At 57.6% G+C, this 57,189-nt stretch carries 50 protein-coding genes and 1 pseudogene (1 of these 51 only partly in view); 1 reads left to right on the forward strand and 50 read right to left on the reverse strand.

What is annotated here, in order from left to right; translation table 11 throughout:
* Positions 1 to 16: 16 nt before the first annotated feature.
* The 32 genes from GCWU000341_RS14110 to GCWU000341_RS10670 form a co-directional block, all read right to left on the reverse strand.
* A complete protein-coding gene (locus tag GCWU000341_RS14110; RefSeq protein WP_256364655.1) occupies positions 17 to 142 on the reverse strand; it encodes a hypothetical protein in 126 nt (41 codons plus the stop codon).
* 525 nt (positions 143 to 667) lie between these two features.
* Positions 668 to 2,047, reverse strand: a complete 1,380-nt coding sequence (locus GCWU000341_RS10520) for an NAD(P)/FAD-dependent oxidoreductase (protein ID WP_009215982.1) — start codon at positions 2,045 to 2,047, stop codon at positions 668 to 670.
* Positions 2,048 to 2,138: 91 nt separating this feature from the next.
* Positions 2,139 to 2,888 (reverse strand): leucine Rich repeat-containing domain protein, encoded by a 750-nt coding sequence (locus GCWU000341_RS10525; RefSeq protein ID WP_009215983.1) that lies wholly within the window; start codon positions 2,886 to 2,888, stop codon positions 2,139 to 2,141.
* A 46-nt stretch (positions 2,889 to 2,934) separates the two neighbouring features.
* Complete coding sequence (locus GCWU000341_RS10530; RefSeq protein WP_009215984.1) at positions 2,935 to 4,884, reverse strand: leucine-rich repeat domain-containing protein; 1,950 nt, start codon at positions 4,882 to 4,884, stop codon at positions 2,935 to 2,937.
* A gap of 157 nt (positions 4,885 to 5,041) precedes the next feature.
* Positions 5,042 to 5,632, reverse strand: coding sequence for a metal-dependent hydrolase (locus GCWU000341_RS12780; protein WP_009215986.1), 591 nt, complete (start codon positions 5,630 to 5,632; stop codon positions 5,042 to 5,044).
* A 110-nt stretch (positions 5,633 to 5,742) separates the two neighbouring features.
* On the reverse strand, positions 5,743 to 6,102 hold the full coding sequence (gene rplT, locus GCWU000341_RS10540) for a 50S ribosomal protein L20 (RefSeq protein WP_036600393.1): 360 nt from the start codon (positions 6,100 to 6,102) through the stop codon (positions 5,743 to 5,745).
* Positions 6,103 to 6,132: 30 nt separating this feature from the next.
* Complete coding sequence (gene rpmI, locus GCWU000341_RS10545; RefSeq protein WP_036600392.1) at positions 6,133 to 6,336, reverse strand: 50S ribosomal protein L35; 204 nt, start codon at positions 6,334 to 6,336, stop codon at positions 6,133 to 6,135.
* Between the two features lie 144 nt (positions 6,337 to 6,480).
* Entirely contained in the window at positions 6,481 to 7,002 is a 522-nt protein-coding gene (gene infC / locus GCWU000341_RS14375) for a translation initiation factor IF-3 (protein ID WP_036600396.1), read from the reverse strand.
* A gap of 822 nt (positions 7,003 to 7,824) precedes the next feature.
* Positions 7,825 to 8,508 carry a ribosome biogenesis GTP-binding protein YihA/YsxC gene (yihA, locus tag GCWU000341_RS10555; protein ID WP_009215991.1) on the reverse strand — a complete coding sequence of 228 codons (684 nt, stop codon included), beginning with the start codon at positions 8,506 to 8,508 and terminating at the stop codon, positions 7,825 to 7,827.
* Complete coding sequence (clpX, locus tag GCWU000341_RS10560) at positions 8,505 to 9,821, reverse strand: ATP-dependent Clp protease ATP-binding subunit ClpX (RefSeq protein WP_009215992.1); 1,317 nt, start codon at positions 9,819 to 9,821, stop codon at positions 8,505 to 8,507. Before clpX ends, yihA begins: the two co-directional genes overlap by 4 nt.
* Before the next feature lie 6 nt (positions 9,822 to 9,827).
* On the reverse strand, positions 9,828 to 10,457 hold the full coding sequence (gene clpP, locus GCWU000341_RS10565) for an ATP-dependent Clp endopeptidase proteolytic subunit ClpP (RefSeq protein WP_009215993.1): 630 nt from the start codon (positions 10,455 to 10,457) through the stop codon (positions 9,828 to 9,830).
* A 207-nt stretch (positions 10,458 to 10,664) separates the two neighbouring features.
* On the reverse strand, positions 10,665 to 12,032 hold the full coding sequence (gene tig / locus GCWU000341_RS10570; protein WP_009215994.1) for a trigger factor: 1,368 nt from the start codon (positions 12,030 to 12,032) through the stop codon (positions 10,665 to 10,667).
* 174 nt (positions 12,033 to 12,206) lie between these two features.
* Positions 12,207 to 12,674: a flavodoxin gene (locus tag GCWU000341_RS10575; RefSeq protein ID WP_040654202.1), complete on the reverse strand. Its 468-nt coding sequence runs from the start codon at positions 12,672 to 12,674 to the stop codon at positions 12,207 to 12,209.
* 42 nt (positions 12,675 to 12,716) lie between these two features.
* Positions 12,717 to 13,217: a CYTH domain-containing protein gene (locus GCWU000341_RS10580; RefSeq protein ID WP_009215997.1), complete on the reverse strand. Its 501-nt coding sequence runs from the start codon at positions 13,215 to 13,217 to the stop codon at positions 12,717 to 12,719.
* A 217-nt stretch (positions 13,218 to 13,434) separates the two neighbouring features.
* Positions 13,435 to 14,568 carry a 30S ribosomal protein S1 gene (gene rpsA / locus GCWU000341_RS10585; RefSeq protein WP_036600639.1) on the reverse strand — a complete coding sequence of 378 codons (1,134 nt, stop codon included), beginning with the start codon at positions 14,566 to 14,568 and terminating at the stop codon, positions 13,435 to 13,437.
* Positions 14,549 to 15,436, reverse strand: coding sequence for a 4-hydroxy-3-methylbut-2-enyl diphosphate reductase (ispH, locus tag GCWU000341_RS10590; protein WP_009215999.1), 888 nt, complete (start codon positions 15,434 to 15,436; stop codon positions 14,549 to 14,551). The genes rpsA and ispH overlap by 20 nt, the downstream gene beginning before the upstream one ends.
* 15 nt (positions 15,437 to 15,451) lie before the next feature.
* Positions 15,452 to 16,114 carry a (d)CMP kinase gene (gene cmk / locus GCWU000341_RS10595; RefSeq protein ID WP_040654205.1) on the reverse strand — a complete coding sequence of 221 codons (663 nt, stop codon included), beginning with the start codon at positions 16,112 to 16,114 and terminating at the stop codon, positions 15,452 to 15,454.
* 105 nt (positions 16,115 to 16,219) lie between these two features.
* The gene (locus GCWU000341_RS10600) at positions 16,220 to 17,488 is read right to left on the reverse strand and encodes an NAD(P)/FAD-dependent oxidoreductase (RefSeq protein WP_009216001.1); all 1,269 of its coding nucleotides are present in this window, start codon (positions 17,486 to 17,488) and stop codon (positions 16,220 to 16,222) included.
* 19 nt (positions 17,489 to 17,507) lie between these two features.
* Positions 17,508 to 18,824 carry an aspartate kinase gene (locus GCWU000341_RS10605; protein WP_040654267.1) on the reverse strand — a complete coding sequence of 439 codons (1,317 nt, stop codon included), beginning with the start codon at positions 18,822 to 18,824 and terminating at the stop codon, positions 17,508 to 17,510.
* Positions 18,825 to 18,966: 142 nt separating this feature from the next.
* Entirely contained in the window at positions 18,967 to 19,644 is a 678-nt protein-coding gene (locus tag GCWU000341_RS10610; RefSeq protein WP_040654208.1) for an AIM24 family protein, read from the reverse strand.
* 282 nt (positions 19,645 to 19,926) lie between these two features.
* Complete coding sequence (locus tag GCWU000341_RS10615; protein ID WP_009216004.1) at positions 19,927 to 20,823, reverse strand: cysteine ABC transporter substrate-binding protein; 897 nt, start codon at positions 20,821 to 20,823, stop codon at positions 19,927 to 19,929.
* A gap of 143 nt (positions 20,824 to 20,966) precedes the next feature.
* Complete coding sequence (locus GCWU000341_RS10620) at positions 20,967 to 21,734, reverse strand: amino acid ABC transporter ATP-binding protein (protein ID WP_040654269.1); 768 nt, start codon at positions 21,732 to 21,734, stop codon at positions 20,967 to 20,969.
* 88 nt (positions 21,735 to 21,822) lie between these two features.
* Complete coding sequence (locus GCWU000341_RS10625) at positions 21,823 to 22,563, reverse strand: amino acid ABC transporter permease (protein ID WP_009216007.1); 741 nt, start codon at positions 22,561 to 22,563, stop codon at positions 21,823 to 21,825.
* A complete protein-coding gene (locus GCWU000341_RS10630; protein WP_040654272.1) occupies positions 22,544 to 23,203 on the reverse strand; it encodes an amino acid ABC transporter permease in 660 nt (219 codons plus the stop codon). Before GCWU000341_RS10630 ends, GCWU000341_RS10625 begins: the two co-directional genes overlap by 20 nt.
* Before the next feature lie 342 nt (positions 23,204 to 23,545).
* Positions 23,546 to 24,391 carry a class B sortase gene (locus GCWU000341_RS10635; RefSeq protein ID WP_196794845.1) on the reverse strand — a complete coding sequence of 282 codons (846 nt, stop codon included), beginning with the start codon at positions 24,389 to 24,391 and terminating at the stop codon, positions 23,546 to 23,548.
* Positions 24,392 to 24,618: 227 nt separating this feature from the next.
* Positions 24,619 to 25,551: a YitT family protein gene (locus tag GCWU000341_RS10640; protein ID WP_009216011.1), complete on the reverse strand. Its 933-nt coding sequence runs from the start codon at positions 25,549 to 25,551 to the stop codon at positions 24,619 to 24,621.
* 111 nt (positions 25,552 to 25,662) lie between these two features.
* Positions 25,663 to 26,295 carry a 3D domain-containing protein gene (locus GCWU000341_RS12785; RefSeq protein ID WP_009216012.1) on the reverse strand — a complete coding sequence of 211 codons (633 nt, stop codon included), beginning with the start codon at positions 26,293 to 26,295 and terminating at the stop codon, positions 25,663 to 25,665.
* A 108-nt stretch (positions 26,296 to 26,403) separates the two neighbouring features.
* Positions 26,404 to 29,592, reverse strand: coding sequence for an AAA family ATPase (locus GCWU000341_RS10650; protein ID WP_040654276.1), 3,189 nt, complete (start codon positions 29,590 to 29,592; stop codon positions 26,404 to 26,406).
* 227 nt (positions 29,593 to 29,819) lie between these two features.
* Complete coding sequence (locus GCWU000341_RS10655; protein WP_009216014.1) at positions 29,820 to 30,941, reverse strand: exonuclease SbcCD subunit D; 1,122 nt, start codon at positions 30,939 to 30,941, stop codon at positions 29,820 to 29,822.
* Between the two features lie 84 nt (positions 30,942 to 31,025).
* A complete protein-coding gene (glpK, locus tag GCWU000341_RS10660) occupies positions 31,026 to 32,546 on the reverse strand; it encodes a glycerol kinase GlpK (protein WP_009216015.1) in 1,521 nt (506 codons plus the stop codon).
* On the reverse strand, positions 32,543 to 35,329 hold the full coding sequence (locus tag GCWU000341_RS12790) for a glycoside hydrolase family 3 C-terminal domain-containing protein (RefSeq protein WP_009216016.1): 2,787 nt from the start codon (positions 35,327 to 35,329) through the stop codon (positions 32,543 to 32,545). The genes glpK and GCWU000341_RS12790 overlap by 4 nt, the downstream gene beginning before the upstream one ends.
* Positions 35,330 to 35,362: 33 nt before the next feature.
* Entirely contained in the window at positions 35,363 to 36,301 is a 939-nt protein-coding gene (locus GCWU000341_RS10670; protein WP_009216017.1) for a radical SAM protein, read from the reverse strand.
* 341 nt (positions 36,302 to 36,642) lie between these two features.
* Between GCWU000341_RS10670 and GCWU000341_RS10675 the strand changes: the two genes are divergently transcribed.
* On the forward strand, positions 36,643 to 37,806 hold the full coding sequence (locus GCWU000341_RS10675; RefSeq protein ID WP_009216018.1) for an ATP-binding protein: 1,164 nt from the start codon (positions 36,643 to 36,645) through the stop codon (positions 37,804 to 37,806).
* A gap of 4 nt (positions 37,807 to 37,810) precedes the next feature.
* On the opposite strand, the gene GCWU000341_RS10680 is transcribed toward GCWU000341_RS10675, so the two are convergent.
* The 18 genes and pseudogenes from GCWU000341_RS10680 to GCWU000341_RS10760 form a co-directional block, all read right to left on the reverse strand.
* The gene (locus tag GCWU000341_RS10680; RefSeq protein WP_242651674.1) at positions 37,811 to 38,551 is read right to left on the reverse strand and encodes a S1 RNA-binding domain-containing protein; all 741 of its coding nucleotides are present in this window, start codon (positions 38,549 to 38,551) and stop codon (positions 37,811 to 37,813) included.
* A 135-nt stretch (positions 38,552 to 38,686) separates the two neighbouring features.
* A complete protein-coding gene (locus GCWU000341_RS10685) occupies positions 38,687 to 40,309 on the reverse strand; it encodes a C40 family peptidase (RefSeq protein ID WP_009216020.1) in 1,623 nt (540 codons plus the stop codon).
* Positions 40,310 to 40,682: 373 nt separating this feature from the next.
* Positions 40,683 to 41,480, reverse strand: a complete 798-nt coding sequence (locus tag GCWU000341_RS10695) for an ABC transporter ATP-binding protein (protein WP_040654280.1) — start codon at positions 41,478 to 41,480, stop codon at positions 40,683 to 40,685.
* Positions 41,473 to 42,468 (reverse strand): ABC transporter permease, encoded by a 996-nt coding sequence (locus GCWU000341_RS14380; RefSeq protein WP_256364656.1) that lies wholly within the window; start codon positions 42,466 to 42,468, stop codon positions 41,473 to 41,475. Before GCWU000341_RS14380 ends, GCWU000341_RS10695 begins: the two co-directional genes overlap by 8 nt.
* Positions 42,460 to 43,578: pseudogene (locus tag GCWU000341_RS14385) on the reverse strand (ABC transporter substrate-binding protein); the annotation flags it as partial. The gene GCWU000341_RS14380 and the pseudogene GCWU000341_RS14385, both read right to left, overlap by 9 nt.
* 237 nt (positions 43,579 to 43,815) lie before the next feature.
* A complete protein-coding gene (locus tag GCWU000341_RS10705) occupies positions 43,816 to 45,183 on the reverse strand; it encodes a 2-hydroxycarboxylate transporter family protein (protein ID WP_155812845.1) in 1,368 nt (455 codons plus the stop codon).
* Positions 45,184 to 45,405: 222 nt separating this feature from the next.
* Positions 45,406 to 45,915, reverse strand: coding sequence for a shikimate kinase (locus GCWU000341_RS12795; protein WP_009216027.1), 510 nt, complete (start codon positions 45,913 to 45,915; stop codon positions 45,406 to 45,408).
* Positions 45,916 to 45,951: 36 nt separating this feature from the next.
* Positions 45,952 to 46,740: a type I 3-dehydroquinate dehydratase gene (locus GCWU000341_RS12800; protein ID WP_009216028.1), complete on the reverse strand. Its 789-nt coding sequence runs from the start codon at positions 46,738 to 46,740 to the stop codon at positions 45,952 to 45,954.
* 22 nt (positions 46,741 to 46,762) lie between these two features.
* Positions 46,763 to 47,371: a YqeG family HAD IIIA-type phosphatase gene (locus tag GCWU000341_RS10715; protein WP_009216029.1), complete on the reverse strand. Its 609-nt coding sequence runs from the start codon at positions 47,369 to 47,371 to the stop codon at positions 46,763 to 46,765.
* The gene (gene nrdR / locus GCWU000341_RS10720) at positions 47,368 to 47,838 is read right to left on the reverse strand and encodes a transcriptional regulator NrdR (protein WP_009216030.1); all 471 of its coding nucleotides are present in this window, start codon (positions 47,836 to 47,838) and stop codon (positions 47,368 to 47,370) included. The genes GCWU000341_RS10715 and nrdR overlap by 4 nt, the downstream gene beginning before the upstream one ends.
* On the reverse strand, positions 47,835 to 49,181 hold the full coding sequence (locus tag GCWU000341_RS10725; protein ID WP_009216031.1) for a hypothetical protein: 1,347 nt from the start codon (positions 49,179 to 49,181) through the stop codon (positions 47,835 to 47,837). The genes nrdR and GCWU000341_RS10725 overlap by 4 nt, the downstream gene beginning before the upstream one ends.
* Positions 49,182 to 49,354: 173 nt before the next feature.
* Complete coding sequence (locus GCWU000341_RS10730) at positions 49,355 to 50,119, reverse strand: LamB/YcsF family protein (protein WP_009216033.1); 765 nt, start codon at positions 50,117 to 50,119, stop codon at positions 49,355 to 49,357.
* Positions 50,097 to 51,470 carry an acetyl-CoA carboxylase biotin carboxylase subunit gene (gene accC / locus GCWU000341_RS10735; RefSeq protein ID WP_009216034.1) on the reverse strand — a complete coding sequence of 458 codons (1,374 nt, stop codon included), beginning with the start codon at positions 51,468 to 51,470 and terminating at the stop codon, positions 50,097 to 50,099. The genes GCWU000341_RS10730 and accC overlap by 23 nt, the downstream gene beginning before the upstream one ends.
* 12 nt (positions 51,471 to 51,482) lie before the next feature.
* Entirely contained in the window at positions 51,483 to 51,926 is a 444-nt protein-coding gene (accB, locus tag GCWU000341_RS13795; RefSeq protein ID WP_036600679.1) for an acetyl-CoA carboxylase biotin carboxyl carrier protein, read from the reverse strand.
* Positions 51,927 to 52,008: 82 nt separating this feature from the next.
* On the reverse strand, positions 52,009 to 53,028 hold the full coding sequence (locus GCWU000341_RS10745) for a biotin-dependent carboxyltransferase family protein (RefSeq protein ID WP_009216036.1): 1,020 nt from the start codon (positions 53,026 to 53,028) through the stop codon (positions 52,009 to 52,011).
* A 1-nt stretch (position 53,029) separates the two neighbouring features.
* Complete coding sequence (gene pxpB, locus GCWU000341_RS10750; protein WP_009216037.1) at positions 53,030 to 53,755, reverse strand: 5-oxoprolinase subunit PxpB; 726 nt, start codon at positions 53,753 to 53,755, stop codon at positions 53,030 to 53,032.
* 118 nt (positions 53,756 to 53,873) lie between these two features.
* Positions 53,874 to 55,073 carry an NRAMP family divalent metal transporter gene (locus GCWU000341_RS10755; RefSeq protein WP_040654209.1) on the reverse strand — a complete coding sequence of 400 codons (1,200 nt, stop codon included), beginning with the start codon at positions 55,071 to 55,073 and terminating at the stop codon, positions 53,874 to 53,876.
* Positions 55,074 to 55,316: 243 nt separating this feature from the next.
* On the reverse strand, positions 55,317 to 57,189 hold the 3' portion of the coding sequence (locus tag GCWU000341_RS10760) for an ADP-ribosylglycohydrolase family protein (protein WP_040654210.1). 92 nt of this gene lie beyond the right edge of the window; only the last 1,873 of its 1,965 coding nucleotides appear in the window; its start codon lies beyond the right edge, outside the window — the gene reads right to left on this strand; the stop codon is at positions 55,317 to 55,319.

The following is a 57,189-nucleotide window of genomic DNA, read 5'->3' on the forward strand; positions in this document are numbered from 1 at the left end:
AGGATCGAACTCTCATTCAATGGAGGCCTTCCGGCCTCCTCCTGCTTCGCTCATTCTTAAGCTTGGCTTTTCCTTCTTTTACTGCGAGTTTTCTTCGCTGCACTTTCTGTGCTTTCTGAATCTCTCCTCTGTCCTTCCGCATTCTTCCGCTTCCAAACAGAGACGGCTTTCGCCGTTTCGAATATTCAGGGTCTGTGTATGATTCGATCTTTGATTTTCAAGGTCCTTTGATCTGCCCTCCGCAAAACCGAGCTCTTTCATTCGGCCTTATTCTTGCGGCGACAGGTACACATGATAGCAGAGATCTCTCCTGCCGTCAAGCACAAATGTCACATTTTTGTAAGGCTTTGTTTCGTCTTTTTTCACAAAAGCCTCGGGATTTTCCGCCGATTCGGGAGGAAAGCCCGGCCTGCCCGCGATTGCGGCGTCCGCCGATCTGTTGCCGGATCGTTTTCCACCGATTTGGAAGGAAAGCCCGGCCCACGGCCCGAGCGAAGCTACGGATCGAGCGAAGCTTCGATCCAAACGGAGCTCCGCCATCCGATAAAACGGGACCGCAGCCCTTCCGGCATAAGTTCTCCGCGCTCTTTCCGCCCGCCCGAAGCGCCTTCCCTTCAGCGCCATCCTTGTCATCCACGGCAGAGATCTGCCTTCCGGCGGAGCTCCGCTATCCTCTCTCCGCGATATCCCTCGCCACAAAGATCCCGCTCGCCGAGGCGTGGGAAAGGGAATGGGTGACGCCGCTCCCGTCTCCGATCACATAGAGTCCGGGATGACAGCTCTCGAGATGAGAGTCGATCGCGACCTCCATATTGTAGAACTTGACCTCGACGCCATAGAGGAGCGTATCCTCATTGGCGGTTCCGGGGGCGATCTTGTCGAGCGCATAGATCATTTCCATGATGCCGTCCAGAATCCTCTTCGGAAGCACCAGGCTCAGGTCTCCGGGCGTCGCCTTCAGCGTCGGGCGGACGAGCCCCTCCTCGATCCGCTTCACCGTGCTCCTCCTCCCCCGGACGAGATCCCCGAAGCGCTGCACGATGACGCCGCCCCCCAGCATATTCGAGAGGCGGGCGATGCTCTCCCCGTAGCCGTTGCTGTCCTTAAAGGGCTCTGAAAAATGCTTTGAGACGAGGAGCGCGAAATTGGTATTCTCCGTGCGCTTCTCCTCCCCCTCATAGCTGTGCCCGTTGACCGTGACGATTCCATTGGTATTCTCATTTACGACGATTCCGTACGGATTCATGCAGAAGGTCCGGACATTATCCTCAAAGAGCTGTGTGCGGTAGACGATCTTGCTCTCATAGAGCTCATCCGTGAGATGCGAGAAGATGACGGCGGGAAGCTCCACCCGGACGCCGAGATCCACGCGGTTTGACTTCGTCGGAATCCCGAGCTCCCGGCAGACCTTCTCCATCCACTTGCTCCCGCTCCTCCCCACGGAGATGATGCATTTGTCACAGGAGAAGCTCTCCCCCGCCGCGCTCTCGATCCGGTATCCTCCCTCCTTCCGGGCCTCGACCTTCTCGATCGGCGTGTCAAAATAAAAGTCCGTCGCCTCTTTGAGATCGCGGTACAGATTCCTAAGGACAATATAATTGATATCCGTCCCCAGGTGCCGCACGGAGGCATCCAGAAGCTTCAGGCGATTCTGCATGCAGATCTTCTTAAAATGCGAGCCCGCGGTGGAAAAAATGCGGCTCCCCTCTCCCCCCTTTGACATATTGATCTCGTCCACATAGTGCATGAGGGAAAGGGCCTTTTCCCGGCCGATGTACTCATAGAGTGTACCGCCGAAATCGTTTGTGATATTGTACTTCCCGTCGGAAAAAGCGCCGGCCCCGCCAAAGCCGCTCATGATGGAGCAGCTTTTACAGTGGATGCAGGACGGGATTTTCTCCCCATCGATCGGACAGTGCCGCTTCTCCAGACTGTGCCCGGCCTCCATGACCGCGACACTGAGATCGCTTCTCCGCTTTTCGAGCTCATAGGCCGCATAGATCCCGCCCGGCCCCGCGCCGATGATAATGATGTCATAGTGCTTCATATCCCCTCCGTCTCCTCCTGAAATCTCCCGCGCGATGCGCTCTTCCCCCGGAAAATATCGAATCCTCCCTCTGCCGGAAACGCAGCTTCCGCTATTCCCCCTCTTTAGAGGCAGCGGTCTCAAGCTCTGAAAGGCCGCTGAGAGAGCTCAGATCCGGAAGCTTCTCCCTCGGAACATCGCGGAGCTTAAGCGTCTGAAGAGAGCGGAGACTCGGCAGAAAGCTGTAGTCCGAGATGGGGTTTCCCTCCAGGCTCAGGCTTATCAGGGAGAGTCTCCCGGAGAGCGGAGAGAGATCCGAAATCCCCGTATTTATGAGGCTGAGCTCCTCGAGCCCACTGAGGCTTCGGAGAAAGGAGGCATCCTCAAGCTTCGGCGCATCGGAAATCGAAAGACTCCGAAGATGAGGGAGGGCAGAGAGCGCGCTGTAATCAGAGATCTCCGGGCTGTCCCGGATGACGAGCTCAGAAAGGCCGGTCTGTCCGAGGAGAGCGGAGAGATCCGTCTGATTTTCGATGGTCATGCTGCTAAGAAGCGCGGCCTCCGTAGTCTTCTCCACGGGGGAGGGCGCTGGCTTCCTGAAAAGAAGGAGGCCCGCGAGGGGGACAGCGGTCAGGAGGCCAAGAGAGAGCAGGAAGCCCAAAAGGATGGGGCTTAGCTCCCGGCTTTGCTCCGGACGGGCCGGGCCTCCGAAATTATTGACGGTCTCCTGGATGAAGACCTTGGCCCTCTCCGGTTCCACCGCAAAATTCGCGTTGCAGTAGGGGCAGTGCGCGCTCTCCGCGCCCTCCTCCCAGCTCAGATTCCCGCCGCAGCGCGGGCATTTCAGATCGATGATTTTCATAGCTTCCCATCCTCTCTTTCGAAGCGGCCCCGCATATCTCTAAGAATCACGACAGAATAATGTAGAGATCTCCGGAAAGGGCAGAGCGGTTCTGGATCGGATTCCCCGAAGCGTCCAGCGTTTTCAGAGCCGGGAGATCCCGGAGCGGCAGAAGGTCTCTCACATAGTTCTCGCTGATATCGAGCGTCTCCAGCTCCGAAAGAGCGCGGAGAGGCTCCAGGTCGGAGATTCCCTCCTTCACCATCTGAAGGCTTTTTAGCCCGTGAAGGGAGGAAAGCGCCGGGAGGATGCTCTGAAGCTCCGTCTCCCCGCCTTCTATCCTCGTCCCCTGCGCGTCCCGGACTATGAGCTTGGGGGCCCCGATGAGCGAGAGCTCACGAAGCGTCGAATTGTCCGGGGCGAATCCGTCCGTCCAATAGATATCATAGCTCCCATAGACGATAAGCTTCTGCAGAGCCGGTGCACAGAGCCAGTGATCCAGCGTAATCCCCTCAAAGCTCATATAGCTTCCCTGAACGGAGAGCTCCTTCAGTCCGCTCAGAGATTCGCAAAGCTCCCGCGACGCTTCGGCGGAGCCGCCACTCCAGATGCAGAGCTTCTCAAGGCTCGTCTTCCCGGAAAGGATCTCCAGATCCCCGTCTTCCCCTCCGATAAGCGTGAGATCCGAAAGGGCGGGGGCAGAGACCGCAGAGGGGAGAAAGGATTCGTCAATCTCCATCCTCACAAGAGAAGAAAGGGCGGAGAGATCCGGCGTCCCGCCGCCGGTATCGGAGAGGCTCAGCCTCTTAAGTCCTGTGAGAGTCCCTAAGACCGAGAGATCTGCGATGCTTCCGTCTCGGCTCAGGTAGAGCTCCTGGAGCGCGGTATTTCCCGCAAGAGGCGAGAGATCCCGGAGCTCTGAACCCTCTATGGAAAGCTTCGAAAGCTCCGGCATGGCCGAAAGGAAAGAGAGATCCTTAAAGCCCTTCCCGGAATAAATGCTGAGCTCCTTGAGATGAGGGAGATGGTAGAGGATCGAGTAATCTGCCCCGCTTTCTTCCCCGGCATTGAGGGCGAGCTCCTGAAGATTCGCGATGGAGAGGAGATAATCATTGTCCTTCAGAAGGTCGGTGGAGAGGCGGTGAAGAGAGGAAAGCTCCGAAAGCTTTTTCAAGTCAGGCGCCTTCTCCTGGTACTGATAGGAGCTGAAGCTCCCCGGGCTGAATTCCAGCGTCTCCAGATTCGGAAAGCTGTCTACGATCTCATCCAGCTGCCAGATCGATGCGCCGCGGAGCGCCTTCAGCTCCTTCGGGCTCGCAAAAAAATCCTTCCAGTCCGTGATTTGGTAGCTCCAGGAGCTGAGCGTAAAATCCTGAAGCTTTGTGAGATTCCTGAGGGAATTCGAGTATTCTCCCGTTTCCTGCGTGATTCTCAGGCCGAAGTTCGGATTGACATTCAGGGTCTTAAGAGAGGAGAAGGGCTGAAAATCGCTGATCGGGATCTCCCGATCGGAACCCTCTCCGTCAAGCACAACGATATAGTTCCGCTCCTCCTCCCCGGAGAGTCTGACATCGATACGGAAGACCGTCTCCCCATTTGCCGCATCAATCTCATCAGAGGATAAGAAGCAAAGCTTCTCCACCCTGCCGTATTCTTCTGCCGTGAGCAGATCGGGATCCTTTTGAAAGATTTCTGCGCAGAGCCTTTGCATAAAAGGGGATTCCACCTTCTCCTGAAAGCTTTCCTTCAAAGGCTCCGCCTTTGGGCTCCGGCGGAAAACCCTGCTGCCGAGCAGGGAGAGAATGACGAGAATACCGAGCAGAGGATAGAGAAGAAAATGGGAGGAAGCGGGCTTCCCGCCTCCCTCGTAGCGGTTTACCGTCATATTGATCCGGATATCCTTCGCCCTCTCCTCCACAAAAAAATCTGCCCGGCAATGCGGACAGCTTATCTTCCCCGCGCCCCTGATCAAAATCTCGCTCCCGCAATGCGGACAGCGAATCTTCGTCGGATTCATCCTCTGCCTCCTGCAATTTCTCTTACAATTAAAAGCGAAAGCTCGCCCCTCCCCGAAAGGATTCCCGAAATTTATCCTCGAAAATCATACCATAAAAGCGCCTTCCCAGAAAGACCTCTCCGCTTCGAAAAGAGCAAAAAGACGAAATTCCTCTCCTCTAGCTTTTCTCCCAGAAAAGGAAAATGAGGCCGGCGGTCCCGAGCAAAAGCAGGATATGATTTGCGAGCTTTCCGGAGTGAAAGAGATTCAGCTTAAAGCCCTTTGGGATCGGAAAGAGCAGGAAGACGTCTCTTTTATTCAGAAGGTCCAGTGCAAGGTGAGAGAGGAAGCCAATCTGAAAGGGGAGAACGAGAGGAGCACAGAAGGCATTCAAAGAGATGCTCAGAAGAAGCAGGGCCAGCAGAGAATGGCTGAAGGTCCGGTGCTTTGTCAGCATGCCGAAGACGCAGCAGAGCGAAAAACCGAGGAGGCCGAGCACAGAGCTCTCCCCCCAGTGAGAGAGCACATAGCGGCAGATCCCCGTCTTCATCTTCCAGTCCAGGATTATGCTCACTGCCGCGACTCCGAGCGCGATCTCTCCGCTGTAGAGGGTATCCCGGAGGAATCTCCCCGGCTTCGTATCGACATCGCAGATCATCCCGCCGAGGGCTCCTCCGGCGGCGGCCTTCAAAAGGCCCAGCCGATCGCCGGGATTTACGAAGAGCATCGCGCTCCCGATCCCATATACAAGATGCGTATAGCCAAGCATGATTCTCCGTCCTCATAAGAAAAGCCGGAGCGGTCCGCCATCCGGCCCGTCCGGCTTCAGGGTAGCGCCCGGAGGGTCCGCCCCGCAGAATCACTCCCTATCCTCTTTTCTCAGTCCGCGAGCTTTCCCTTCGCCTCCTCGCAGAGCTTCGCAAAGCTCTCCGGATCCGCGATCGCGATCTCCGAAAGCATTTTCCGGTTCATATCGATGCCGGCGCTCTTCAGACCATACATCAGCCTGCTGTAGGACAGGGAGTTCAGTCTCGCCGCCGCGTTGATCCGCGCGATCCAGAGCTGTCTGAACTGCCTCTTCCTCTCCTTCCGGCCGCGGTAGGACTCGGTCAGAGCTCTCATGACGCTCTGCTTCGCCACTCTGTACTGCTTGGAACGGGCGCCTCTGTAGCCCTTGGCCAGCTTCAGTACCCTGTTATGCTTCTTCTTAGCGTTTACACCGCCCTTGATTCTCATGATAAATTCCTCCTCTTTCTACCGACCCGGCGCTTACAGATACGGAAGGATCTTCTTCATCGTCTTGACATTCGTCTGATCTGTCACGATGTCCTTCCGAAGTCCTCTCTTGCGCTTGGTGCTTTTCTTGGTAAGGATATGAGACTTGTTCGCTTTATTTCTAACAAGCTTTCCCGTAGCGGTCATCTTAAAGCGCTTCGCAGCTGCCTTTTTTGTCTTCAGCTTGAACTTTGCCATAATTGCCTCCTGTAAGTTTACTCTATCAGTCCCCATCAGATGTCAAAACGGACGCCATGCCTGTATGAGCGCGGCAAAAAGGCAGCGCCGCCTTTGCAGCCTCCCGGCATTTTGTCCGTTTAAGAGCAGGCCGTTCGGCGTCCCTTACTTTTTCGGACTCAGAACCACAGCCATATTTCTGCCTTCCACCTTTGCCGGCTTATCCAGCACCGCAATGTCTGAAAGCTGCTGGCCGAAGTCATCCAGGATATATTTGGACTGGTTCATCCTGGACATCTCCCTCCCGCGGAAGCGGAGAGCAATCTTCACCTTGTTTCCCTTTTCGAGGAACTTCCTCGCCGCCGCAAGCTTTGTATTCAGGTCATTCGTGTCGATGTTCGGCGTCATGCGAATTTCCTTCAGCTCCGTCGTGCGCTGGTTTCTTCTGGCTTCCTTCTCCTTGCGCAGCATCTCATAACGATACTTGCCGTAGTCCGTGATCCTGACCACCGGCGGTGCCGCCGTCGCGGCGATCTTTACCAGATCGAGATCCAGCTCTCTTGCGATCCGAAAGGCATCCCGCGAAGACATGATGCCAAGCTGCTGTCCGTCCGCGCCGATCACCCGGACCTCTCTGTCCCTGATCTGTTCGTTAATTTCGATTTCTGTGCCTTTTCTGCTTGCCATAAGCTCCTCTCTGTAGAATTTGCTGTGTCCTGTATCCGTCTCAGTCTCAGCGTATCTTCCGCCCCTCGGATGCCTGCCGGAGTAAAAGCCTCTGATGCCGGTCTTTTGCGCATTGCTCTTCAGCCCGGAATCCCGGTTGGCATACCGTGTATCCGTCTCAGCGTCTCTTCGCTTCTTCGAAGCTTCCGCGACGCTGCCGTCCTTGATACCGGTCTTTTGCGCGTTGCTCTTCATCCCGGAACTCCGGCCGGCATGCCGTGTATCCGTCCCAGCGTCCCTTCGCTTCTTCGAAGCTTCCGCGACGCTGCCGTCCTTGATGCCGGTCTTTTGCGCGTTGCTCTTCATCCCGGAACCCCGGTTGGCATACCCTGTATCCGTCTCAGCGTCTCTTCGCTTCTTCGAAGCTTCCGCGACGCTGCCGTCCTTGATGCCGGTCTTTTGCGCGTTGCTCTTCATCCCGGAACCCCGGTTGGCATGCCCTGTATCCGTCTCAGCGTCTCTTCGCTTCTTCCGAAGCTTCCGCGACGCTGCCAGGAATTCGCATTCCGGGCCTGCGGTCCTGCATGCTCATTCCTGTTGTCCTCTCAGATGCCGGAGCGGCCGCCCGTGTAAACACGGCGTCTGCTCCGGCGCCTGAGAGGGACTGATACACTAAAAATGGCGGATCTGAGTCTGATCCACCATTGAAAATTCGCGAATGGAAATTCGCGAAGTAAAGCTTCAATCTTAACCCGGGTTCAGAGCTTTGTCTGCCAAGGTGAGGTGGATACCTGCTTTTCTGTCTGTGCGACTATCTCAGTTTAGCGCAGATCCGGGCCTCTGTCAATCCTCTTTTGTCCGCTTCCGCTCCGTCATTCCGGCAGCTTCTCCCCTATGATTGACAGCTCCCTCCCCATGGTCCGCTTCCGAAGCTGTTTCTTCTGTGAGGAGGCTGTCGAAGATCTCATAGATCTCTTCCAGGCCCTGCCGGCTCCGCGCGGAGAAGGGGATCAGGCGGCAGGCATCGGAGGCGCCGAGGACGGCGCGGATCGAGCTCTCTCTTTTCTCAAGCTGTGTCTTTCCGATCTTGTCCGACTTCGTCAGGATCACAATCGGCTCGTAGCCGGTCGCATCCACGATCCAGCGGAACATCTGGATATCCTGTTTCGTGGGATCATGCCGGATATCCACAAGGAGTATGACCTCCTCGATGCTCTCGGAGCCCCTCAGATATTTCCGGATCATGCGGTCCCACTTCTCCTGCTCCACTGCCCCGGTCGCAGCATAGCCGTAGCCGGGCAGATCTACCAGATAGAAGCTTCCGTTTACGTAATAAAAGTTGATGGTCCGGGTCTTCCCCGGGGTAGAGGAGATCCTCGCATAGGATTTCCTCCGGATAAAGGAGTTGATAAAGGAGGACTTTCCGACATTGGAGCGGCCCGCCATCACAAATTCCGGCTCCCGGCTCCGGAAAAGCTCCGATTTCACCCCCAGGACCTTCGCAAGCTCCACCGATCGAATCTTCACGCTCCCTCTCCGCTCCTTCCGGGCCGTCGCCCCCGGCCGCCGCGCCGGGCCGCCGTATCGGAGGCTGCGGCGCTGAGTGCGCTCTCATCACGGCTCAGCACAGGCTCCCCCCTTCCCTCTACGACCTCTCTTGTGATCTCCACCGCGCTGATCGAGGGATCGGAGGGGATCTCATACATAAGCCCCATCATGATGTCCTCCATGATGGAGCGAAGCCCCCGCGCCCCGGTCTTTCTCTGGATCGCCTTCTCCGCGACTGCGCGGATCGCGTCCTCTGTAAAGCTTAATTCCACGCCGTCAAGCTCGAAAAGCCTCTGATATTGGCGGATCAGCGCATTCTTCGGCTCGGTCAGGATGCGCTTTAAGCTCTCCACATCGTGGCTCTCCAGTTCGACGTCGATCGGGACACGGCCGATGAATTCCGGGATAAGGCCGAATTTCACCAGATCCTCGGGCTGCACCTTTTTCAGGAGCTCGTCATAGCTGTTTCGATTCTTCTCCACGATCTCCGCTCCAAAGCCGATGGAGCCGGAGGCAATCCTCTTTTCGATGATCTTTTCCAGTCCGTCGAAGGCTCCTCCGCAGATAAAGAGGATATTCTTTGTATTGATCTGGATCAGCTCCTGCTGCGGATGCTTCCTGCCGCCCTGGGGCGGAACGGAGGCGACGGTTCCCTCCAGAATCTTTAAGAGCGCCTGCTGAACTCCCTCTCCGGAGACATCCCTCGTGATCGAGACATTCTCCGACTTCTTTGTGATCTTGTCGACCTCATCGATGTAAATAATGCCGTACTCCGCCTTCTTCACATCGAGATTCGCCGCCTGGATGAGCTTTAAAAGAATGTTCTCCACATCCTCTCCGACATATCCCGCCTCTGTGAGCGCCGTGGCGTCCGCGATGGCAAAGGGGACACCCAGGATCTTCGCGAGAGTCTGCGCGAGGTAGGTCTTCCCGGTCCCCGTCGCTCCGATCAGCAGGATATTGGATTTCTGGACCTCGATATCCTGAATCCGGGAGCTGATTCTCTTATAGTGATTGTAGACCGCGACGGAGAGCACCTTCTTCGCCTCGTCCTGACCGATGACATACTCATCGAGAAAGCCCTTGATCTCCTTTGGCTTTAGGAGCTTCGGGGTGATTTCCGCCTGTGCCTCCGCCTCTTCCCTCCGATAGTCCTCCGCCAGGATCTCGCTGCTCAGCTCGATGCACTCATTGCAGATCAGGGCACCGTTATTGCCCCGGAACATCTTCTTTACCTGATCATAGCGTCTTCCGCAGAACGAGCAGCGCTCCCTCATATCCATCTTTTGCATAGCCCCTTACGCCTTTCCCTCCGACTCCCCTCTGGAGCGGAAGATCCGATCGACCAGTCCGTACGAGAGCGCCTGCTCCGCATCCATCCAATGGTCTCTCTCCGTATCCTCCAGCACCTTTTCCAGGCTCTGACCGCAGTTTTCGGCGAGGATCTCCGCCATGTGCTTCTTCGTCCGGAGGATCCATTCCGCGGTGATCTGAATCTCCGTCGCCTGCCCCTGGGCGCCTCCGGAGGGCTGATGAATCATGACCTCCGCATTCGGAAGAATCATGCGCTTCCCCTTCGTGCCGCCGGCGAGGAGGAAGGCCCCCATCGAGGCCGCCATACCCACACAGATGGTGGAGACATCGCATTTGATATACTGCATCGTATCGTAGATCGCCATACCGGCCGTGATCACTCCGCCCGGGGAATTGATATAAAGGCTGACATCCTTGTCCGGATCCTCTGACTCGAGATAGAGAAGCTGAGCCACCACAAGGGATGCGGTATCGTTATTCACCTCGTCTCCGAGAAAGACGATGCGCTCATTCAGGAGGCGGGAAAAGATGTCGTAGCTCCGCTCTCCGCGCGATGTGGACTGAATGACATAGGGGATCGTGGCAATGCCTCTCGGATCGGAAAAATCTCTCATCTTATTTTCTCCTTCTATCTTCTCCTTCTATCGCCCCTTCTATCGCCAAGGGAAACGCTATGCCGCTATGCTACCATGTTTTCCCTGAAAGAGGAATAAACTGCCGGTTGAAAGTCTCCAGGGAAGCGATTCTCAAATCCTCTGATCCTCTCTCAAAAAAGGAGCGCGGCTTTCGCAGCGCTCCAAAATCTCTTCCGGAGATCTTAATCAGGACTTCTCTCCCTCTTCCTTCTTCTCCGAAGACTTCTTTTCGGACTTCTTTTCGGATTTCTTCTCGCTTTTCTTCTCCGGCTTTGTGAGCTTTGCCTCGGAAAGCAGCATATCGACCGTCGCCTGAAGCTCGAGCTCTCTCCGGACGGATGCCTTCTGGGACTCGCTGACCGTCTTCATGAGATCCTCATACTTCATCTTGTACTGATCCGCGATTTTCTGAAACTCCTCCTCGACCCGCTCGTCCGGTACCGTGATATTCTCCTTCTTCTGGACCGCCTCGAGCACCAGGGAATTTCGGATGCTTCTCTCCGCGCCCGGCTTCATCTGCTCCTTCAGCTTCTCCTCGGTCTGTCCGGTGATCTGCATGTACTGCTCGATGGGAATTCCCTGCTGCTGAAGCCGCATCGCGTAGTCCCGGTACATCTGCTCCAGCTGCTCCTCGAGCATCGGCTCCGGGATATCCAGCTCCGCATTCTCAGCGACCTTATCGATGACGCGGTTCTCATTCTGCAGCGCGGCCTGCTTCTCCTTCTCCTCCCGGAGTCCCTTCTCGAGCTCCTTCTTGTACTCCTCCAGGGTATCGAACTCGGAGACCTCGGAGGCGAATTCATCGTCCGCCTCCGGAAGCTGCTTTTCCTTTACGGATTTGATGCTGACCTTGAAGAGCGCCGCCTTTCCGGCGAGCTCCTTCGCCCCGTAATCCTCGGGGAAGCTCACATTGACATCGACCTCTTCCCCCGCCTTATGGCCGATCAGCTGATCCTCAAAGCCCGGGATAAAGGTCCCGCTCCCGATGGTGAGCGGATAATCCTCTCCCCTTCCGCCGGCGAACTCCTCCCCGTCCACAGAGCCCACAAAGTCAATGGAGCTGATATCTCCCTTTTTGATCTCCCGGTCGACATCGATCATGCGGGCGTTCTTCTCCAGCTCCTGTCTGAGACGATCCTCGACTTCCTTTTCCGTCACCGAAGAATCCGCGCCCTCGACGCCCACTCCCTTGTACTCTCCCAGCTTCACTTCGGGCTTCAGGGCAACCGTCGCGGTATAAATCAGATTCTTCCCCTTCTCAATCTGCTCCACGGAGATCTCCGGACGGGAGACGATGGAAAGGCCGGACTCCTTCGCGGCATCCGGATAGCTCTTGTCCAAAAGCCCGTTCAGGGCATCCTCATAGAAGACCTGCGGACCATACATCTTTTCGATCATCTGCATCGGCGCCCTGCCCCGGCGAAAGCCCGGAAGATTGAATCTGCCCTTATTCTTTCTGTAGGCCTCCGTAAGCGCCTGATCGAAATCCGCGGCATCCACTTCCACGGTGAGCTTCGCCATGTTTTTTTCTAAATTTTCAACTTTAACACTCATCCAAGAGCACCTCCACAAATCTTCTGTCATGATCCCCGCCGAATCCACGGCGCACCCGGTTATGCAGTATAACACTGAAATACAGCGCTGGCAAGCCGCACATCGTAAAAGCGCAGCCGACCCGTAAATGCTCCTTCCCGCTTTCGCTCACCGGCCGAAGGCATAAATGGAGACCTACAAATTACTGTCTAACCATGCTTTCAGTTCATCAAAGCTGTAGTCCCCTTTTAACGCTATCCCGTCTTTGATGATGGAATGCTTACATTCCTCTTTATAGTCCTCAATCATTCTCCCAAAGCCGCCTCCGCCATGCGTACAAAAGGGAATGATCGTCTTTCCGCTCAAATCCACCGTTCTTAAAAACGAGCGAACGGGTGGGGCAAAGGTTTTCAGCCAATTCGGAGAACCTATAAAAATCAGCTCTGCATTCTCAATCGCTTCCGCCCCCTGAACCTGAATAAGAGGAGGACAATATCCCTTTTCAATTTCTTCTCTCGCTTCCTTTACCGCTGTATTATACGAAAAGGAATAAGGCCTTTCCGGTTTCAGTTCTCTCAATTCCCCATCCGTAATCAAGGCAATATCTTCCGCTAATCTTCTTGTTATCCCTGAATAGGAATAATATATAATGAAAGGCTTCATAAAAACCTCCTTTGGCAAAACCTCCTTTGGCAAAGTGCGGCCCTATCGTGATTCCTGAGAAAAAAGGGCAGAGGCGGGCGGTCTCCCGAGCCGCGCTAGGCGGGAGTTGGCATATTCCCCGCTCTCCGTCACATCCTCAGAGAACCAGTCCGGTCCCTGAAACCGCCTCGCCTCCTCCACGCTCGGAAACTCGACCTCCGCGATCCAGAGCCCCTCCAGCTCGCCCAGGAAGCGGTCCAGCTCAATCCGGTATTCCCCAAAGGGGATGAGACTGCGCCTCTTTCGAATGATGATCCCCTCCGCCTTCTTTAAGAGGGAATCATAGGATTCCCTGTCCAGCGGGAGATTCACCTCCTCGTGGGAGAGGAGTCCGGAGCCCTTATAGCTCATGCTGTAGTGCTCCTTCCCGTCCAGCCGGGAGCGGCGCACCCGGATCGCAGGAGAAAAGTTCAGGTAGCCCTGCTCGATCTCCTTTACCGGATATTCCAAGAGCCGTTCCGGAAGTCTCCGGATCCGCCACTTCCTCTCGATCTCCAGTGCCATGTCCCCCTCCTTTGTCCCGGGATGCTTTTCCGGCGAACTGCCTCTGCCCTTTTCAAAATGTCCCTGTTTTGCTGCCGCAGGAAATGCGGATTCCCTCTCCGCGGAAAAACGGGCCGCGTCTTTCTGTCCCGGGGCATTCCGCTCCTCGGAAAAGGAAAGGCCGGGCAGCTATCCTGCCCGGCCGCAAAGCCCTTCTCAAACGGCGCTTTCCGATGCTCTACTGCTCATCGTCCGCTTCCGCTCTTCCGACCGCCTCGATATCCACATCGGCTACATCGGCATCCTCTCTCCTGCCCTCCTCCGGGAGAAGGACCTTCATAGAAAGAGAGATTTTGTGGTTATTCACATCGAGATCCACGACCTTTGCCTCGATCTCCTGTCCCACCGAAAGGACATCCGAGGGCTTGTTGACATGCTCTCTGGAAATCTGAGAGACGTGGAGCAGGGCGTCGATCCCCTTATCCAGCTCGATGAAGGCGCCAAAGTCCGTCATGCGGGCGACCCTTCCTCTTACGATCTGCCCGGCGGCATACTTCGTATCCGCATCCTTCCACGGGTTCTCATCCGGGAACTTTCTCGTCAGCGCGATTCTCTCGCCGTTGATCTCCTTGACCAGAACCTTGACCTCCTGCCCCGGCTTAAAGAGCTTCTTCGGATTCTCGATGCGTCCCCAGCTCATCTCGGAGATATGGAGAAGTCCGTCCGCGCCGCCGAGATCGATGAAGGCACCGAAGTCGGTGAGATTCTTCACGACGCCGGTCCTCACGTCTCCCTCCCGGAGCTCCGCAAAGAGCTTGTCGTGCTGCTCCTTCTTCAGGGCGAGCATGATCTGCTTCCTGTCTCCGATCACTCTTCGCTTCTGCGGATTGAACTCCGTGATCACAAACTGAATGTCCTGCCCCTGATACTTGTTCAGATCCCTCTCGAAGCTGTCGGAGACCAGAGAGGCCGGCACGAAGACTCTTGCTCCGTTCACCTCGACATTGAGTCCGCCCTTGACCACCTGGATCACGCGTCCGGTGAGGACCGCGCCCTCCTCGAAGGCCTTCCTGAGCTCCTCGGAGGCCTTGGACTGCAGTGCGTCCCTGTGAGAGAGGATGACCTGCCCCTCGCCGTCATTTACCTTCTTCACCTTGCACTCGATCTCATCTCCGATATTGACAACCGTCGTGAGATCCAGGGAATTGTCGGTGCTGTAGTCGCTGCGGGTCAGGATCCCGTCGGACTTGTAACCGATGTTCAGAGCGATTTCATCCGGTTTGACGCTGATGACCTTGCCTGTTACGATCTCTCCCGCATGAATTGATTTCAGTGATCCCTCCAGCATTTGTTCAAAACTCATTTCTGACATAAGTTAGAACCTCCTTAATGATTTCTTTCGGGGTACTGGCCCCTGCTGTAATAGCTACGTTGCGAATCGCTTCATCCGAGTAGAGTTTAAGATCTTTGACCGTTTGTATCAGCTGCGTGTTCCGACATTCCGACTGGCAAATCTCAAATAGCTTCTTCGTGTTTGATGAACTGCTTCCTCCAATGACGATCATGGCATCGGAGCTCCCTGCAAGCTTCTTGGCCTCTTCCTGTCTTTCGAAAGTTGCGTTGCAAATCGTATTTATAACGTTAGTATGATACCGCTTTTTCTCTAAAATATCAATAAGCAACTTGAATTTGTCCACATTAAATGTGGTCTGCGCCAGCACAAGGACCCGCTCTCCCCCTCCGTCCGGAAGCTTTTCCGCCTCCTCCGGACCGGGAAGCGCCGTGATTTCTCCTCTGGCCCAGCCCATGATGCCGATGATTTCCGGGTGATGAGGATCCCCGACGATGAAGCATTTCTCCCCTCTCCCCGTGTGCTCCTCCGCAAGGCGCTGAATCTTCCGGACGTAGGGGCAGGACGCGTCCACCGTCTCGATCCCCCTTTCCCGGAGGAGCTCATAGATCTCCCTGGGAACTCCGTGCGCCCGGATAATGACGATGCCCCCGGAAAGCGCCTCGAGCTCCTCCCTTGTCTCCAGCACGGATACGCCTCGCTCCTTCAGGGCAGTGACCACGGTATCGTTATGTACGATCGCCCCGTAGGTATAGATCGGCTTCCTCTCGGAGGGGGGCTTTTCCTCCTCCCTCTCCGCGATCCGGAGGACCTGATCCACCGCGCGCTGTACTCCGAAGCAAAATCCGGCGCTCTTTGCGACCACTACCCTCTTCCCCGATCCCGCCATAGGAAAGCTCTCCTCTCAGCCCTTTGAGAGAGCGAGGATCGCATCGACCGTCCCCTCGATCGTAAGATCGGAGGAGTCCAGAAGCAGCGCGTCCTCCGCCCTCTTAAGAGGTGCGATCTCCCGGTGCATATCCCGGTAATCCCGCTCCTCCACCTCTCTCTTCACTGCAGCGTAATCCGCCTTCTCCCCCTTTTCGAGAAGCTCCCGCATCCTCCGGCGGGCTCTGACCTCGGAGGATGCCGTGAGATAGATCTTAAGATCCGCCCCGGGGAGAACCCTCGTCCCGATATCCCGGCCGTCCATGACCACGGAATGCTTCTCTCCGAGCTCTCTTTGCAGGGAGAGGAGCTTCGTGCGGACCGCGCCGTAGCAGGAGATCACAGAGGCGGCATCCCCGACCTCCTGCGTCCGGATCTCCCCGGAGACATCCTCCCCGTCAAGCTCCACCCTCTGTCCCCCTTCCTCCTCGGGGCGAAGGGAGACAGAGACCCCTTCCACGGCCTTCGAGACAGCCTCTTCGTCGTGAAGCGGAATCGCATGCCGGAGGCAAAAAAGCGAAAGAGCGCGGTACATCGCACCGGTATCCACATAGAGACAGCCGAGCCTCCGCGAAAGAGCGCGGGCGACCGTAGACTTCCCCGCACCAGCGGGACCGTCGATTGCGATAGTATAGGGCATAGAAACCTCCGAAATCCGCGGCATTTTCTGCCGCAAGCTGACAAAAGCGCTCCCTCCCGGAAGGTGGGGAAGTGCGGATGGATTCTCGATGAAATCCGCGTCCTCCTATCTTTCCTCCGCCGCGGATCTCCCCGCGAGAAAGCCTGTGGAAAAAGCCGCCTGCATGTTATAGCCCCCGGTAGAAGCATCGATATCGAGGAGCTCCCCGGCGAAGTAAAGGCCGCGGACCCTCCGGGACTCCATGCTCTTTGGGGAGATATCTCGGGTATCGACCCCTCCCCTTGTGATGATGGCCTCCCGAAAGGAGGCAGTGCCCCGGATCGTAAAGCAAAAATCCCGAAGGAGAGTCTCGATCTCCCTCCTCTTTTCCCGGGAGAGCTCCCCCGCCTTCTCCCGGCGGGAGATCCCCCTTTTCTCCAGTCTCCTCAAAAAAACTGGAAGAAATCGGAGCGGAAGAAGGGCGGAGAGCACCCGCTCCAGCCCTCCGCCCCCGGCGTTTTCCAGCTCCCGGATCAGTCTCCCCTCCAGCATCTTTTCCGTGAGGGCAGGCTTTAGGTCGATGTGCGCTGTGAGAAGAAGGCCCCGCTTCGCCTCTTCAGAATGCAGAAGCTCTGTCAGCTCGGCGGAAGCGGATAGGATGATCGGCCCGGAAAGCGCATCCGGGAGGAAATCGATCTCTCCGAAGGACTCATAATAAGACCTTCCCTCCTCGTCCCGGATCGAAAGCCCTGCATTCCTTAGCTTCAGCCCCTGGAGAAAGCGGCAGTCCCCCTCCTCTACGAGGAGCGGAACGAGGGAGGGGAGGCATTCCCGCAGCCGGTGTCCCGTCTCCCCGGCAAAGCGATAGCCGTCCCCCGTAGAGCCGGTGGAGGGATAGGAAAGCCCCCCCGTGGCGACGATGATCCGATCCGCTGAAATCTCTCCCTCCCGGCAGCAAACGGAAGAGACTGCTCCGTTTCGAAGCCGGATTTCTCTTGCCTCCGTCCGATAAAGAAGCTTCACTCCCGCCTTCTTCAGGGCGCGCTTCAGAGCGTCTGTGATCGAAAAAGCGTGGTCAGAGAGGGGAAAGACCCTGCCTCCCCGCTCCTCCTTCAGGGGACAGCCGTTTTCCTCCACGAGCCTCCATAGGTCCCGGTTGGAAAAGGCGGAGAAGGCGGAGTAGAGAAAGCGGGGGTTTCTGAAAAAGTGCTGCGGAAAGTCCCCGATATCCGCGGAATTTGTGAGATTCCCGCGGCCCTTTCCGCTGATAAAGATCTTCTTTCCGAGTTTTTCGTTCTTCTCCAGGAGCAAAACCTCGGCCCCGGGATTCGCTCTCTTTGCGGAGAGCGCTGCCATCATTCCGGCGGCTCCTCCGCCGATCACTGCGATTTTCACAGCCCGAAGCCCCCCTCTTCTATGACGCGGAAAGCACAAACATATTGTAGATCGCGCGGATCGCCGCCTCAAAGTCCTCATTCCGGACCCCGATGATGATATTATATTCACTCGATCCCTGATCGATCATCTTGATATTGATGTAGTCATGCGCCAAAGCGCTCATGACGCGGCCCGCAACGCCCCGGGCGGACTTCATGCCGCGCCCGACGACCGCGATCAGGGCCAGATCCGCCTCCAGCTCGATGAGATCCGGATTCACCGCCCTCTGTATCCCCTGCAATACCTTCTGCTCATTCGATATCAGCTCCTCCTGATGGATGAAGAGAGTCATCGTGTCGATGCCGGACGGCGTATGCTCCACGCTGATCCCGTTCTCCTCGATCACGGAAAGGACCTTCCGGATAAATCCGATCTCCGAGTTCATCATCGCCTTTTCGATATTGATGGAGCAGAAATTCTTCTTCCCCGCGATCCCCGTGATGATGAAGCGCGGCTTCTTCAGGGTATTTGCGACGATCATCGTCCCATGATCCCCGGGGCGGTTGGTGTTTTTGATCTGGATCGGGATGCCCTCCTTCCGGACGGGGAAGATCGCGTCCTCATGGAGCACGCTCGCCCCCATATAGCTCAGCTCCCGAAGCTCCCGATAGGTGATATAGTCGATCACCTCCGGCTTTCTCACGATCCGGGGGTCAGCGACCAAAAAGCCGGATACATCCGTCCAGTTCTCATAGAGATCCGCGTGAAGTCCCGCCGCGATCAAGGAGCCTGTCACATCGGAGCCGCCCCGGGAGAAGGTCACGGTCCTTCCCTCCGGGTCCAGACCGTAGAAGCCGGGTATGACCGCCTTCTCCATGTCCCGGAGTCTCTCCCCGACCCTTCTCTCCGTCTCCCGGAAGTCACACTCCCCGTCCGGGCGGAATGCGATGAGCTCCCCGGCGTCTAAAAAGGGGAAGCCGAGATACTCCGCCATGAGCTTCGCATTCAGATACTCCCCGCGGGAGGCCGCGTAGGCACAGCTCTCCCCGGCGAGAAGTCTCTCCCGGATCTCCCTGAAGTCCTCTTCGAGGCTCAGGGAAAGGGAGAGGCCGTCTATGATTTCCCGATAGCGCCTCTCGATCTTCGAGAGCTGCCGCTCCATCCCCCTCCCCTCCCGCAGATCCTCATAGAGAAGATAGAGAAGGTCCGTGACCTTCTCATCCTTCGGGAAGCGCTTCCCCGGCGCGGAGACGACGACATAGCGCCTCGCGGGATCCGAGAAAACAATCTCCCTGACCTTTTTAAACTGCTCCGCGGAAGCACAGGAGCTCCCGCCGAATTTCACAAGCTTCATAAAAATCCCCCTCATCCTCTCCGGGGCAGGGAAATCCGGTCTTCCCTCCCCGCGGAATGAGAAGGATTATAACACCGGGACGGCTCTTCTACAAGAAGAGCCGTCCCGGTGCATCCATTTTCCCCTTCGAAAATCCGCTTCTCTACTTTTTCTGTACGATATAGGGAGACAGAATCCCGCCCAGGTGAGCGAGGGACATCGTCTGGATATAGGCCTTCCCCGGGCCGATGATGACGGTGTCCACAAGACCCTCTCCGCCAAAGAGCTTGTTCTTTAGGCCCTTTACCATCCGGATATCCATCTTGCAGCTCGCATCCATCAGCGCGAGCACCCCGGTATCGCAGACAAGCTCCTCCCCCGCCGCAAGGTCATATTCCTTGACATAGCCGTCCAGCTCCAGGAAGACCACTCCCGGTCCCGTGACCTTCTGCATGATGAAGCCCTCTCCTCCGAAGAAGCCGGCCCCCAGCTTTTTCTGGAAGAAGATCGACAGATCAACGCCGGACGTAGAGCAAAGGAAGGCGGACTTCTGGCAAATCAGGCTCTCTCCGGGCCCGAGCTCTCTCGCGATGATGCTCCCCGCAAAGGAGGAGGCGAAGCCGATCTCCGCCGGTCCCTTCGCGGTATAGTGACTCATGAAGAGGCTCTCTCCAGAAAACATCCTCCCGATGCTCTTCCCGATCCCGCCGGTCCCCCTCGTCTCCGTCTCTATGGGTCCCTTGGCCCAGGTCCTCCCCGCGAGCTCGCTCATGATCGTCTCTCCCGCGTCCAGCTGGATGACAACCGCCGGAAGACTTCCTCCCTCGATCTGATAACGCATACTGCTTCCTCCTATCTTCTGCTTTTCATGTTTCTCTCCGCGCTGCACTGATAGTTTAAACTATCAGGACCACGGCCCTTCTGTCAATTCGTTTTTATCAATTTTTCAGAGAAATGTAAATGGTCCGACAGATAGTATTTCATTCTTTCACGTTTTCAGAGAAGGCATCTCCCTCCCGGGGAGGAATTTTTCGGTCTTTCCCGGGATGCCCCCGCAGCCTGCGCTTCTTATCTCTCAGATAAGGCACAGCGTTTGGAGGCGGTTTCTAAAATTATGAGAGGATCAATTCTTTACAGCCTCTCCGCCCTCGACCACGATGGAATCCGGGTCCGTGTCGTCCCCGAAAACCGGCTTCAGGGTCTCCTCATAGTCCTTATGGAAAAAATTCTCCTTCCCGAGCGCCCGGATCTCCTCATTTAGGAAATCCAGAAGCTCCGTATTGCCCTTCGCGACCGCGGCCGCAATCGTGTCGTAGTCCCCGAGAGTTTCGATCCCCACCACATAGCCGGGATTCGTCTTCGCCCAGGCTATGACCTCGGTGTTGTCCGTGGAGAAGGCGTCCCCTCTCCCGTCTAAGAGCGCATTATAGGCGTCCGCGTAGGCATCGTACTTTTGGAGCTTTACCTCGGGATGATTCTTCTCAAAATAAGTCTCCGCCGTCGTGCCCTTTGCGATGATCAGGGTCTTTCCCTTCAGCTCCTCGACGGATTTGATCTCCTTGTCCTCCGGGGAAACCACGCCGAGCGCGACCTTCATATAGGGAAGCGCGAAATCCACCTGCTCCGCCCTCTCCTTTGTGACCGTAAAATTCGCGAGAGTGATGTCAATCTTTCCGGTGCTCACATATTCCACGCGGGAGGCCGGGTCCAGGGAGGTAAACTCCGCCTTCACCCCGAGATCCTCCGCGATGCGCCTCGCATAGAAGACATCATAGCCCTGATTCTCCCCCTTCGAATCGATATAGCCAAATGGAGCCTTGTCCGTAAAGACACCGATCCGGATCACTCCGGAATTCCGGATCTCCTCCACCGTGCGAAAGGATGCGGATCCCTCCTTCTTCCCCTCCGCCGCGCTCTGCGCGCTGCTCCCGGTCTTTTCGCTCTGAGAGGCACAGCCGGACAGGGCCCCCGCAAGAAGAAGCGCCGAAAGAAAAACTGCCGCCGCCATTGATTTTTTCATACTGTCTCTCCCTTTCTCCGGATCTCATCCTCTCATCCGGCACTGATCCAAAAAGCTTTCCCATCCATCGTCGGAAAATGCGGATCCTGTCGAAATTTTAATCGGGGCAGGACTCAATCCGCTTCTTCCGAAAGCCTCCCTTCTCACTCTCTTCCCTTCTTTTTGGAGGAGAAGAGGAAGTTCCCGAGGAAGTCTCTCGCCCTCTCCGTCTTCGGAGCCGTAAAAAAGGCTTCGGGCTCCCCGCTCTCCGCGATATTCCCCTGATCCATGAAGAGGATCCTGTCCGCGACCGCCCGGGCGAAGGCCAGCTCATGCGTGACGATCAGCATCGTCATCCCCCGCTCGGAGAGCTCCATCATGACATCGAGAACCTCCCTGACCATCTCCGGGTCCAGCGCGGCCGTGACCTCATCAAAGAGCATCATCTCCGGGTGCATGGCCAGGGCCCGCACAATTGCGACCCTCTGCTTCTGCCCTCCGGAGAGCATCCTGGGGTAGGCCTTCTCCTTCTCCGACAGATTCACCCTGAGGAGAAGCTCCCTCGCCTCCCGCTCGGCCTCCGCCCTCCCCTTTCTCTGCACCCGGATCGGCGCGAGCGTGATATTCTCCAGGACTGTCATGTGGGGGAAAAGCTCGTAGCTTTGGAATACCATGCCGAGCTTCTGCCGGATCTTCGGAAGCTCCCTCGGGTTCCCGCTGATGAGCTCTCCGTCCAGGCGGATGCTCCCCCCGTCGATCCTCTCCAGACCATTGATGCAGCGGAGCAGGGTCGACTTCCCGCAGCCGGAGGGCCCGAGGAGGACGAGCACCTCTCCCCTTTTCACATCCAGATCGATCCCTCTGAGAATCGCATTTCCCGACTCATAGCTCTTATGGAGATTTCTGATAGAAAGAAGAACATCTTCCGTCATGATTTCCCTTCCCCTCTTCCCTGAAATTTTCCGCTCCCGCAGACTGAAGCTGCCTCTTCCCCGTCCCATCCAAAGCGCACAGAGCGCATCAGTCCCTCCACCTTTTTTCCAGACAGCCCGCGAAAAGAGAGATCGGCCAGCACACCAGAAAGTAGAGGAGGAAGATCACGCCATAGATCGGAAGCGCCGCCGTCGGGTAGCGGAAGCGGTTCGCATCGATGATCTGCTGCCCTGTCTTAAGGACCTCCACGACTCCGATCAGGACGACCAGGGAGCTCGTCTTTACCATTCTCGTCACAAGATTGATGGCGAGAGGGATCAGACGCCGGACCGTCTGGGGTATGATGATGAAAAATGCGGTCTGAAGCGGCGTCAGGCCGAGTGCCGCAGCGCTCTCATACTGTATCCTCGGTATGCTGACAAGCGCCCCTCTCACAAGATCCCCGAGCTCCGCCGTCCCCCAGAGGACGAAGACGATGACCGCACTCAGCTCCCCGGAGAGGCTCAGAGCGAAGGCCCGTGCCGTTCCGAAATAGACCAGGAAGAGGAGCACAAGCTGCGGCATGATCCGGATAAAGTCGAGATAGATCCGGCTCAGCGCCTTTGTAAGGGGATTCCTTCTCGTCATGAGCATGCCAAAGAGGATGCCGAGCGGAAGGGAGAGCGCCGCGGAGAGGAGGCTGATCCGGATCGTCACAAAAAGCCCCCCCATCAGCCTCTCGAAATTATTTCCGTCAAAGAGGATGCCGATGCCCCGCTCTCTCCCGCCCGTATTTTGCAAAGAGAGAAGCGAAGAAAGAGAAAAGAGCTCAATCGCCGAAGCCCGCATAGCGAAGCCTCCTTTCCAGGAGAGTTCCGAGAATAGAGATCGGAAGCAAAAGCACAAGATAAGAGAGGACCAGCATAAAGAGCGCCTCCTCGGTCTGATAATAAAGGCCGATCAGATCCTTCGCCACATACATAAGATCCGCCAGAGCAATCGCGGAGAAGACGGAGGTCTCCTTGATGAGGAAGATCACATTCGCGACGAGGGAGGGGACAGAGAGCGCGAGAGCCTGCGGGAAGATCACATAGCCCATGCTCTGAAGCGGCGTGAGCCCAAGAGACAGCGCCGCCTCCCTCTGGACCCCCTCCACGGCCTCCAGCCCCGCCCGGAAGCTCTCCGTCATATAGGCTCCGCCCAGAAAGCTCAGTCCCACGACGCCGCAGAGGGCGGAGCTCATCCGGATTCCAAGCTTCGGAAGTCCGAAATAGAGAAAGAAGAGCTGGACGAGGAGAGGGGTATTCCGAGACAATTCCACATAGGCCGAAGCGATCCGGCGGAGGATGGGAAGCTTATAGTATTCTGTGACACTGCAAAGCGCTCCGATCAGAACGGAAAAGAGGATGCCGAGCGCTGCGATCCCCAGAGTCAGCCTCGCCGCGTCAAAATACATCGGTGCAAATCTTCGAATAAATGAAAAATCCACGCTGCCTCCTTTCCGATTGCTTATCTTCCCCGCGCCGGAGAAATGGGTCCGTAATGAAGAGCTGATACGTAAAAAGGGAGGAGCAGGTCCTGCCTGCTCCTCCCTGGAATACGCGAAATCCGCGCGCGGCAAAGGCCTCCTATGCGTCACACATACGGAGGCAACAAGAAAAGATCATCTCTTTTTTCTGCTTTGCCATGCTCTTCTCCTCTTTCTCTTCGCTGCCGGACCCGGGCACAAAACGATACGCTCCAAAATCCCCGCCGACTGATAGAGATTCTATCATCTGCCGCCCTCTCCTGTCAAGTCAGGCCCGAAAACAAGCTCCCCTTCCCAAAAGTCTCACTGCGCATCCCCCTCCTGCCACTGCTCCACCAGCGCCGCCTGGACGAGAAGTCTCTTCCCCGCACTTCCCGGACCGGAGCAGGTGGAGAGGGTGAGGAGCTTTGGCTTCTCCGTGAAGTCGATGCCGGTCTCTGCCTGCTCCGGGGCGGCGGAGCGCTTCAGGCTCCGCTCCACATAGCTCTCATAGTCCGCCTCCGTCACATCCTGATAGACCGCATCCTCTACGTCGGTGACGAAATAGGAGAAGATCCGGTATTTCCGGATGCCGTCCGGCCGACAGAGGTAGAGATAGGGATTGGAGGATGCGAGCTCGGGGTCCTTCAGGAGAAGCTTCAGCTTTCCGAACATGGAGCCGTTTTTCATATTGTGTCCGAAGACAAAGGTATTGAGATCGCTGTAGTCCTTTGAGGCCGCCGCATCCAAAAAGATCGAGCCCGCCGCATTGGACTTTCCCTCGAAGGATCGGTGCATATAGTCCTCATTGTCCTTTCCGGCCGCAATCGGATAGCGGAGGTCCAGAGCGGGAAAATAGAGAACCGCGGAGAAGTCCGGATTCACCTTCTGGAGGGCCGCATAGTCGATCTTAAGCTCCGGGCGCTCGCTCTCTCCGCTCTCTGCCTTCTCCGTGCTCTCCTCCGTCTCTCCGCTCTCCGTTCCGACTTCGATATGTTCGCGAAGCGATGCGTACTCCTGATCCGCCGCCCTGTACTCCCTGTACTCCTTCAGAAAAAGGGAGCCAAAGAGAAGGATCCCCGCGGCAGACAAAAGGAGCAGCAGCCGGAAGATCCAAAGATTTCTTCCCCGAAGCTGCTTCTTCCCTCTGCTCCTCTTCCTCTCATCCATCTTTTTCGCCTCCTCCATGCGCCGATCTGACTTCCGCTGCCTGGTCCGGGCCTTTCGATCTGACTTCTGCTGCCTGATCCGGGTCTTCCCGTCCGGCTTCCGCTGCCTGATCCGAGCCTTTCGATCTGACTTCTGCTGTCTGACCCGGGCCCTCCGATCCGGCTTTTTGCTGTCTGATCCCCGTTTTCTTTTCCCTCTCCGTTCTCCCCGGCTCCTCTGAAGAGAGCTTAGCCTCGGTCCTTCTCTCCCTCTGCCCCGGAGGAAGGACCCGGGATCCGCTCTCCGGGAGGAGGAGAGAGCGGCCCCTTCGGGATATAGTGCATCTCCGTGACCTGGTAGACCGTGATAAAAGCCTCCTTATCGATCTCCCGGAGGAAGCGCATGAGCCGCTGGAATTCCTGGCGGTTCACAATCGTAACCAGCTCCTGCCGCTTCTCAAGCTGATAGGCCCCGATGATATCGTAGACCGTAGCACCGCTGTGGAGCTCCCGGAGGATGAAGCTCCGGACTCTCTCCTGCTCCTTTGAAATGATGCAGACCTTCTTTTTCATCGTCTGTCCGAAGATGAAATGATCCAGGATGATGCCATTGAAATAGGTCCCCAAGATAGAGAGAACCAGCGTTTTTTTATCCGAGACCAGCGCCGAGGAAAGGGCGATGCACATCCCCGCAAGAGACATCGCGGCTCCGATCTCCATGTGGAGATAGCGGTTCATGATCTTTGCCACGATGTCGAGACCGCCGGAGGAGGCATTGTCATTAAAGAGGATGCAAAGGCCGATGCTCACGGTGAAGATGTAGGATACCACATCCAGAGTCTGATCCCCCGTGAGGGAGCCCTGCGCCGGAAAAAGACGCTCGAAAAATCCGAGGAAAAGCGGAAGCAGGATCGAGGCATAGACCGTCTTTGCCCCGAATTCTCTGCCGCAGGTCAGAAATCCAAGGAGCAGGAGGGCGATATTCAGAAGCATCGTGAGCTCCGAAATGCTGCGCCCGGTAAAGTGCCGCAGAATGATCGCAAGCCCTGAGATACTGGAGACCGACGTCCCGCTCGGAATCAAAAAGAAATAGACGGACGCCGCGACGATCAAAAGCGCGGCACTCATCTTCAGAAGATCCAGCAGGATCTCCAAAATGCGATGGCTCACAGCCTTTCCCATGGTAAGCTCCTCTGCGGGAGGGCCGTAAAGCCGAAAGAGCGCGCTCTCCGGCGCGCTCTTTCGGCTTCGCAAAGCTCCTGTCCCGCTTATTCGAGAGAGCGGAAGAAAAGCTCAGCGGATCAGGTACAGATTCTTCCGCTGTCTTCCGAAGGCTTCCGTCTCCTCGTGCGTATCAAAGTAGACGTCGATGATGCGCCCCTTGATCTTCCCCCCCGTGTCCTCCGCCGTATAGACGACACCGTCAAATTCGATCCGGGAGCCGAGCGGAATGACAGTCGGGTCCACGGCTATGGTATGTCCCGCCTGCGGTATCGTGCCGGTACAGGTCCGGTTCAGATTCCCCTCCTCGTCGAGGCACTCCGTCCTGTCATAGGCCGTCAGCTCAAAGACTCCGAGATCAATGACGCCGCCCTCTCCCGTGATCGGACCGAAGTCAGAGATCATGGGCGAATCGGAAGAGCGGGCGGGGCGAATCGATCCCACCGGGCTCTGATAATCCAAAACCTGAGTTCCCCCCTCTGCCTTTGCGCTCTCTCCGGAGGAGCTTCCGTTTCTGGTGACAGCCTGCGACTGCATCCTCTTTCCGGCGCCAAGAAGATTTATACTGACGAGAAGAAGGGCCAGCGCCGGGGCAAACAAATGCCCTCTTCCCCCTTTTTGTACTCTCCGGTATCCCGCGGGAAGCTCGATCACCGCCCCGCCCGCCTTTCTCCGGGACTGCCTCCTAATCCCATTCCTTTTCATACCGATCCCCCTTGCTCCAAAGCGATAGAACAAGATCTTCTTCCGTTGCTCTGTCTTCTCGCATTATGTCAAAATCGACCCGTTTTGTCAACTCCGGCTCAGCCTTTCTCAGCTGATCTGCCAGCGGACATGGCTCCCCTCCGCGTCCTTTGTGACAAGGAGCTGATCCTCGATCTCCTGCTTCAGCTCGGAGACATGGGATATAATGCCAAGAAGCTTTCCCCCGCCGGACATATCGCGGAGCACGCGGACCGCCTGCTCTCTCGCGTGCTCATCCAGTGAGCCGAAGCCCTCATCTATGAACATAAGCTCCAGATGCACCGAAGCAGAGCTCTCCTGGATCTGATCCGCCATCCCCATCGCAAGGGAGAGAGCCGCCATAAAGGACTCCCCGCCGGAGAGCGTGCGGACCTCCCTCTCCTTCCCCGTCACATAGGAATATACCGTCAAGTCCAGGCCCCGGTTCCTCCCGTCCCCGGCCTGCTCCTCCGGGATCATGCGAAGCTCGTACTGTCCAAGGCTCATCTCCCGGAAGCGAAGATTCGCATTTCGAAGGATGCGCCTTAGGAAATATCTCTGCACATAGGTCTCGATATCCATGCGGGAGCCGCTCCTTTTCCCGGAGAGACGCCGGTAAAGTCCCTCCAGGTGGGAGGCCTCCTTCGAGAGCTTCTCCCGCTCCTCCATCCTGGGAAGGAGCGCCCGGGAGAGAGCGCGGTCCGAGAGGAGGAGCATCGAGAGCTTCTCCTTTTTTTCCGAGAGAAGGAGAAAGCGCCGCTCTGCCTCCTCCCTCTCCCGGAGAAGCTCTGAAAGCTCCGGCTTTTCCCTCCCTTCTGTGCTTTTTTTCGCGGCGAGGATCCTCCCGGAAAGCGCTGCCTTCCGTTCCGCATGTCTATTAAGCTCTGAGGCGAGCGCATCGCTCTCCTCCCTTCGATGTGCTCCGCAGACCTCCATCCACTCTTTTTCAGAGAGCTTCCTTTCGATGAGGAGCCCCTCATAGGCCGCTCTCCTCTCCTTATGCTCCGCATCACAGGCAGGAAGCTCCGATCGAATGCTGGAAAGGAGACTCTCCGAGGCCGCCCTTTTCTCCCTCAGCTCTCTAAGTCTCTGCTCCTGCTCTAAAAGCCTCCTCTGTCCCTCCTTCCGCTTCTCCGAAGCCCTCTTGAGATCCGCCTTCGCGGCCTCTTCATCCGGATAGAGCCTCCTGAAAAGGCAGCTCTCCCGCTCCGCCTTCGCCGCACTGAGCTCCTCTTTCCGGGAGAGAAGCTCGCTCTCGGCCTTCTTCTCCTCCTCTGCGGCTTTCTCTAGGATCTCTGAAAGCTTTTTGATCCCTTCTTCCAAAGAGGCCGCCCTCTCCCCCTCTTTCCGAAGCCGCGCTCTCTCTCTCAGCAGTCTCTCCTTTCCCAGGAGGAGCTTAGAGGAGAAGGCGGAGAGCTCCTCTTCCCTTTCCATGCTCCCTTCCTCCGCAAAAATCCTCCCGCGAAACTCCTCGACCGCTCGGGAATATGCCCTCGCTTTCTCCTCCCGGAGCTTCTCCGAAGCCCCGGCCTCTCCGGAGAGCTCCTCCTGCTCCTTTTGCAGGAGAAATACACTCTCCCTCAGCTTCTCGAGCTCCTCTCTCCCCGGAATCCTCTTCTCCTTCGGAATCCTGCAGGGAGAAGGATGCTCCAGGGAGCCGCAGACAGGGCAGGGGGAGCCGGGACATAGCTTCTCCCTCGCGAGAATTCCCGCCTGCGCATCGAGAAAGGCCTCCCTCGCCTCCTGATAGAACTTATTTCTCCTTCGAACCTCTCCGCAAAGCCTGTCATAGCGCTCCCTGAGCTCCTTCGCCCTCTTTTCCTGCAGGCTCAGCTCCCGAAGCGCTCTCTCCAGATCCCGAAGCTCCTCCTCTCTCTGCTCTGCCTCCTTCCACTCCCCTTTCCAGCGCTCCTGCCGGACCTCAAGATCCGAGAGCTCCCGGAGCTCCCTCTCCGCCTCCTCCTTCTTCCCGGAGAGCTCTGCTCTTTTTCCCGCAAACTCCAAAAGGCTTTTTTCTGTCTTTCTGAGGGCATCCTCCGCCAAAAGGAATTTTTTCTCCGCTCTTTTTCTTCTCTGAAAGCTCTCGATCGCTTCCTCTGCCCTCTCCTTGATCTTGGCATAGTCTCTCGTCGCCTCCTCGAAGGCGAGCTTCCGCCTCTCGTGCTCCGCTTCCTCTGCCCTCTCCCTCTCGAGAAAGCCCGGAAGAGCCTCCCTCTCCCGCGTCTCCTGCTCCCGGAGAAGAGAAAGCCTCTTCTCACTGTCTCTTAGGCGGAGAAAGAGGGAGGAGATCTCATAGGAGAAGCGGATCTTCCGGGAGAGAAGCTCTTTTTCCGAAAACTCAGGATCAAGTCTCTTAAGCTCGGACAGCTCCTTCTCTGCATCCGAGAGCTCGGTGAAGGCCCGCGCCAGAGCCTCCCCCTCCTTATAGCGGTCCCGTTTTTCATTTCTCTCCCGGGAGCAGCTCTCATAGCGTGAAAGGATCTCTCTGTTCTCCTCCTCCAAGGAGGAGAGCAGCGCCTCCAGTCCCCGGAGAAAGTCGTCCATCAGTGCGGCGGAGAGGCCATCCTCTGAGAGGAGACGCTTCTGAAGATCCAGAAGTCTCTGCCAGCTCCCCCCCTCCGGGACGAGAAGGTGGGAGAGCTCTGTCCTGCTCTCCGTACAGAGGGCGGCCAGTCCTCTCTCCTTCTCCCGGAGGCGCCCTAAAAGCTCATCCGTCAGTCTCTGATAGAGCTCCGTCCCGAAAAGCTTTCGAAAGATCAGCTTCTTCTCCTCAGAGCGCGCCCGGAGGAGCTCCATGAATTCTCCCTGCGCGATCATCGCGACCTGCATGAACTGTGTCTTGCTCAGCCCTACAAGCTCGACAAGCTTTCGGTCCGCCTCCTTCTCCGGATACTCGCTCCCGTCCGGAAGAAGGAGGGATACCCTTCCGCTCTCCTCCTTAAAGCCCTGTCCTCTTTTTAAGGGGCGGATATGGCGGGGAACGCGGTGCACCGTGTAGATCTCCTCCCTCTCCCCCCTCCTCTCCGAAAAGCGAAGCTCCGCAAAGGGCTCTAAGGAAAGCGGCGCATACTGACTCTGAAGCTCGGATCCGCTCTTTTTATTCGCCCCGGAGCTCGCTTCTCCGTAGAGGGCAAAGACCAGGGCGTCAAAGATCGAGCTTTTCCCGGAGCCGGTATTTCCGCTCACGAGGAATAGCTCCTGATTGGGCTTTGTAAAATCGATGGTCACGGCCTTCCCGTAGGAGGAAAAGGCCTGGAGCTTAAGCTGCAAAGGGCGCATAAGATTCTCCGTTCTCAGCACTTTGGGGATTTTTCCCCGCTTTTTTTCTCCGCCATAAAAGCGGCGCTCTCCCGATAAAAGGACAATGCTTCCGGCGCACTCCTTCCCAAAAAGGAGGCACAGCAGACGCCAAATCACGCTGCGCGCCAAATCACGGCTGCGCACCGGATCACAGTCGCGCGCTAAATCATAGCTGCACGCCAATTCACGGCTGCACTCCGAATCTCTCAGATCAAATTCAGGGCATCCGCGAGAATCCTCTTTTCCTCCTCATCCGGATCCCCGAGGAAGGCGCAGCAGAGCGAAAAGGGATCGCTCTCCTCCTCGAGCGGGAGAGACTGCCTCGTCTTCTCCTCCGGGAGAAGGCGGCGAATCTCCAAAAGATTCGGAAAGGCAGCGCGCAGTCTGTCCCGAATGTCCGGAGACTCCTCGCTCTCCGCCGTGAGGAGAAGCGTGACATAGTCCGTCGTAGGGGACTCCAGAAGCTCCGCCGCGTTCCCTTGGAGAACACGGAGCTCCCGGAGCGGGTGAAGCGGCAGCCGCTCTGTGCGGATCTCTCCCTTTTTCTCCATCTCCACCAGGATGACAGCCTTTTCCTGCCCCGCCTCGCTCACGGAAAAAGCGAGGGGGGAGCCGGAGTAGCGGAAAAACTCCGACCCCACCCGCATGGGCTTATGGATATGTCCGAGTGCCGCATAATCAAAGCGCTCCAGAAGATCGGCCTTTACCGCATCGATATTTCCGATCGTCCGGATCTCGGAATCCATCCTCTCGATCTCCCCCGCCTTCTTCGAGGACGGAAGGTAAAACTGGTGGCTGAGAAGGACATTTCTCTCCTCCTCCCGGATCTTCTCCCGGGAAAAAAGACGGTGGAGGCAGTCGTCGTAGCTGAGTGCCTCCTCGCTTTTGAAGAGCTTCGTCAGCATGGAGGGCCGGACGAAGGGGAGGAGATAGAAGTTGACCGCCCCGAAGGAATCCTCCAGGCGGACCCTCTCCATAAACTCGTCCTCCCTCCTCGGAGGCTGACCGATCATGTGGACATGCTCCCTCCGAAGGATGCTCCGAAAGACATTGAGCCTCGGCGCACTATCGTGATTTCCGCTGATCAGCATAAGCTCCGTCCCCGGGGCGGCCTGAAGGAGCATGCCGAGAAAGCGGTCAAAGAGCTCCACGGCCTCTGCGGAAGGGACCGCTTTATCGTAGATGTCCCCCGCGATGAGAATCGCGTCCGGCTTCTCCCTCTTCGCGTAATCCGCGATCTCCGAAAAGATATATTCCTGATCCTCCCGGAGATCCCGGTTAAAAAGCTTGAGTCCGATGTGCAGATCGGAGAGGTGAAAAAATCTCATCTTATTCCAAGCTCCCTTCCTCTAAGCATTCTTCCTTCATCCTCCCTTCTATCCGCTTTTCTGTCCGACTTTCTGTCCGGCTTTTTATCCGCCCTTCTGTCCATCTTCCTCGTCCTTTGCCCAGCCAAAGCAGGACGAGACCGCCTTGTTCCAGCCTCGGATCTGCCTTCCTCTCTCCTCCTCCGTCATCTTCGGATGAAATTCCCGGTCTATGCCCCAGCTCCTTTTCACCTCCTCCCGGGATTCCCAGAAGGAGACCGCAAGCCCTGCAAGATAAGCCGCCCCCAGCGCCGTCGTCTCGACACAGAGCGGGCGCCGCACCGGGGAGCCGCAGATATCGGCCTGAAACTGCATGAGGAAATCATTCCGGCATGCCCCGCCGTCCACGCGGAGGGAGGAGAGATGGATGCCGGAGTCCATCTCCATCGCGCGGAGGACGTCATTACTCTGAAAGGCGAGAGATTCCAGGGTCGCCCGGATAATATGGTACTTATTTACCCCCCTCGTAAGGCCGGTGATCGCGCCTCTCGCATAGGGATCCCAGAAGGGCGCGCCGAGCCCGGTGAAGGCCGGCACCACGTAGCAGCCGTTGGTATCGCTGACTCTGGTCGCAAAGTACTCGGAATCCGGCGACTGATCCAGGATGCGGAGCTCGTCCCGGAGCCACTGGATCGCAGCCCCCGCGACATAGACGGAGCCCTCCAGGGCATAGTTCACCTTCCCGTCTATCCCCCAGGCGATCGTCGTCAGGAGACCGTTTTTCGAATCAATCGGCCTCTCCCCGGTATTCATGAGCATGAAGCAGCCGGTGCCGTAAGTATTCTTCGCCTCTCCCTCCAAAAAGCAGGTCTGCCCGAAAAGCGCCGCCTGCTGATCTCCCGCCGCGCCGGCGATCGGGACCTCTCCCCCGAAAAACTCCGGCTCGCTCTTCCCGTAGAGGAAGCTCGAGGGTCTCGCCTCCGGGAGAAGCGCCATGGGAATTTCCAGGAAATCACAGAGCTCCCGGTCCCAGGAGAGAGTATTGATGTTGAAAAGAAGAGTCCGGGAGGCGTTGGAATAGTCCGTCACGTGAACCCTGCCCTTTGTGAGCTTATAGATCAGCCAGGAATCCACCGTACCAAAGCAAAGCTCCCCTCTCTCCGCCCTCTCTCTGGCCCCCTCCGTGTGGTCTAAAATCCAGCGGATCTTTGTGCCCGAGAAATAGGGGTCCAGAAGGAGCCCGGTCTTTTTTCGAAAAAGCTCCGCGCTCTCCGGATGCTCCGCCCGGAGGCGCTCCGTCATGTCCGCAGTCCTCCTGCACTGCCAGACGATGGCGGGGCCGATCGCCTGTCCCGTTTTCCGGTCCCAGAGTATCGTGGTCTCCCGCTGATTCGTGATCCCGATCGCGGCGAGCTCCCGCCAGCTGATTCCGAGCTTCTTCATGGCCTGCCTCGCCGCGGAGAGCTGTGCCTGCCAGATCTCCTCCGCGTCGTGCTCCACCCAGCCGGGCTTCGGATAATGCTGCGTGATCTCCCGCTGCGAAAGCGCGGCAGTTTTCCCCTCCCGGTCAAAGAGGATGCAGCGCACACTGCTCGTACCGGAATCCAAAGCCATGATATACTTCATCGCTGCTCCCCGCCTTTCCTTCCCTCCGCCCGGACAGCTTCCGCTCCTGTCTCCGTCTTCCCCGCGGCTTCCAGGATTCTCGATGCGGAGAGTCGAAGGAGCTCAAGACTGAGCTCTCCCTTCCGGAGGGCCTCCCTCATATTCTCAAGATCCTCCGGAGCTCCCGGCATGATGAGATCATTCCCCGCCCTGATGCAGCCGCTCGCCGTGCAGAGCGCGGCATCTGTACTCATATTCGTCGTTCCCCAGTCGCTCATGATGAGCCCCCGGAAGCCCCATTCCTTTCTCGCGATCTCCGTGCAGAGCGCGCGGTTATTCGCGCTGTGCACTCCATTGATGAGATTATAGGAGCTCATGATCGCCCCCGGAGCCGCATTTTTCACGGCGAGCTCAAAGCCGCGGAGATAGATCTCCCGGAGAGCCCTCTCGGAGACGATATCGTCGGAGCCCATGCGGTTGTCCTCCTGATTGTTCCCCGCAAGATGCTTGATCGTCACAAAATGCCCCTTCCTCTCCTGTACCCCCAGAGAAAGGGAGGCCGCCATGACGCCGGAGAGAAGCGGATCCTCGGAATAATATTCGAAATTTCTCCCGCAGAGCGGATTCCTGTGAATGTTCATACCGGGCGCAAGCCAAATCGCGATATGGAAAAGCTCCATCTCCTCGGAAACCGCCTCTCCGATCTCCCGGAGGAGCCGGGGGTCAAAGCTCTGCGCAAGGAGAGTCCCCACCGGAAAGGCCGTGCAGTACTGATAAACGATGCGCTCCGCGGGATCCCTCTCCTCCGCTTTCCGAAAGAAGCCGCACTCCAGCGCGGAAATAAGTCCGCCGGAGAGAAGTCTTCCGTCCTTTTCCCTCGGCTCTGCCTCCAGGCGAAGCCCTGCCGGGCCGTCCGCGAGCATCATCGACTCCACTTTCCCAAACGCAGTATCCAGAGCGATCGTCTCCCCGGCGGCGCCGGGCACGGACTGCGGGAAAGCCTCCTTCCCGTCCTGTTCTCTGATCCTCCCCGTCACAAGATGAAGGAGCTCCTCCTCCGAAAGCCCCGCCGCGATTTCCGCGGCCCTCCTTCCGGGCAAGGGTCCCTCTTCCCGATAGGAGAGCTCGCGAAGACAGAGCTTCTCCGCCGGAAGCTCCGTCTCCGGAAGCGAAAGCTCCTCCCAGGCCGCGCAGAGCTTCTCCTGCATTTCCCGGCTCCGTCTGATCTCGGAGAGCTCCTCCCGGATCGAAAGCTCCGGGCGAAGCTTCAAAAGCACAGCCTCTCTTCCGAGCCGAAGCTTCCAGACCGCCTTCGACGCCCTGAGGCTTCCGCCGATCCAGATCCCGTAGCAGCCTCTCTCCAGGAGATAGGCAGAGCGCTTCTCCTCGTAGGAAGCGAGAAGATAGATCGGAATCCGAAGCAAAAATTCCTCACTCTCCCCCGGGGAGAGCAGGGCAGTCTTTCGAAAGCCGATCAGTCTCCTGTGCTCCTTCTCCAGCTCTCCGGCAGGAAGGGAAGCATAGATCTGGACGCACTCCCTCCCCGCATAGCGGGAGCCGGTATTCTCGACCCGGATCGAAAGCTCCAGGGCCGGCTCCACCCCCGCAGACTCCGCCTGCTCCCTCCGATTTTCCTGATCCCCGGATTGCAGGCCAAGTCCGGAGAGAAGCGTGGATCCATAGGAGAGCGCGGACTCCGCCTCCCCCTCCAAAAAGCGAAGCGACTCGAGGCGGATACCGAAATCCGTATAGGAAAGCCCCTCTCCAAAGCCGTAGCGAAGCGGAACGGAGAAGCTGTCAAAATAGCGGTAGCCAACATAAATCCCTTCCCTGTATTCCTCCCGGGAGAGATCGCCGCTCAGATAGGAAAAGGACTCCGCGTTCGGATAGTCCTCATAGCGAAGCGCCCAGCTGTCTGTGAGCCTTCCGGAGGGAGAGACCGCGCCGGATAAGATATCCGAGACGGCATTCCCCCCTTCCATACCGGGCTGAGAAAGGAAGAGAATCGCGCGGATATTCGGAAGCCGCTCCGTAAAGGAGAGATCCACGGGACCCCCGGTATTCAGAAGGAGGATCAGATCCCGGTAGAGCTCTGAAAGCTCCGAGAGCTCCCGCTCCTCCTCTTTACTCAGAAAATAGTCTCCCGGCTCTTTCCTCCGGTCTTTTCCCTCTCCGGCGGTCCGGCTCAGGACATAGATCGCGCAGTCCGCCTCTGTCTTTACGATTTTTCCGCCGCTTGGGCTGCGGAATGGATTTTTCGTATAAATCTCAAAAAATTCCGCATCATTCCCATTCCCTTCCTCAAACTCCGAGAGAATCCTATCTCGCCAGGAAAGCCTCGCCTCCTGGAAGCGCTTCTCATAGTCGGAGAGCCAGTCCTCATTTTCGATTGTAAAGCCGGCGCTTTTCAGCCCCTGCCAGATGTTCACAGACTCCCGCGCATTGACATCTCCCGAGCCGCTTCCTCCCTTTACGGTCCCCACTGCGCCCGCGCCATAGAGAGCGAGACTCTGCCCCGCAGCAAGCGGAAGGATTCCCTCATTTTTCAAAAGCACGATTCCCTCTGCCGCGGCTCGCCTCGCCAAAGCCCGGTGTCTGATCTCATAATCCAAAAGCTTCCGCTCTGCTCTTTCTCCCATCAAAAGCCCTCCTTCCGTCTCCGTTCGCCCTCTCTCCTTCCACTTCTCCTCCGCAAGGGATGCCGCAGAGCGTGAACGCCTTCGAAAAAGACCGCCCCCTCTCTTTCCGTCCCCCCGCCGGAGGAATACCGCAGGGCGGATCCTCTCCCAGTCAGTCCCAGACATAATGTCGGCCCCGCTGTGCCGCTTTTCTCCCTCTTAGAGCCAGTCCCAGTCCGGGATAAAGCTCTCCTTCGCCGCGCCCTCCTCCTGGATAAAGGCGTGCTCTATTCCGAGGGAGAGCGCATAGTCCAAGAGCCGCCCGTACTCCCGCTTTGTCACACAGCGATTGATCTCCGGATAAGCCGAGAGGCCCGGAACGGGAGTGTACTGCTGCATGAGGCTGAGATATACCTTCTCCCCATAATGCTCGTGGACATAGCGAACGATTGCCTTCCCGTCCCGCACCATACCGGGCATCAGAAGATGGCGGACGATCACGCCCCTCCTCATCATCCCCCGGGAATCAAAGACCGCTTCCCCGCACTGCTCCGTCATCTCCCTGAGGCTCTCCTTCGCTCTCTTTGGATAGTCGAAGGCAGCAGAATAGCGCTGAGCCTTCTCAGGATCCATATATTTAAAATCCATGAGATATATGTCTGCGAGTCCCTTCAGGAGCCGAAGCTGAGGTCTGCACTCATAGCCCGAGCAGTTGATCACATAGGGAATCCGGAGCCCTCTCTCCCTCGCCTCCCTCATCGCGGGGACCAGCAGAGGGATCTCGTGATCCGGACTCACGAGATTGATATTGTTTGCCCCCTCCTTCTGCAGCCGGAGAAAAAGCTCCGAAAGCTCCGACGGGCGAAGCGCTCTCCCGCCCTCTCTCCGGGAAATTGCAGAATTCTGGCAAAAAACGCAGCGAAGGGCACAGCCTGTGAAAAACACGGCCCCGCTCCCCTCCTTACCGGAGATGCACGGCTCCTCCCAGAAATGGAGAGCGGCCCTCGCCACAAAAAGCTTCGCGGAGGCCCCGCAAAAGCCCCTCTGCCCGAGGAGGCGGTTCACAGCACACTGCCTCGGACAGAGACGGCAGGAGGACAGAATCCCGGAAGGATCCTCGGAAAAACACCTCTCTCCTTCTTCCCTCTTCTCTTCCATTCTATTCCCCAAAGACTCGCGCCGATACTTCCGCCCTGATACTTAAACGCTCCGAGTCTGACGCCCCGGCCATTTTGTCTGTCCGCGCTGCCGCCCCGGCGACTCGGCTTCGCCCGGGAGGCTTCAGCCGATCTCCCTTCGGGAGACACTTCTCTCCGAGAAGTGGTCAAGGACGCTCCGAGTCTGCCTGATGGCAGACTTCTACGCTATGATAACAAGCAGGCTCCTGCCTGGCAAGATTGGTGTCTTTTCTTTCCGAAAAAAAACTGTTATGCTGTCCGGAGGATTTGAAAGAAAGATAGAAGAAAATAGAAAGCTGCGGTCGGGGAGGGAAGGTATCGATGGAGGATCTTACAAGGGAAGTCAGCGCGGAGGAACTGGAGAGCTGGCCGCGCTCCTCATACAGAAGCATCGACATCCGGGACGAGGAGGATTTCCGGCAGGGAAAGCTTCCCGATGCCGTCCGGATGGATATCGAAAGGATCGCCGATGGGGAGCATGGACTCCCGAGAGACCGGCGTCTTCTTCTCTACTGCAAATACGGCTCCCTCTCCCGGCAGGCCGCGGAGCTGCTCCTTGAGCAGGGCTATGACGCCTGGAGCCTGAGGGGAGGCTATGGGGAATGGCTGCTCCGGAAAATACAGAGGGAGCTCTGCCCGGAGGAGCGCCGGAGAGAGATAGAGGAAAGCATCCGAAAGCGCTTTCGAAGAAGGCTGTACACCCCCTTCGCAAAGGCCTTGAATGATTATGAGCTTGTGGAGGAGGGAGACCGGATCTGCGTCTGCATCTCGGGCGGGAAGGATTCCATGCTCATGGCGAAGCTCTTTCAGGAGGTAAAAAGGCATAATAAGTTCCCCTTTGAACTTGTCTTTTTATGCATGGACCCCGGCTACAATGAGGCGAACCGCCGCATCATCGAGGAAAACGCCGCCCTCCTCGGCATCCCGCTCCGCTTTTTCCAGACAGAGATCTTCGACGCGGTTTTTCACATTGAAAAATCCCCCTGCTATGTCTGCGCCAGGATGCGGCGCGGCTGGCTTTACAGGAGGGCCCGGGAATTGGGCTGCAACAAGATTGCGCTCGGCCACCATTATGACGATGTGATCGAGACCGTACTGATGGGCATGCTCTACAGCGGCCAGTTTCAGGCCATGATGCCGAAGCTCCGCTCCACAAACTTCGAGGGCATGGAGCTCATCCGCCCCCTCTACCTGATCCGGGAGGAGGATATCCTCCGCTGGCGGGACGAAAACCATCTGAACTTTATCCAGTGCGCCTGCAAGTTCACCGAGAGCTGCAGCAGCTGTCAGACCGACGGCACGAGCAGCTCCAAGCGGCTTGAGACAAAGAGGCTCATCGCAAGTCTCAAAAGGACGAACCCCTTCATCGAAAAAAATCTTTTTAAATCCATGGAGAACGTATCCTTAAATACGGTTCTCGCCGTCCGGGAAAACGGCGTAAAGCACAGCTTCCTGGAATGGTACGGCAAAAAGCGGAGCTTCTGAACGATCAGGTGCGGAAACCGCTTTTCTTCATGAGCTCTCCCAGCGTCGTTGTGACGGCGCCGCTCTCACGGTAGTTCTCGCGGAAGTTCTCCCGCTCTCTCCTCTCCTCCCTGTCCGCTCTCTCGCTCTCCAGCTCCTTCATGGAGAGACTGATGCGGCCGTCCTTCATCGCCGTGATCTTGACTGTGACGCTCTGCCCCTCCTTCAGGACATCCGCCGGCGTCTTGATCCTCCTCTGGGAGATCTGGGAGACATGCAAAAGCCCGGTCACGCCGTCCCCGATATCGACAAAGGCGCCGTAATCCTTCAGGCTCTCAACCTTCCCCTCCAGCACAGATCCGACCTCCAGCTTCGCGGCCTTTTCCGCCCGCAGTTTCTCGGCCTCCTCCCGGAGAAGCTCCTTTGCGGAGAGAACAAGCCGGTTCCCCTCGGGTTCCGCGGTGACGACTCTCACCGTAAGCCGCTTTCCGACCCAGTTCGGGAGATCCTTCTCCTCCACAAAGGAGAGGGAGAGCTTAGAGGCCGGGATGAAGGCGCGAATCCCCTCGAGAGTCGTGGTCACGCCGCTCTTCACCGCTTCCTGGATCTCTACCTCTACCGGAATCTTATTCTCATAATCATCCAGGATCTTCTCCCACTGGGCCATGTCCGCTCTCTTTTGCTGCCTGTGGCTGCGGAGGGACTCCTCCAGCTCCTCCTTATAATCCTCCATGGAGGGAATTTCCTTCCCGTCCGATGTCATCATCTCTTTCTCCCGCTCTTCTTCCATCACTTCTACCTCACCTTTCCAGCCTGAGCCGGCTGACAAAAAATTCTCACTTCGGATATCCTAGCACAGAGCATAGGAAAAGTCACCTTTCATTTCCCGCTCTCCGGCGCCTCAGTCTCCGATGACATTTCGGATCGCCACCGGCGTCCGGTAATTCCAGCGATAGATCCGGATCCCCGATCTTCTGGACGCCGCGTTTACGACCTGCCCGTTTCCGATATAGATCCCGACATGGTTCACCCTCCCGGAGCGGTTTGCGTAGAAGATGAGATCGCCCGGCCGCATGCTGCCGCTGTCCACCTTGACACCGGTCCTGGCCTGCTCCCTCGAAACTCTCGGAAGGTAGATATCAAAATTCTTCATGACGGACTGCGTAAAGCCCGAGCAGTCCGCGCCATGGGTGAGGGATGTCCCTCCCCAGACATAGCGGTTCCCGACAAACTGGCAGGCGAAGTTTACGATCTGGTTCCGCCTCTCCATCGCCGCATTCGCCGCCTCCAGCGCCGGATGATATTCTACAGCCTCCTGGAGCCCGTAGGTGACGGAGACATTGTTGTCCCTCGTAGAGACATAGGCCCCCTGCTCCCCATCGTCGTCATCCCCGCTGTCCAGGTCGAGCTGCACCCATCCGTCGAGCTGATTGACGACCAGATACCTCTGATCCTTTGTGATCTGCGTCCAGGCCCTGGACTCCGTGCTCGGCTCGGAGCGGACATTGAGGGAATTCGTATTGACGATCGCCATGACCTGCGCATTGTCAACGGCGAGTCTCTCCGCCTCCGCCCCGGTCGCAACGAGCTCCGCCTTCACATAGCCCGTCACGGCTCCCGACTGGATCTTGTACCAGCCGTTCTCCTCTCCCAGAATATTGCCCCCCGCAAAGCCCGGGAATTTGCCGACGATATTTCGTATGCCGTCCTCCTCCGGACTCGAACGGATATTGATATAATCCCCCGCCTTTGAGACCCCGAGACGGTCATAGAGATTTAAGACCTTTTGCTTTAAGTTGAGAGACCTCGCCTCGTCGAGACCGTAGTCCAGGGAGACATTCTCCGGGTCCGCGGACATGTAGGCGGAGGAAATGCCGTCGATATTATCCACGGTGATCTCAACCCAGTCCCGGCCCGCTCTCCCGATCAGCTGGTAGGTCTCTCCCGCCGCAGCGGAGCCCACCGTATTTCCGTCGCTGATCTCCGGTGTGGAACGGATCCTGAGCTTATCCGCGAGAACCTTCGCCCTGGGGGCGAGCAGCGTCTTCGCCTTCTCCTTCGCCTCTTCTCCGCCCAAGAGGAAGGAGGTCGAGATATAGCCGTCCATCCCTCCGGATCTCACATGGGCCCAGCCCTGCGCGCCCTCGGGATCGATCTCCTCGATATCCACAGCCGCTCCGTCCTTCAGCATGCCCATGATATTTGTGATATCCGTCTGGTTCGGCTTCGAGCGGAAGTTAATGTAAGACGCGCACTGTATGATGCCAAGATTTTGGTAATTAGAGAGCGCCTGCTTCATCTCCTCCGCGAGAAGCTGCCCGGAAAGTCTCTTGATCTCCGAGGCGGTCGCAGGCCCCTCCCGGGAGGAGAGTGATCCGGCCTCCTTCCCTGCGCCTCTCCCGGAAAGCGCCCCTCCCCGGACGAGGAAGAGGAGTATAAGGAAAAGAAGGGTGAGGAAAAGGGAGGCGGGAAGCAGCGGCCTGCCGGTCCCCCCGAAACGAAACCTGATCCTTGGTATCTTCATAGAAAGTTCTGCTCCGAATCTTCTCTGTTCTTCTCTGCCGCCGGGCGCTTTGAAGGAATATCAGAGCCTGCCGCGGAGGAGAGAGCTTCGACACCGGAATCATAACATAATTCTGCGGACTTTTTCCAGTCCTCCTTCCTTTCGCCCCTTCCCTTTCTTTCTGCCGCTTCCTTTTCTTCCTTAGGAAAAGGAAGCGGCAAGCTGCGGCATACTATATGGCCCCCTTAATAAGATAAACTCGATGAGCTCTGCCTGTCCGCATATTTTATCAGCTGCGCTCCGAGTCTCCCCGCCGAAAAACAGGGCCGTCGGAGTGATAGCGTGCTGCGTCGGACAGGAAAACATCAGGAGCAAATATAAGGACCGCTCTTTCTCATTTTGAGAGGATCATACGGTCGTTCGCGAAGCTTCCGCCGGAGGCCTCTTCGAATTTATGGAGGAGTTCCTCCACCGTGAGCCTTTTCTTTTCCTCTCCGGAGACATCGTAGAGGATGGACCCGCCGTGCATCATGATGAGGCGGTTCCCGATCGCGATGGCATCCCGCATATTATGCGTGACCATCAGCGCCGTGAGCTTGTCCTCCTCGACGATCTCCCTCGTAAGCTCCAGGACCTTCGATGCGGTCTTCGGGTCCAGAGCCGCCGTGTGCTCGTCGAGGAGCAGCAGTTTCGGCCGCTTCAGCGTCGCCATGAGGAGGGTGAGCGCCTGCCTCTGTCCCCCGGAGAGAAGCTTCACCTTCGTTCCCATCCTGCCCTGGAGTCCGAGCTCGAGCCTGCCCAGTGCCTTCCGGTAGAGCTCTCTCTCCTTCTCCTGCACGGCCCAGCGGAGGCCTCTCCTCTCCCCCCGCCGATAGGCGAGGGCGAGATTCTCCTCGATCTGCATATCCCCCGCGGTCCCCTTCATCGGGTCCTGAAATACTCTTCCGATATATTTCGCCCTCCGGTGCTCCGGCATCCTCGTGATATTCGTCCCGTCGATCTCGATCACGCCGGAATCCGGCTGGTAAACGCCCGCGATCATATTTAAGAGAGTGGATTTCCCCGCGCCGTTTCCCCCGATCACCGTCACGAAATCGCCTTCCTTAAGACAAAGGCTCACGCCGCAGAGCGCCATTTTCTCATTGACCGTCCCTCTGTGAAAGGTCTTCCGGATCTTCGTTATCCTAAGCATTTTCCCCGACTCCTTCCGCTTCCTCTTCATCCTCCGCGCTGTACTCCCGATAGGACTTTTTCTCCCGCCACTTCGACAGAGCGACCGGCACACAGAGCGCAAGTCCGACGATGAAGGCCGAGAGCAGCTTCATATCGTTGGCCCGCATTCCAAGCCGCAGCACGAGAGCGCGGATCATAAAGTAAATGATGCAGCCCAGAACGGAGCAGCCCAGCTTCAGCCCGAAATTTCGAACCTTCCGAAAGAGCACCTCACCGATGACGATCGCCGCAAGTCCGATGACGATCGCGCCGGTCCCCATATTGACATCCGCATACTTCGTGGACTGCGCTACCAGGGCACCGGAGAGCCCGACGAAGAGATTCGCGATGACGAGCCCGAGAAGCTTCACGCTGTTTGTGTTCACCCCGAGAGCCCGGATCATGTCTTCGTTGTTCCCGGTCGCCCGGAGAGAGGAGCCAATCTCCGTCCCAAAGAACCAGTAGAGAAGGAGAACAGCGAGGATGGCAGCGAGGAGGCCCACGACGAGCGTCGCTTCCGACTGCGTCAGTCCGAAGCGTCCCGCGAAAAAGGTGATGTCCGAGGCGATCCGGTTCACAGACTGATTCGACTTGTTTGCCATAATGCGAAGATTGATCGACCAAAGTGATATCTGCGTCAGGATCCCCGCGAGGATCGCCGGAATTCCGAAAAAGGTGTGCAAAACTCCGGTCACTGCCCCGGCGAGGCCCCCGGAAAGCGCGCCCAAGAGCAGGGCGATCGTCGGATCCACTCCCGAAAGCATCAGCATGGCGCAGACACAGCCGCCGAGCGTGAAGGAGCCGTCCGTCGTCATATCCGCGATATTCAGAATCCGGAAGGTAATGTAGACGCCGAGCACCATGAGAGACCAGATCAGACCCTGGGCGGCCGCGCCGAGGAGAGAGGCGAGAAAGCCGTTCCCGCTCCTTTGCTCCGAAAGCTTCGTGACATGGAGCTCATCATCGATCGAGAGCCCGAGAAGCTTCGCCTGCTCCTGATTGATCTTGAGCTTGAGCTTCTCCTCCGGGAGCTGCTCGATCGGGATATCTCCCGGCTTCTTCCCATCCTTTAGGATGGAGATCGCCTGCTGTCCCGCGAGATAGCCGAGCTCGTAGTAGTCCACGCCGTAGGTCGCGAGCCCTCCTCCCACAAGCTCTCCCTCCTCCCCGACGATGATCGGAATCCCATGGTCCGTCGTGACAGCGGCTACCGTCGCGATTCCGGCCGAAATCATATTGTCCGTCGGAACATAGAGCACATCGATCTTTCCGATCATGGACTCTGTCACCGTCTGAATCTCATTGGAGGAGGAGACGGAAAAGCTCTTCGTCTCGAGACCGAGCTCCGCGCAGCTCTTCTCCGCAAGCTCCACCTGGATCGCGGAATTCGCCTCCGAGCTGCTGGAGAGAATCCCCACCGTCCTTGTCTCCGGAAAGAGCTTCTTCAAAAGCTCCATCTGCTTCTCCACGGGCGTGAGATCCGAGGTCCCCGTGACATTTCCTCCCGGATGCTCATTGCTCTGTACCAGTCCGGAGGCCGCGGGATCCGTCACCGCGGAAAGGACGATCGGGATCTCCGTCGTCGCGGCCGCGGCGGCCTGCGCCGCCGGTGTCGCAATCGCATAGATCAGATCATCCCGATCCCCCACGAACTTATCGGAGATCGTCTGACAGGCCGACTGATCCCCGGAGGCATTCTGCTGATCGATGTGAAAGCGGAGGCCGGAATCCGAGAGCGCCTGCACAAAGCCCTCATTGGCGCGGTCCAGAGCGGGGTGCTGAATGAGCTGCAAAATCCCGACCCGGTACTCCCTCTCTCCGCCGTCTTCCGATGTCCCGCTCTCTCCGGTCTGCGGCCTCTCCTCCTCTCCCCGCTCTCCCGAAGATAAAGCTCCGCTCTCCTCTTCTCCCGCGGAGCTCTTCTCTTCCCGCTGCTCCTCCGAAGAGAGCGTCTCCTGGCCCTTCGAAGAAAGAACCTCCTGTCCCGCCGAAAAACCGCAAAACGGCGAAAGCCCGAGCAAAAGCGCTGTCAATGCCAGGGATAAAAGCGGCAGCGCCGCCCGTCTCCGTAAATCCATAATCCTCTCCTCCTGCCTTCCTCTCTGCTCGCTTGTATGCTTAAAAGCTTTAAATCGCTAAAGTACATCCCAGATTATAGCGCTCCCATCGGAAAATAGCAAGACTCTGCAAAAAGGGAGGCACAGCCGCCAAAGCGGCCATGCCTCCCTGAGAAACCGTATCAGTGAGGAGGAAGTGAAGAAGGTTCCGAAACAGCCGACCCGCCCCGAAACTCCGAAGGGGGACCGGGAAATTCCTCACTTCAGAAGCAGTCCGAAGATAAAGGATCCGATGACCAGGACGATCCCTCCTCCCAGACGGCTGGAGAGCTGCGCATAGGGGATCAGAGACATCCGATCCGCCGCGCCGAGCACAGCGAGATCTCCGGAGCCGCCCCGGTTTGCCATGCAAAGTCCGGCAGTGACCGCGGTGTCGATCGGGAAAAAACCAACCAGATAACCGATGAGCGCAGAGCCGATGATACAGCCGAGCACGATGAGCGCTGCGATCACCACATTGGAAAAGGTACAGGCGGCGAGAAGATCATGGATATTCGTATCCACCGCAACTCCGACCATGATGATATTGATGAGATTCTTCGTGAAGAAGCTCTGAAGCGTCTTCGCGGCGTTTCGGATATTGTCCGGTATGATGCCGGTCAGAGCGGCGAGCGCGACAAAGAGAATCACATAGGCAAACTGGTGGATCGGAGCGCCTCCGATCTCCGGGAGAATGGCCTTCGCGAAGAGTCTTCCGAGGGCATAGAAGGCGCAGGCCAGGAGGATCGCTCCGCCGTAGTCCCCGAGGCTGGGCTTTGCGAGCTTGGAATCATCCGCGTCGAAGTGCCCCTCCCGCATCAGCCGGGCCTTCGCCCCATCTCCTCCGGTCAGATCGGGCTTTGCCTCGCCGAGCTTCTTTAAGAGCGCACCGGAGATGATCGCAAAGACATTGGCGATCGTCAGGATCGCGATCGCAAAGCTGTAATAATTCGCCGCATTATCCCCGGTCACAGACTCATAGATCTGGGAGAGCGGCACAGCGCCCGCTCCGTTTCCGCCTCCCATGACGGGAAGCACATACTTAATGAGGATCATGGCCGGCGTGACACCAAAGAGCAGCCCCCCGAGAACCCCGAAGACCGCTGCTCCGATCAAGCCTCCGAAGATGGAGGGGATGTAGCCGATAAAGGATTTGATCATAAGCTTCCGGTCCAAGGAGATGATGGAGCCGGTGATCAAGAAGATAATGAAGAAGGAGAGAAAGTCCGATCCGACCGCCTTCGCCTCCGTCCCGTTCACCAGCATTTTCACGGAATCATCCATCAGGGTGCTGATCGCCGTGACATACTTATCCGGAATGCAGTTATAGCTGAACAAAACGGCGGAGACGATATAGGTCATAACGATGCCGCCTCCGACATAGGTATTCCAGATCGGAAGCCGGTTTCCGATCTGATCGCAGACGATCCCGATGCTGAGCATCAGAAGGAAGCAGCCCGCAAGATCCGTGGACAGGGTGCCGCGGTTCACACTGATATATGTGAGTACCACGATGATAAGTGCAAGCCACCAGGGAAGTCCCATGGGCTTGCACGGCGCAAGTAAAGCCTTTTTGTACTCTTCCATCTTATCCCCCTTTGATAGCATAATGGAAAGTTAAGTTCAGAGTATCATGCACGGATTTCTTTGACAATGTGCAGATACGACAAGCAAAAGAAGGATCCTGCAAAACCAGGGTGCAATTTGACCGCAGCTCGGAAATTTTCTGTCGAATCTGTCAGATCAGAACCTAAAAAAATGTCTTTCTGCCTTAAGAGCCCGGCCGAGGAGAAGATAGGATCTGCCGCATTATCCGGAAAACGGAGGAAGGCTCAAAATCTCCTCCCGGATCTCCTCCGGACTTCTCCCGTCTGTCGCCACCAGAAAATCCGCCGCCGCCCGGTAATGCTTCTCCCGGCTTTCCATGAGGCTTCGGATCTCGGAAAGCCCGGCCCCTCCCCGGAGGAGCGGGCGTTCTTCCCTCCCCCTCTCGAGCCTTTTCAGGATCGTCTCCGGGGCGGCCGTGAGGTAGATCACCCTCCCGCTCTCCCGCATCATTCTCCGATTCCCCAAAAGGAGCGGAAGCCCGCCCCCGCAGGAGACGACATAGCTTTTGTCTCCGAGCTCCCGGAGAAGCCCGCTCTCCCGCATCCTGAAATCCTCCTCCCCGAAGCGCTCAAAGATTTCACGGATCGTCATCCCCGCCCTCTCCTCGATCTCCCGGTCCATCTCCATCACGGGAAGACCCAGGCGCTCGGAAAGAAGCGGTGCCTGGGAGGACTTCCCGCATCCCATGAAGCCGATGAGAAAAAGATTCATCCTCCGCTCCTTTCCTTCCAAAGAGATCAGGCGGACTCAGCGCTCCAAAAGAGAGAGCATGCTCTCCATCTCCTCCAGTCTCCACTGCCCCGGGGCCGATGGGGCGAAGAGGGAGGCGAAGCTGTAATCCGAGCCGGAGAGCTGTCCCGCGATGCGGGAAAAACGCCCAAGCTGCCCCATGGAGACCGCGATATACTCGTGCCTCTCCCTGTCCTCCTCCCGGAAAGCCCGGCAGGCGGAGAGAAGAGAAAGTACATCCTCCGGCTTCCTCGGCATAAGAGAAAGCTTCAGGATATCCCCGCCGAGTGCTCTTAGATCCCGGTAGATCTGAAGGAGCTTCTCCCTTCCCTCTGTTTTCTCAAAATCATGATAAGAGGCAATCGCCCGAAGTCCGCGCGCCTTCGCTCTCTCAAGAAAGAGGCGGATCCTCTCTCTCCGGGAGCTCTCCGTCTCTTCCTGCTGTCTCTCCCGCCCCTTCTCCTCCTTCCGAGCATCCCGCGGGAGCTCAAGATCGATGAGACTAATCCCCTCTGCTTTCAGCGCCGCCTCATTTCGGAGAAGGTAAGCCTCGAAGTCTCCCGGAAAGGCGCCCCCCTGCGCCGCGCTTCGAAGTGTGAAGAGGAGACTCTTCCCGGGGAGCCTTTCGGAGAGCGAGTGAAGAAAGTCCGGGAGAGCCTCATCGGAAATCCCCGCGGAGAGATCGTCCCGAAATTCCACAATAGAGATAAGGGGGGAGAGGGGATGCGCGGAGAGAGCCTCTGCCTCCCGCAAAAGCTCTTCTTCTCTCCCGCCCTTCAGCGGAATGCAGATCTTTGTCCTTCCCATCTCCCCTCCCAAAATCCAAAGCCTATTTCCGAGCTCCGTCCTCCTCTATCCGGATTCCCTCCCGGTACTCCCCAAAATGCCGGTACAAAAAGAGAATCGGGCGTTCCAAAAGACGCTTCAGCCGGATGTGGAAATACTTTTCCCTTCCCCGGGGTCTCACCAGCGCATTGGGAATCCCTGCGTTCCTCGCCCCCCAGATATCGGTGAAGAGCTGATCCCCGAAAAAGAAAAGAGCCCTTCCCGGGAGCCCGAGCTCCGCTCCCGCCCTCCTATAGGCCTTCGGCGAGGGCTTATGCGCATCGCAGAAGTAGAGGTCGGCCCCGCATTCCCTCGCGAAGCTCCCGACCCTTTTCTCCTGGTTGTTCGAGAGGAGGGCGATCCGAAGTCCCGCCCCGTGAATCCTTCGGAAAAGCCTCTTCGCCTCTTCTGTCGCCGGCTCATCGTGTAAGACGAGGGTATTGTCGATATCGTAGAGCACCGCCCGGACGCCGGAGCGGTAGAGCCTGTCGTAGTCGATCTCGTAGACGGAATCCACTACACAGTCCGGAAAGAGGCGGCGGAGAAGCCGCAGTCCTCTCCCCCTCCTCTTCCCTGCGGGGGCAGCCTCTCCCCTCCGGCTCTCCCGCTTCATACGCTCTCTCCCTCCCTGCTCTTTAATAGCTTTCCGATTTCATCCACAAAGGTATTGATATCCTTAAACTCCCGGTAGACCGAGGCGAAGCGGACATAGGCGACCTGGTCGGTCTCCTTCAGCTTCTCCATGACGAGCTCTCCGATCCGCTCGGTGCAGATCTCCTTCTCCGCCGCGGAGAATATCTCGTTCTCGATCGCATCGACCATACGCCCGATCTGTGCGGTGGAGATGGGCCTTTTGTGACAGGAGCGGAGAATTCCGGCCTCGATCTTGCTCCTCTCATAGGGCACGCGGCTTTGATCCTTTTTGATCACCATGAGCGGCATGGTCTCAAGCTTCTCGTAGGTCGTAAAGCGCCTGCCGCAGCTCTCGCACTGCCTCCTTCTCCGGATGGCGGTATTTTCATCCGCGGGGCGGGAATCGATCACTCTCGTTCCCTCCGCACTGCAATAGGGGCACTTCATTCCTCTTCCTCCGGCGCTCTTCCGCCCTCCTCCGATCCCCCGGAAAGGGGCGCGCTCTCCCCTTCCCCGGAAGGAATGGGCCTCTCTCCTTCCCCTGAATGGGGAACATCCTCTCCTTCTTCTGAATGGGGAGCATCCTTCCCCTCCTCGGAAGAAGCGGAAGAACTCGGGGAAGCGGGCGGACAGGCGGAGGCGGGAAGAGCGGGAAGAGGCGCATCCTCTCTCTTTTCTTCAGAGCTCTCTTCCTCCGCGCGAGTACTTTCTATCCCCTCCGCGGTATAGCGAAGCCGAAGCTCCTCAAAGCTTCGCTTCCTCATCTCCGGACTCTCTTCCGCTTCTCCGCTCTCTCCCCTATGCTCCTGATCTCCCGGAAGCTCCTTCGCCTCCGGCTTCTCCTCAGAGATCTCCTCCCTCTGCTCCATGTCTCCCGAAAGCTCCTCCTTCGCCCCCGGGCTCTCCTCAAAGACCTCCTCCCTCCGTTCCCCGCTCTCTTCCTCTTCCTGCCTCTGCTCCCCGTCTTCAAAAAACTCCTTCTCTTCTCTCAGGCTCTCTCCCCCGGGCTCTGTTCCGGCGGGCTCTGTTCCGGCGGGAAAGTCCTCACTATAGGCGGAGAGGAAGAAGACTGACACGATGGTATTGACAAGGGGGACGAAAAAGATATTGAAAAAACCATGGAAAATAAGGGAGAGGAGATACATGAGCACAGCGAAGGGCAGAAGAAGCGCGAAATATTTGAGCTTTCGCCGGCTCATCATCCGGATGGAAAGCCTGAGGGAGGAAATCGCCGTCAGCCGCTCGTCATTCGCCGAAGCAAGAGCGGCCATCGCGAGGAAGAGAGTTACCACGGTGAAAAAGATCAGTCCAAGGAGCTCAAGGATCCAAAGATTGATCGAAATTCCCTTCAGCTTCTGGATCAAAAGCGGGATCAGGAAGGGGCAGGACAGAAGAACAACCAGAAGATTGACCCCCGCAAAGCGAAGGAAATGGTCTCTATGTGAAAAGCCGTAGAAGAGCTCGAAAAGATTTAGTTCCCTCCCAAAGGCCAGCTTCAGATAAAAGCGATAGGAGCCAAGGGCACAGGATATCGTAAAAAAGAGGAGCAGCAAAGCAAAGAAAGCGATAAAAATCGCGATGAAGGAGAGAATCGCAACGCGCACGGTCCCCGAGTTCCGGGCCTCAGCGAACAGGAAAAGCGGGCGGCAGATTAAAAGGCCTATTCCCGCAAAAAAGAGACCGGCGAGGAAGAGAGAAAAGACATGAAGCAGCTGAAAGCCCAGGGTAATCCCCAGATTCTCCCGAAACTGCCGAAGGCCAAAGCGAATAATCTCCCTGTTTCCCAGCATCTGCCGCACTCCTTCCGTTCTCCAATCAACCGGCTTTTACAGCCGCTATCATAGCACGGCTTTCCGATCCTGTACAGTGAACGTCCCTCGCAAAGGAAGCCAAGAACAGCACCGCCGTAATTGGAAAGGTCGAGAAACAGCTGTGATACTCCTCCCGAAAGGACGGCGCGATCTCAGACAATTTCCTTTAAGGCCGCGATCTCGATCCCCTCTTCCGAGAGGGCACGGCGGATCCTCTCCACAAAGAGCAGGGCCTTCTCCCCGTCTCCATGGACGCAGATCGAGTCAGCGCGAATCGGGATATCCTTCCCCGTAATGCTCTTTACCTTCCCCTCCTTTACCATACGGACCACTCTCCTGACGGCGAGCTCCTCATCCTGGATCAGGGCTCCCTCCTTCCGGCGGCTGACCAGGCTCCCGTCCGCTTCATAGGCCCGGTCCGCGAAAACCTCCGCCGCCGTGCGGAGGCCGAGCTTCTTCGCCGCCCGGTAGAGCTCTCCTCCGGAGAGCGCGAGGACGATGAGTCCGGAGTCAAAGTCCCGGATTGCAGCGCAGATCGACTCCGCGAGCTCGCTGTCCTTCGCCGCCATATTATAGAGTGCGCCGTGCGGCTTCACATGCTGGAGCTTCACGCCGTAGGGATGGAGGAAGGCCGCAAGGGCTCCGAGCTGATAGAGGGTGTAGGCTCTCGCCTCCTCCGCGGAGAGCGAGAGATTTCTCCTTCCAAATCCCATGAGATCCGGAAGCCCCGGATGGGCCCCGATCTGCACGCCGGCATCCGCCGCGAGGCGCACGGTCTTCTCCATGACGACGGGATCCGCCGCGTGAAAACCGCAGGCAGCATTGGCGGAGCTGATCAGAGGGATCAGACGCTCATCCATTCCGATCTTATAGCGTCCGAAGCTCTCCCCCACATCACTGTTCAGATCCACTCTCATGATTTTTCCCTCCCAGCGTAAACGCTTCGATGAAGCCGGTGTCCGCTTTGCCCCGGCAGAAGGTCTCGGACTGCATGATCTTGTACTGGAAATCAAGATTCGTCTCTATTCCCAGGATCAGCGTCTCATCCAGGGCAGAGCGCATTTTCCGGATCGCCGCCTCCCGGTTCTCTGCGTGTACCAGGATCTTCGCGATCATGGAATCAAACTCCGGGGGGATGCTGTAGCCCGCGTAGAGCGCGCTGTCGATCCTCACCCCGTTTCCCCCCGGGAAATGGAGTGAAGTGACCTTCCCGGGGCTCGGCATGAAATTCTGCTCCGGAATCTCCGCATTGATGCGGCACTCTATGGCGTGTCCCCGGAGCAGGATATCCTCCTGCCGAAAGCTTAAGGGCTCCCCGGACGCGATTCTGAGCTGCTCGATGACGAGGTCGGTCCCGCTCACAAGCTCCGTCACTCCGTGCTCGACCTGGATCCTCGTATTCATCTCCATAAAATAAAAGGCTCCGCCTTGGTCCATGATAAATTCTATCGTGCCGGCCCCGGTATAGTGCACTGCCTTCGCCGCCCGGACCGCCGCCTCCATCATCTTCCGCCTCGTCCCGTCCGATACCGCGGGGGAAGGAGATTCCTCGATCAGCTTCTGGTGATTTCTCTGTACGGAGCAGTCCCGCTCCCCTAAGGATACCACATTTCCGAAGGAATCCCCCATGATCTGCACCTCGACATGCCTTGGGTGGAGGATCAGCTTTTCGAGATACATGGAGTCATCCCCGAAGGCGTTCGCGCTCTCCCTCTGCGCCGTGTTGAACTCCGCCTCGAAGTCCTCCTCACTCAGGCACTCCCTCATGCCCTTTCCGCCGCCGCCGGAGCTCGCCTTGATCATGATCGGAAAGCCGATCTCCCGTGCCCGCTCAAGCGCCTTCTCCGCGTCATAGACCGGCTCCTTCGTCCCGGGGACGACGGGGACTCCCGCCTTCTCCATCCTGCTTCTCGCCGCGGATTTATTGCCCATCTCATCGATGACCTCTGCCTTCGGACCGACGAAGAGGATCCCGTTCTCTTCGCAGCTCCTGGCGAAGGCGCTGTTCTCCGAGAGAAAGCCGTAGCCCGGGTGAATCGCGTCACAGTCCATATTTCTCGCGGCAGTGAGAATCGCATCCATATTCAGATAGGAATTCCTCGCCGGTCCCTCCCCGATGCAGACTCTGCTGTCCGCGAGCCTCGCGTGGAGCGCCGTCCTGTCCTCCTTCGCATAGACCGCGACAGAGGGAATCCCCATATCCCGGAGAGCGCGTATGATGCGGACCGCGATCTCTCCCCGGTTAGCAACCAGTACCCGTTTCAGCACCTTTCCCTCCCGTCAAAGCTTCTTCACGCGGAAGAGCGGCTGCCCGTACTCCACCTTCTGCTCATTGGAGACGAGCACCGCCTCGATCTCGCAGTCGAATTCCGCCGTGATCTCATTCATCATCTTCATCGCCTCGAGGATGCAAACGGTGTCTCCCGCCTTTACGCTGTCCCCGACCTTCACATAGGGCGGAATCTGCGGCCCGGAAGCGGAGTAGAAGGTCCCGACGATCGGGCTTATAATGTTGACCTCCTTCTCCTCAGCCTCCCCCCCTGCTTCCGCGCTCCTCTCCTCATAGGAGACAGCCGGGGCCGTCCCTATGCCGGAAGCCGAAATCAGCGCGGAGGGGCAGAGCTTGCTCATCGAAATCTTGAAATCCCCGTCCCGGATCGTCATCTCATTCAAGGAGGAGCTCTCCAATATCTTCACCAGTCCCTCGATCTTCTCTAAATCCATCTTATCTCCCTCAGACATGGATATTTATCCATGGAAACTCTGCTCCGAACCTTCTCTGCTTCGATTTCATCCTACCCTTTGATCAGAGCTGAAGCTCCCGGAAAAGCTTCTCCAGGCGCTTCGCCGCGAGTCTGCACTCCAGCACCTCACGGCAGGGCCTGTGAATCCGGTCCCGCATGAACTGCAGTTTCTGCTCCTCCTCCCGGAGCAGACGCTGCGCCTCCGTCACGGAAATCTTCCGGAAGCGGATCCTGTCATCCATCCGCCTCTGGGCGAGGAGCGGAAGATCCACCGAAGCGACCGTCGCGATCTTCGCATAGCCCCCCGTCGTCTGCCGGTCCGAGAGGAGGATGATGGGCTTCCCGTGGCTCGGCACCTGGACTGCCCCCAGAGCGATGCCGTCAGAGATGATGTCGGAGCCCTTCTTCGTCTCGATGAAGGGTCCCTCCAGGCGAAGCCCCATCCGGTCAAACTGGCTGGAGACCGTGTACTCCTCCGAGAGGAAGTTCTCGATCCCCCTCCGGGAAAAGTAGTTCTCCTGCGGACCCATGATGACGCGGATCGTCACGCTGCTCTTCTCATAGTCCCGGATATCCAGCGTCCGGGAGAGGAAGTAGGGCAGATAGATCCTTCGGTTGATCCTGCTGTCGAGAAAATCCCCGTCCTCCAGCTTCCGGCCCTTGAAGCCCCCGATCCCGCATCTTAGATTCGTGGAGCGCGAGCCCATCACGACAGGCACCTTGATATAGTTTGAGAAGGCGAGGTAGCAGCTCCTCCCCGTCCTCGCGGATCCCACCTTCAGGACATCGCCCTTTTTCACATAGATCGCCGTGTACATCGGGATCGGCTCATCGTTTAGCTCCGGACGGAAATCCCCTCCCGTGATCGCTATGATCTGCGCCGCGGTGAACTCCAGCACCGGTCCGATCAGGGTGCACTCCAGCACCGCCTCGTTCTCCGGATTATCGAGGAGGAGATTTGCGATCCGGAAGGAGCGCACATCCATGACGCCGCCCACATTGAAGCCCTGGCTCTGATAACCGCTCCTTCCGAGATCCTGAACCGTCGTGAGCATACCGCCCTTCAGAACTCTGAATCCCATCCTAATCTCCTTCTCGCACTGTGAGCTGATAGCTTCCCTCAGACACCGCCCCCCGGATCTCCTCGTACTCCGGGGCGGAAACCGGCCGGAAGCGGATATAGTCCCCCGCTTCGACCAAAATCGGCCTCTCCCTCCCGGGATCATAGGTTCTGACCGGCGTGATCCCCATGAGCTGCCAGCCGCCCGGAGAATCCACGGGGTAGATCCCCGTCTGGGAGCCGCCGATCCCCACTGAGCCCGCCGGGATCCGGACCCTGGGATTCGGAAGCCGCGGCGTGTGTATCCTCTCGTCGAGCCCGCCCAGGTAGGTAAAGCCCGGCAGGAAGCCCAGCATATAAATGAGATAATCCCGCCCCGAATGAATCGCGATCACCTCTTCCTCTGAGAGCCCTGCGTGAGAGGCGATCGCCGGGAGATCCGGCCCCCCCTCTCCCCCGTAGAGCACCGGAATCTCGAAGATCCTCTTCCGGACGGACTCCACCTTCGTATCCATCCTCGCGATGGAGCTGATCCGCTCATGGATCTCCCGGTAGGATATCACGAGCGGATTATAGCTTATGAGGAGAGAACAGTAGGTCGGGATCATATCCACGATCCCCTCGATCTGCTGCTGCCGGATCAGCTTCACCACCGCCGCAATCCGCCGGTTTACCTCCGGACTGATTTTCTGCTCGAATTCGACCAAAAGAGAGGAATCCCCTTCCGCCGTCACCCTGATATTGTTCATCTCCGTTCTCTATCACCCTTCTGTTCTTTAATCCCGGCCCCGGGAGGACTCCCGCTCCCCCGGGGAAACACCGCTTTACATCATGGCAGACTTCTGCGCTCTTTCCTACCACCCTTCCCTAGAAGAGCGCGGAGAGCTTTGACAGGGACTGAAGTCCGACATAGGCGGTCAAGAGAACCACCAGGATGCCGATCAGGAGAAGCCAGAGCGGATGCCTGTAATCCTCCCCCATAATGGACTTCTTCCCCGAGGCGACGAGACTGATCCCCAGCGTAATCGGAAGAATCAGGCCGTTCAGAGAGCCTGCGATGACGAGCAGCACCGCCGGATTCCCCATAATCGCCATGACAATGGTGGAGAAAGCGATGAAGCCGATGATGAAGAGATTTTCGCGCTCCGCGATCGCACTGTGGAAGGTCTTCAGGAAGGAGACCGAGGTATAGGCCGCTCCGATGATCGAGGTGATCGCGGCGCAGAGAAGCACAAGTCCCGCAAAGCGGTAGCCGAGCTGCCCCGCCCCCTGGAGGAAGGCATCCGCCGCCGGATTCTTCGCATCAAGGCTGACTCCTCTCGCCACGACACCGAGAACCGCGAGGAAGAGAAGAATCCTCACAAGCGCCGCAACAAAGAGTCCGAGGATGGAGCTTCTGTCGATCTCCGCGAGCTTTTCCCTGCCCGTGATGCCGGCGTCAATGAGACGGTGCGCGCCGGAAAAGGTGATGTAGCCCCCCACGGTGCCGCCGAGCAGAGTGAGAATCGCGGGAAAGAGCACCGCATAGCCCTTCTCCGGGAAGAGGCTGTTCTTCGCCGCTTCCCCGACCGGGGGCTTCACCACAAAGATCACGATCAGGATGACCAGGATCATCAGAGCGCCGAGGAGCTTCACAAGGCGGTCCATGATGCCCTTGGCGTCCTTCGAGAGAAAGACAAGGATCGCGACCCCTCCGGCCAGAAAGTAGCCGATCCCCGTCGGGATACCGAGCAGGGTCTGAAAGCCCAGCGCGCCTCCCCCCACATTCCCGATATTAAAGACAAGCCCTCCCAGAACGATCAGAAAGGAGACGAAGTAGCCAAGGCCGGGCAGAAGCCTGTTTGCGATGTCCTGTCCTCTGAGTCCGCTGATGCAAAGCACTCTCCAGATGTTAATCTGGGCGATCGCCGCAAGCAGGACCGATGAGAGGATGACAAAGCCGAAGCTTGCATGAAAATCGCCGGTGAATTTGGCGGTCTGGGTCAGAAAGCCCGGGCCGATCGCCGAGGTGGCCATCAGAAATGCCGCGCCGAGAAGCGCTCCGCTGTTCTTCTTTTTCTCGCTCATAATCCCCCTCCTTTTCCAAAAGACGCAGCGGCAGTTCTTTTTTATAAAGACTTGTCCATCCATGTCTTATTTCTGCGTCTCTTATCTGCTAGGATAACCTGAAAAAGAGGATTCGTCAATAAAAATCTGAAAAAGATTCCTCGGAGCGAGAGCGTCCTCCGCCGAAAAAGGCAGGAAGCAAAAAAGGCGCCGGAAAAGATTTTGAGCGGCACATAAACCTCATGTGCCGCTCAAAATCCTTCCCTAGGCGCCGAGCCAGTTCCGGACAAAGCCTCCGAGAAGTCCCTTTCCGTCTGCCGTGAGCTGGATCTGCAGCCGCCCCTGCTCGGGGAGGCGGCTTAAGCCAAAGCAGCAGCCCGCAAGTCCCCCCGCAATGGTGGCGAGGGCCGCTCCCCCCTCCCCGGCGGGAAGCTTCGAAAGAGTCTCCAGATAGGTCCCGCTGTTTAAAAGCGCCCAGACAGAGAGAATCAGGCTCTCCGCCGCATCCCTTCCCTTCGGAAGCTCCTGCTCCGGCAGGGAGCGAAGCTCTGATATTGAGAGGAGAGCCGAGAAAGCCGGAAACGCACCCCGCAGTCTGTCATAGCCTGGGACATCCTCCCTGTGGGCATCCATGGCCTCCTCGTTCTCCCTCTTTTCCCTCTCCGAAAGCCCTTCCTCCTCCTCGAAGAAATAGAAGAGGGCTGCGTCCCGAACCGCGGCTTCCAGCTGCTCCTCCAGACTTTCCCCGCCGTTTTTCCCGAGGATGTTCCGGATCATAAGAGAGTAGAGCTCACAGGCGAGCTCCGCCTTCGGGGAGGCGTTTGTGAGAGAAGAGGCGTCATGCAGCATCCTCCTGTCATTTTCCGTAAAGAGGTGCTGAGGACTGCAGAGCAGGAGGGAGAAGGGAAGAATGCGGGCGAGAGACTCATTGCCATCCCCCTTTTCTCCGCTCTCTCCGCAGCGGACGGGCTCCACGCCGCGCGCATTCCTCATGATCGCCTGCGTATAGGCAGGCTCCGTCTCAGAGCCGTCCTCTGTCAGAGTGTATTTGCCGTGCATCCCCCATTCATAGAAGCGGTCCATGATATCCGCGTAGTCGAGCTTCCGCTTTTCATAGAGGCTCTCCAGCTCCGCAAGGAGCAGGCTTCCCCCCGCGCTCACTCTCTTTAATTCTCCGATCTCCCCCTCCGAAGGGGCAGTCCCGCCGTTTGCGAGGAGGAGAGATCCCCCGAGCAGGGCTCCGTAGATGGCTCCGAGCCCCCTCTCCCGGTTCTCCAGCTTCCTCCCTGCGAGAAGCGCTCTCCTCTGACTCTCCCCGAGCAGCCACTCAATGAGCTGCATATTCAGGAGGAAGGACCTTCCGAAGGCATTCATGGCGATTCCGTCGAGCTTTCCGCTCTTTGCGATCTGAAGGGCACTGTTCATGATATCGGAGAGCGGCATCAGCACCGCCTGCGTATTCTGTCCTTCCCTCCGGATCTCCTCTCCGCTGGTAAATATCGCGAGAACATCCTGCCCATCTCCGGTCCGGAGATGATTCAAAGTCAGGGTCCTGCTCCCGTCCTCATTCTCCTCCTCCCCCTCCGAAGGGCGGAGGACGGCGACCAGGACCTGAGCCTTTCTGGAAAGGGAACGGAGAAGGCTGTCCAGGACATTCTGAAGCAAGGCCCTCCGGATGCTTTCCGCCGCCTCCTTCTCTTCGGGAAGGCTCTCCTGTCCCTGATAGAACTTCTGAATCGCCTCCTCGATCTCCTGATTTTCCTCAGAGAGAAGCTGCTCCATCTTCTCCGTCCGCTCCTGGTTAAAGATCGCCTCGATCGCCTCTCTCACAAGGAGAAAGCTGTTCTCTGAAAAGGGATTGAGCGCCAGCCCCGCGAGCGTCTTATTCTCAAGCACAAGGTTCAGGATATAGCGGAGAGAGAGAAGCTGAGGTTCTGCGTCCTTTTCCGCGCTCCCCCTCCGGCTCTCGGAGCGCTTCGTAAAGGCGAGCGCGTAGCTCTGCCCGTTCTCCAGCTTCAGCATCCGAAGCTCCGGCTTCTCCCGGCCCGGTTTTTCGGAGGAAGCGAGAAAAAGCTCCTTCCCGTCCTTCATCTGGGCGGAAATCGCCTCGAAGACCTTCGCCGCAAGCTCCGGCTTC

The organism is Oribacterium sp. oral taxon 078 str. F0262 (genome assembly GCF_000160135.1).
GTDB lineage: Bacteria > Bacillota > Clostridia > Lachnospirales > Lachnospiraceae > Oribacterium.

Bases quoted from the DNA above. Each gene is read 5' to 3' on its own strand.
- GCWU000341_RS14110 (WP_256364655.1), bottom strand. From the start codon at position 142: ATGCGGAAGGACAGAGGAGAGATTCAGAAAGCACAGAAAGTGCAGCGA.
- GCWU000341_RS10520 (WP_009215982.1), bottom strand. From the start codon at position 2,047: ATGAAGCACTATGACATCATTATCATCGGCGCGGGGCCGGGCGGGATC.
- GCWU000341_RS10525 (WP_009215983.1), bottom strand. From the start codon at position 2,888: ATGAAAATCATCGATCTGAAATGCCCGCGCTGCGGCGGGAATCTGAGC.
- GCWU000341_RS10530 (WP_009215984.1), bottom strand. From the start codon at position 4,884: ATGAATCCGACGAAGATTCGCTGTCCGCATTGCGGGAGCGAGATTTTG.
- GCWU000341_RS12780 (WP_009215986.1), bottom strand. From the start codon at position 5,632: ATGCTTGGCTATACGCATCTTGTATATGGGATCGGGAGCGCGATGCTC.
- rpmI (WP_036600392.1), bottom strand. From the start codon at position 6,336: ATGGCAAAGTTCAAGCTGAAGACAAAAAAGGCAGCTGCGAAGCGCTTT.
- infC (WP_036600396.1), bottom strand. From the start codon at position 7,002: ATGGCAAGCAGAAAAGGCACAGAAATCGAAATTAACGAACAGATCAGG.
- clpX (WP_009215992.1), bottom strand. From the start codon at position 9,821: ATGCAAAAGATGGATATGAGGGAGCGCTGCTCGTTCTGCGGAAGACGC.
- clpP (WP_009215993.1), bottom strand. From the start codon at position 10,457: ATGAGAGATTTTTCCGATCCGAGAGGCATTGCCACGATCCCCTATGTC.
- tig (WP_009215994.1), bottom strand. From the start codon at position 12,032: ATGAGTGTTAAAGTTGAAAATTTAGAAAAAAACATGGCGAAGCTCACC.
- GCWU000341_RS10575 (WP_040654202.1), bottom strand. From the start codon at position 12,674: ATGAAGCCTTTCATTATATATTATTCCTATTCAGGGATAACAAGAAGA.
- GCWU000341_RS10580 (WP_009215997.1), bottom strand. From the start codon at position 13,217: ATGGCACTGGAGATCGAGAGGAAGTGGCGGATCCGGAGACTTCCGGAA.
- rpsA (WP_036600639.1), bottom strand. From the start codon at position 14,568: ATGTCAGAAATGAGTTTTGAACAAATGCTGGAGGGATCACTGAAATCA.
- ispH (WP_009215999.1), bottom strand. From the start codon at position 15,436: ATGGCGGGATCGGGGAAGAGGGTAGTGGTCGCAAAGAGCGCCGGATTT.
- cmk (WP_040654205.1), bottom strand. From the start codon at position 16,114: ATGCCCTATACTATCGCAATCGACGGTCCCGCTGGTGCGGGGAAGTCT.
- GCWU000341_RS10605 (WP_040654267.1), bottom strand. From the start codon at position 18,824: ATGAAGCTTGTGAAATTCGGCGGGAGCTCCTGTGCTTCCGCGGAGCAG.
- GCWU000341_RS10610 (WP_040654208.1), bottom strand. From the start codon at position 19,644: ATGCGTTATCAGATCGAGGGAGGAAGTCTTCCGGCGGTTGTCATCCAG.
- GCWU000341_RS10615 (WP_009216004.1), bottom strand. From the start codon at position 20,823: ATGAAAAAATCAATGGCGGCGGCAGTTTTTCTTTCGGCGCTTCTTCTT.
- GCWU000341_RS10620 (WP_040654269.1), bottom strand. From the start codon at position 21,734: ATGACGGAAGATGTTCTTCTTTCTATCAGAAATCTCCATAAGAGCTAT.
- GCWU000341_RS10625 (WP_009216007.1), bottom strand. From the start codon at position 22,563: ATGCGGGCTTCGGCGATTGAGCTCTTTTCTCTTTCTTCGCTTCTCTCT.
- GCWU000341_RS10635 (WP_196794845.1), bottom strand. From the start codon at position 24,391: ATGGATGAGAGGAAGAGGAGCAGAGGGAAGAAGCAGCTTCGGGGAAGA.
- GCWU000341_RS10640 (WP_009216011.1), bottom strand. From the start codon at position 25,551: ATGGGAAAGGCTGTGAGCCATCGCATTTTGGAGATCCTGCTGGATCTT.
- GCWU000341_RS12785 (WP_009216012.1), bottom strand. From the start codon at position 26,295: ATGAAAAGGAATGGGATTAGGAGGCAGTCCCGGAGAAAGGCGGGCGGG.
- GCWU000341_RS10650 (WP_040654276.1), bottom strand. From the start codon at position 29,592: ATGCGCCCTTTGCAGCTTAAGCTCCAGGCCTTTTCCTCCTACGGGAAG.
- GCWU000341_RS10655 (WP_009216014.1), bottom strand. From the start codon at position 30,941: ATGAGATTTTTTCACCTCTCCGATCTGCACATCGGACTCAAGCTTTTT.
- glpK (WP_009216015.1), bottom strand. From the start codon at position 32,546: ATGAAGTATATCATGGCTTTGGATTCCGGTACGAGCAGTGTGCGCTGC.
- GCWU000341_RS12790 (WP_009216016.1), bottom strand. From the start codon at position 35,329: ATGTCTGGGACTGACTGGGAGAGGATCCGCCCTGCGGTATTCCTCCGG.
- GCWU000341_RS10670 (WP_009216017.1), bottom strand. From the start codon at position 36,301: ATGGAAGAGAAGAGGGAAGAAGGAGAGAGGTGTTTTTCCGAGGATCCT.
- GCWU000341_RS10675 (WP_009216018.1), top strand. From the start codon at position 36,643: ATGGAGGATCTTACAAGGGAAGTCAGCGCGGAGGAACTGGAGAGCTGG.
- GCWU000341_RS10680 (WP_242651674.1), bottom strand. From the start codon at position 38,551: ATGATGACATCGGACGGGAAGGAAATTCCCTCCATGGAGGATTATAAG.
- GCWU000341_RS10685 (WP_009216020.1), bottom strand. From the start codon at position 40,309: ATGAAGATACCAAGGATCAGGTTTCGTTTCGGGGGGACCGGCAGGCCG.
- GCWU000341_RS10695 (WP_040654280.1), bottom strand. From the start codon at position 41,480: ATGCTTAGGATAACGAAGATCCGGAAGACCTTTCACAGAGGGACGGTC.
- GCWU000341_RS10705 (WP_155812845.1), bottom strand. From the start codon at position 45,183: ATGGAAGAGTACAAAAAGGCTTTACTTGCGCCGTGCAAGCCCATGGGA.
- GCWU000341_RS12795 (WP_009216027.1), bottom strand. From the start codon at position 45,915: ATGAATCTTTTTCTCATCGGCTTCATGGGATGCGGGAAGTCCTCCCAG.
- GCWU000341_RS12800 (WP_009216028.1), bottom strand. From the start codon at position 46,740: ATGGGAAGGACAAAGATCTGCATTCCGCTGAAGGGCGGGAGAGAAGAA.
- GCWU000341_RS10715 (WP_009216029.1), bottom strand. From the start codon at position 47,371: ATGAAGCGGGAGAGCCGGAGGGGAGAGGCTGCCCCCGCAGGGAAGAGG.
- nrdR (WP_009216030.1), bottom strand. From the start codon at position 47,838: ATGAAGTGCCCCTATTGCAGTGCGGAGGGAACGAGAGTGATCGATTCC.
- GCWU000341_RS10725 (WP_009216031.1), bottom strand. From the start codon at position 49,181: ATGCTGGGAAACAGGGAGATTATTCGCTTTGGCCTTCGGCAGTTTCGG.
- GCWU000341_RS10730 (WP_009216033.1), bottom strand. From the start codon at position 50,119: ATGAGAGTGGATCTGAACAGTGATGTGGGGGAGAGCTTCGGACGCTAT.
- accB (WP_036600679.1), bottom strand. From the start codon at position 51,926: ATGGATTTAGAGAAGATCGAGGGACTGGTGAAGATATTGGAGAGCTCC.
- GCWU000341_RS10745 (WP_009216036.1), bottom strand. From the start codon at position 53,028: ATGGGATTCAGAGTTCTGAAGGGCGGTATGCTCACGACGGTTCAGGAT.
- pxpB (WP_009216037.1), bottom strand. From the start codon at position 53,755: ATGAACAATATCAGGGTGACGGCGGAAGGGGATTCCTCTCTTTTGGTC.
- GCWU000341_RS10755 (WP_040654209.1), bottom strand. From the start codon at position 55,073: ATGAGCGAGAAAAAGAAGAACAGCGGAGCGCTTCTCGGCGCGGCATTT.